The sequence below is a fragment of the Gordonia cholesterolivorans genome, assembly GCF_039531975.1.
Taxonomy (GTDB): Bacteria; Actinomycetota; Actinomycetes; order Mycobacteriales; family Mycobacteriaceae; genus Gordonia; species Gordonia sihwensis.
Map to the genome: position 1 here is coordinate 1 of NZ_BAAARB010000004.1, position 57,671 is coordinate 57,671.

The 57,671-nt window shown below is 68.4% G+C and carries 47 protein-coding genes, 4 tRNA genes and 1 pseudogene (1 of these 52 running past the window's edge); 29 read left to right on the forward strand and 23 right to left on the reverse strand.

The window, feature by feature from the left end:
* Positions 1-217: 217 nt before the first annotated feature.
* The 6 genes from ABFX36_RS04765 to ABFX36_RS04790 all read right to left on the reverse strand — a co-directional run bounded on the left by ABFX36_RS04765 (position 218) and on the right by ABFX36_RS04790 (position 5,017).
* Positions 218-290 (reverse strand) — tRNA-His (locus tag ABFX36_RS04765).
* A 102-nt stretch (positions 291-392) separates the two neighbouring features.
* The gene (orn, locus tag ABFX36_RS04770; RefSeq protein WP_006896591.1) at positions 393-992 is read right to left on the reverse strand and encodes an oligoribonuclease; all 600 of its coding nucleotides are present in this window, start codon (positions 990-992) and stop codon (positions 393-395) included.
* 56 nt (positions 993-1,048) lie between these two features.
* Positions 1,049-1,855: a mycolate reductase gene (gene cmrA / locus ABFX36_RS04775; RefSeq protein ID WP_006896592.1), complete on the reverse strand. Its 807-nt coding sequence runs from the start codon at positions 1,853-1,855 to the stop codon at positions 1,049-1,051.
* Positions 1,856-1,902: 47 nt separating this feature from the next.
* On the reverse strand, positions 1,903-2,256 hold the full coding sequence (locus ABFX36_RS04780) for a putative quinol monooxygenase (RefSeq protein WP_346075173.1): 354 nt from the start codon (positions 2,254-2,256) through the stop codon (positions 1,903-1,905).
* 73 nt (positions 2,257-2,329) lie between these two features.
* Complete coding sequence (locus ABFX36_RS04785; RefSeq protein WP_346075175.1) at positions 2,330-4,390, reverse strand: oxidoreductase; 2,061 nt, start codon at positions 4,388-4,390, stop codon at positions 2,330-2,332.
* A gap of 54 nt (positions 4,391-4,444) precedes the next feature.
* Complete coding sequence (locus tag ABFX36_RS04790) at positions 4,445-5,017, reverse strand: PadR family transcriptional regulator (RefSeq protein ID WP_006896595.1); 573 nt, start codon at positions 5,015-5,017, stop codon at positions 4,445-4,447.
* A 115-nt stretch (positions 5,018-5,132) separates the two neighbouring features.
* Between ABFX36_RS04790 and ABFX36_RS04795 the strand changes: the two are divergent.
* A pseudogene (locus ABFX36_RS04795) lies at positions 5,133-5,777 on the forward strand (SMP-30/gluconolactonase/LRE family protein); the annotation flags it as partial.
* A 9-nt stretch (positions 5,778-5,786) separates the two neighbouring features.
* Here ABFX36_RS04795 and ABFX36_RS04800 read toward each other — a convergent pair.
* Together ABFX36_RS04800 and ABFX36_RS04805 are read right to left on the reverse strand one after the other, a co-directional pair.
* Complete coding sequence (locus ABFX36_RS04800; RefSeq protein WP_346075177.1) at positions 5,787-7,721, reverse strand: ABC transporter ATP-binding protein; 1,935 nt, start codon at positions 7,719-7,721, stop codon at positions 5,787-5,789.
* A gap of 129 nt (positions 7,722-7,850) precedes the next feature.
* Positions 7,851-7,988 (reverse strand): hypothetical protein, encoded by a 138-nt coding sequence (locus ABFX36_RS04805; RefSeq protein ID WP_156150514.1) that lies wholly within the window; start codon positions 7,986-7,988, stop codon positions 7,851-7,853.
* A 310-nt stretch (positions 7,989-8,298) separates the two neighbouring features.
* Between ABFX36_RS04805 and ABFX36_RS04810 the strand changes: the two genes are divergently transcribed.
* Together ABFX36_RS04810 and ABFX36_RS04815 are read left to right on the forward strand one after the other, a co-directional pair.
* Positions 8,299-9,699: an MFS transporter gene (locus tag ABFX36_RS04810; protein ID WP_346075429.1), complete on the forward strand. Its 1,401-nt coding sequence runs from the start codon at positions 8,299-8,301 to the stop codon at positions 9,697-9,699.
* Positions 9,696-10,838 (forward strand): uroporphyrinogen-III synthase, encoded by a 1,143-nt coding sequence (locus ABFX36_RS04815; protein ID WP_346075179.1) that lies wholly within the window; start codon positions 9,696-9,698, stop codon positions 10,836-10,838. Before ABFX36_RS04810 ends, ABFX36_RS04815 begins: the two co-directional genes overlap by 4 nt.
* On the opposite strand, the gene ABFX36_RS04820 is transcribed toward ABFX36_RS04815, so the two are convergent.
* The 4 genes from ABFX36_RS04820 to ABFX36_RS04835 form a co-directional block, all read right to left on the reverse strand.
* Entirely contained in the window at positions 10,801-11,520 is a 720-nt protein-coding gene (locus tag ABFX36_RS04820; RefSeq protein ID WP_346075181.1) for a sirohydrochlorin chelatase, read from the reverse strand. The two genes, ABFX36_RS04815 and ABFX36_RS04820, sit on opposite strands and share 38 nt — an antisense overlap.
* Positions 11,517-11,948 carry a nitrite reductase small subunit NirD gene (gene nirD / locus ABFX36_RS04825; protein ID WP_278127020.1) on the reverse strand — a complete coding sequence of 144 codons (432 nt, stop codon included), beginning with the start codon at positions 11,946-11,948 and terminating at the stop codon, positions 11,517-11,519. The genes ABFX36_RS04820 and nirD overlap by 4 nt, the downstream gene beginning before the upstream one ends.
* A 45-nt stretch (positions 11,949-11,993) precedes the next feature.
* Positions 11,994-14,513 carry a nitrite reductase large subunit NirB gene (gene nirB, locus ABFX36_RS04830; RefSeq protein ID WP_346075184.1) on the reverse strand — a complete coding sequence of 840 codons (2,520 nt, stop codon included), beginning with the start codon at positions 14,511-14,513 and terminating at the stop codon, positions 11,994-11,996.
* A 166-nt stretch (positions 14,514-14,679) separates the two neighbouring features.
* The gene (locus ABFX36_RS04835; RefSeq protein WP_346075186.1) at positions 14,680-18,747 is read right to left on the reverse strand and encodes a bifunctional nitrate reductase/sulfite reductase flavoprotein subunit alpha; all 4,068 of its coding nucleotides are present in this window, start codon (positions 18,745-18,747) and stop codon (positions 14,680-14,682) included.
* A 114-nt stretch (positions 18,748-18,861) separates the two neighbouring features.
* Here ABFX36_RS04835 and ABFX36_RS04840 point away from each other — a divergent pair, with 114 nt between their 5' ends.
* From ABFX36_RS04840 to ABFX36_RS04850, 3 genes are read left to right on the forward strand one after another with little or no spacing between them, the layout of a single operon-like run.
* Positions 18,862-19,995, forward strand: coding sequence for a thiolase family protein (locus ABFX36_RS04840; protein WP_045537008.1), 1,134 nt, complete (start codon positions 18,862-18,864; stop codon positions 19,993-19,995).
* Complete coding sequence (locus tag ABFX36_RS04845; protein WP_346075188.1) at positions 19,992-20,795, forward strand: crotonase/enoyl-CoA hydratase family protein; 804 nt, start codon at positions 19,992-19,994, stop codon at positions 20,793-20,795. The genes ABFX36_RS04840 and ABFX36_RS04845 overlap by 4 nt, the downstream gene beginning before the upstream one ends.
* 5 nt (positions 20,796-20,800) lie before the next feature.
* Positions 20,801-21,961, forward strand: coding sequence for an FAD-dependent monooxygenase (locus tag ABFX36_RS04850; protein WP_346075190.1), 1,161 nt, complete (start codon positions 20,801-20,803; stop codon positions 21,959-21,961).
* A 24-nt stretch (positions 21,962-21,985) separates the two neighbouring features.
* Here ABFX36_RS04850 and ABFX36_RS04855 read toward each other — a convergent pair whose 3' ends face one another.
* On the reverse strand, positions 21,986-22,501 hold the full coding sequence (locus ABFX36_RS04855) for a hypothetical protein (RefSeq protein ID WP_346075192.1): 516 nt from the start codon (positions 22,499-22,501) through the stop codon (positions 21,986-21,988).
* Positions 22,502-22,790: 289 nt separating this feature from the next.
* Between ABFX36_RS04855 and ABFX36_RS04860 the strand changes: the two genes are divergently transcribed.
* Positions 22,791-24,290 carry an HNH endonuclease signature motif containing protein gene (locus tag ABFX36_RS04860; protein WP_346075194.1) on the forward strand — a complete coding sequence of 500 codons (1,500 nt, stop codon included), beginning with the start codon at positions 22,791-22,793 and terminating at the stop codon, positions 24,288-24,290.
* A 109-nt stretch (positions 24,291-24,399) separates the two neighbouring features.
* On the opposite strand, the gene ABFX36_RS04865 is transcribed toward ABFX36_RS04860, so the two are convergent.
* Positions 24,400-24,473, reverse strand: a tRNA-Arg gene (locus ABFX36_RS04865).
* A 60-nt stretch (positions 24,474-24,533) separates the two neighbouring features.
* On the opposite strand from ABFX36_RS04865, the gene ABFX36_RS04870 reads away from it, so the two are divergent.
* Positions 24,534-26,627 carry a bifunctional copper resistance protein CopD/cytochrome c oxidase assembly protein gene (locus tag ABFX36_RS04870; RefSeq protein ID WP_346075196.1) on the forward strand — a complete coding sequence of 698 codons (2,094 nt, stop codon included), beginning with the start codon at positions 24,534-24,536 and terminating at the stop codon, positions 26,625-26,627.
* 30 nt (positions 26,628-26,657) lie between these two features.
* Here ABFX36_RS04870 and ABFX36_RS04875 read toward each other — a convergent pair whose 3' ends face one another.
* Complete coding sequence (locus ABFX36_RS04875) at positions 26,658-27,059, reverse strand: TIGR02611 family protein (protein WP_006896610.1); 402 nt, start codon at positions 27,057-27,059, stop codon at positions 26,658-26,660.
* A 321-nt stretch (positions 27,060-27,380) separates the two neighbouring features.
* Between ABFX36_RS04875 and ettA the strand changes: the two genes are divergently transcribed.
* The 4 genes from ettA (at position 27,381) to ABFX36_RS04895 (ending at position 35,081) form a co-directional block, all read left to right on the forward strand.
* Positions 27,381-29,057, forward strand: coding sequence for an energy-dependent translational throttle protein EttA (gene ettA / locus ABFX36_RS04880; protein WP_006896611.1), 1,677 nt, complete (start codon positions 27,381-27,383; stop codon positions 29,055-29,057).
* A gap of 206 nt (positions 29,058-29,263) precedes the next feature.
* Positions 29,264-33,862: an NAD-glutamate dehydrogenase gene (locus ABFX36_RS04885; RefSeq protein ID WP_346075199.1), complete on the forward strand. Its 4,599-nt coding sequence runs from the start codon at positions 29,264-29,266 to the stop codon at positions 33,860-33,862.
* A gap of 14 nt (positions 33,863-33,876) precedes the next feature.
* Complete coding sequence (locus tag ABFX36_RS04890; protein ID WP_006896613.1) at positions 33,877-34,383, forward strand: acyl-CoA thioesterase; 507 nt, start codon at positions 33,877-33,879, stop codon at positions 34,381-34,383.
* The gene (locus tag ABFX36_RS04895; RefSeq protein WP_006896614.1) at positions 34,380-35,081 is read left to right on the forward strand and encodes a DUF8185 domain-containing protein; all 702 of its coding nucleotides are present in this window, start codon (positions 34,380-34,382) and stop codon (positions 35,079-35,081) included. Before ABFX36_RS04890 ends, ABFX36_RS04895 begins: the two co-directional genes overlap by 4 nt.
* Here ABFX36_RS04895 and ABFX36_RS04900 read toward each other — a convergent pair.
* Entirely contained in the window at positions 35,078-35,794 is a 717-nt protein-coding gene (locus tag ABFX36_RS04900) for a GntR family transcriptional regulator (RefSeq protein ID WP_062367605.1), read from the reverse strand. The two genes, ABFX36_RS04895 and ABFX36_RS04900, sit on opposite strands and share 4 nt — an antisense overlap.
* Positions 35,795-35,923: 129 nt before the next feature.
* Between ABFX36_RS04900 and ABFX36_RS04905 the strand changes: the two genes are divergently transcribed.
* The 4 genes from ABFX36_RS04905 to ABFX36_RS04920 are packed head-to-tail and all read left to right on the forward strand — an operon-like array spanning position 35,924 to position 40,247.
* Positions 35,924-36,766 (forward strand): fumarylacetoacetate hydrolase family protein, encoded by an 843-nt coding sequence (locus tag ABFX36_RS04905; protein ID WP_006896616.1) that lies wholly within the window; start codon positions 35,924-35,926, stop codon positions 36,764-36,766.
* 17 nt (positions 36,767-36,783) lie between these two features.
* Entirely contained in the window at positions 36,784-38,529 is a 1,746-nt protein-coding gene (locus ABFX36_RS04910; RefSeq protein WP_346075203.1) for an FAD-dependent monooxygenase, read from the forward strand.
* A 30-nt stretch (positions 38,530-38,559) separates the two neighbouring features.
* Complete coding sequence (locus ABFX36_RS04915) at positions 38,560-38,868, forward strand: nuclear transport factor 2 family protein (RefSeq protein WP_346075205.1); 309 nt, start codon at positions 38,560-38,562, stop codon at positions 38,866-38,868.
* Positions 38,869-38,900: 32 nt separating this feature from the next.
* Positions 38,901-40,247: an AMP-binding enzyme gene (locus tag ABFX36_RS04920; protein WP_045536988.1), complete on the forward strand. Its 1,347-nt coding sequence runs from the start codon at positions 38,901-38,903 to the stop codon at positions 40,245-40,247.
* A 21-nt stretch (positions 40,248-40,268) separates the two neighbouring features.
* Here the strand turns inward: ABFX36_RS04920 and ABFX36_RS04925 are convergent, their stop codons facing one another.
* Positions 40,269-41,888, reverse strand: a complete 1,620-nt coding sequence (locus tag ABFX36_RS04925; protein ID WP_045537011.1) for a glycoside hydrolase family 13 protein — start codon at positions 41,886-41,888, stop codon at positions 40,269-40,271.
* Between the two features lie 69 nt (positions 41,889-41,957).
* Positions 41,958-42,350: a globin gene (locus tag ABFX36_RS04930; RefSeq protein ID WP_006896622.1), complete on the reverse strand. Its 393-nt coding sequence runs from the start codon at positions 42,348-42,350 to the stop codon at positions 41,958-41,960.
* A 145-nt stretch (positions 42,351-42,495) separates the two neighbouring features.
* Here ABFX36_RS04930 and ctaJ point away from each other — a divergent pair, with 145 nt between their 5' ends.
* Together ctaJ and ABFX36_RS04940 are read left to right on the forward strand one after the other, a co-directional pair.
* Positions 42,496-42,744: an aa3-type cytochrome oxidase subunit CtaJ gene (gene ctaJ, locus ABFX36_RS04935; RefSeq protein ID WP_006896623.1), complete on the forward strand. Its 249-nt coding sequence runs from the start codon at positions 42,496-42,498 to the stop codon at positions 42,742-42,744.
* Positions 42,731-43,213 (forward strand): DUF5130 domain-containing protein, encoded by a 483-nt coding sequence (locus ABFX36_RS04940; protein WP_372452526.1) that lies wholly within the window; start codon positions 42,731-42,733, stop codon positions 43,211-43,213. The genes ctaJ and ABFX36_RS04940 overlap by 14 nt, the downstream gene beginning before the upstream one ends.
* Positions 43,214-43,288: 75 nt before the next feature.
* On the opposite strand, the gene pepN is transcribed toward ABFX36_RS04940, so the two are convergent.
* Positions 43,289-45,871 carry an aminopeptidase N gene (pepN, locus tag ABFX36_RS04945; protein ID WP_045536992.1) on the reverse strand — a complete coding sequence of 861 codons (2,583 nt, stop codon included), beginning with the start codon at positions 45,869-45,871 and terminating at the stop codon, positions 43,289-43,291.
* A 70-nt stretch (positions 45,872-45,941) separates the two neighbouring features.
* Here pepN and ABFX36_RS04950 point away from each other — a divergent pair, with 70 nt between their 5' ends.
* Positions 45,942-46,562, forward strand: coding sequence for a mycothiol-dependent nitroreductase Rv2466c family protein (locus tag ABFX36_RS04950; protein WP_045536994.1), 621 nt, complete (start codon positions 45,942-45,944; stop codon positions 46,560-46,562).
* A 14-nt stretch (positions 46,563-46,576) separates the two neighbouring features.
* Here the strand turns inward: ABFX36_RS04950 and ABFX36_RS04955 are convergent, their stop codons facing one another.
* Positions 46,577-47,599 (reverse strand): M48 family metallopeptidase, encoded by a 1,023-nt coding sequence (locus tag ABFX36_RS04955; RefSeq protein WP_006896627.1) that lies wholly within the window; start codon positions 47,597-47,599, stop codon positions 46,577-46,579.
* 53 nt (positions 47,600-47,652) lie between these two features.
* Between ABFX36_RS04955 and ABFX36_RS04960 the strand changes: the two genes are divergently transcribed.
* The 3 genes from ABFX36_RS04960 to ABFX36_RS04970 all read left to right on the forward strand — a co-directional run bounded on the left by ABFX36_RS04960 (position 47,653) and on the right by ABFX36_RS04970 (position 49,922).
* Positions 47,653-48,126, forward strand: a complete 474-nt coding sequence (locus ABFX36_RS04960) for a ribose-5-phosphate isomerase (protein ID WP_006896628.1) — start codon at positions 47,653-47,655, stop codon at positions 48,124-48,126.
* 6 nt (positions 48,127-48,132) lie between these two features.
* A complete protein-coding gene (locus ABFX36_RS04965; protein WP_045536996.1) occupies positions 48,133-48,951 on the forward strand; it encodes an Fpg/Nei family DNA glycosylase in 819 nt (272 codons plus the stop codon).
* 80 nt (positions 48,952-49,031) lie between these two features.
* Positions 49,032-49,922: a PE-PPE domain-containing protein gene (locus ABFX36_RS04970; RefSeq protein ID WP_006896630.1), complete on the forward strand. Its 891-nt coding sequence runs from the start codon at positions 49,032-49,034 to the stop codon at positions 49,920-49,922.
* 87 nt (positions 49,923-50,009) lie between these two features.
* On the opposite strand, the gene ABFX36_RS04975 is transcribed toward ABFX36_RS04970, so the two are convergent.
* Together ABFX36_RS04975 and ABFX36_RS04980 are read right to left on the reverse strand one after the other, a co-directional pair.
* Positions 50,010-50,705 carry a L,D-transpeptidase gene (locus ABFX36_RS04975; protein WP_006896631.1) on the reverse strand — a complete coding sequence of 232 codons (696 nt, stop codon included), beginning with the start codon at positions 50,703-50,705 and terminating at the stop codon, positions 50,010-50,012.
* A 148-nt stretch (positions 50,706-50,853) separates the two neighbouring features.
* Entirely contained in the window at positions 50,854-51,384 is a 531-nt protein-coding gene (locus ABFX36_RS04980; protein ID WP_045536998.1) for a helix-turn-helix domain-containing protein, read from the reverse strand.
* Between the two features lie 77 nt (positions 51,385-51,461).
* On the opposite strand from ABFX36_RS04980, the gene ABFX36_RS04985 reads away from it, so the two are divergent.
* On the forward strand, positions 51,462-52,664 hold the full coding sequence (locus tag ABFX36_RS04985) for a benzoate/H(+) symporter BenE family transporter (protein ID WP_346075213.1): 1,203 nt from the start codon (positions 51,462-51,464) through the stop codon (positions 52,662-52,664).
* A gap of 35 nt (positions 52,665-52,699) precedes the next feature.
* Positions 52,700-53,404: an adenosylcobinamide amidohydrolase gene (locus ABFX36_RS04990; RefSeq protein ID WP_045537002.1), complete on the forward strand. Its 705-nt coding sequence runs from the start codon at positions 52,700-52,702 to the stop codon at positions 53,402-53,404.
* 77 nt (positions 53,405-53,481) lie between these two features.
* Here ABFX36_RS04990 and ABFX36_RS04995 read toward each other — a convergent pair.
* A tRNA-Gly gene (locus ABFX36_RS04995) sits at positions 53,482-53,555 on the reverse strand.
* Positions 53,556-53,711: 156 nt separating this feature from the next.
* Between ABFX36_RS04995 and ABFX36_RS05000 the strand changes: the two genes are divergently transcribed.
* From ABFX36_RS05000 to clpX, 5 genes are all read left to right on the forward strand, one after another.
* Positions 53,712-53,785: transfer RNA gene (locus ABFX36_RS05000), tRNA-Pro, on the forward strand.
* An 87-nt stretch (positions 53,786-53,872) separates the two neighbouring features.
* The gene (gene tig, locus ABFX36_RS05005; RefSeq protein ID WP_006896635.1) at positions 53,873-55,243 is read left to right on the forward strand and encodes a trigger factor; all 1,371 of its coding nucleotides are present in this window, start codon (positions 53,873-53,875) and stop codon (positions 55,241-55,243) included.
* Positions 55,244-55,532: 289 nt separating this feature from the next.
* Positions 55,533-56,108 (forward strand): ATP-dependent Clp protease proteolytic subunit, encoded by a 576-nt coding sequence (locus ABFX36_RS05010; RefSeq protein WP_039867541.1) that lies wholly within the window; start codon positions 55,533-55,535, stop codon positions 56,106-56,108.
* 48 nt (positions 56,109-56,156) lie between these two features.
* Positions 56,157-56,837 (forward strand): ATP-dependent Clp protease proteolytic subunit, encoded by a 681-nt coding sequence (locus tag ABFX36_RS05015; protein WP_006896637.1) that lies wholly within the window; start codon positions 56,157-56,159, stop codon positions 56,835-56,837.
* A gap of 102 nt (positions 56,838-56,939) precedes the next feature.
* Positions 56,940-57,671: the 5' portion of an ATP-dependent Clp protease ATP-binding subunit ClpX gene (clpX, locus tag ABFX36_RS05020; RefSeq protein WP_006896638.1), read on the forward strand. It continues 558 nt past the right edge of the window; 732 of the gene's 1,290 nt are visible here — the first part of the coding sequence; the start codon lies at positions 56,940-56,942; the stop codon falls past the right edge of the window.

Here is a 57,671-nt window from a genome sequence, read left to right on the forward strand (position 1 = left end):
CCGCCGCCTACGACACAGGCTTCAACTGGGAAGACGGCAACGGCATCCAACACGGATGGGGAGGCCGAAACCGGTAAACCACCCGACGCCACGCCCGAACCGTACACACATTCTGGCCTTTAACCCGATGTTCTTGCCCGTGGGGTGAGGAGTCCGTGCGATATGCGACGAGGGCCCGGTCGGCGTTCTCGCCGTCCGGGCCCTCGTCGTTCTTCGGGGTGAGTGACGGGACTCGAACCCGCGACAGCCAGGATCACAACCTGGTGCTCTACCAACTGAACTACACTCACCATCGGCGCAGCTGCACAGCGTTCACACGTTGTTTGCCGAGCCAGGCTCATACTCTAGCCGGTTTTCACCCAGAAACTCCAATCGGTTCCTGACCAGCGTGTTTACGCGGGGCCAAGCCGTTCGACGACCTCTTCGAGGGTCTTCGCGTCGGGGCCGGGGGCGGGAACGAAGGCGGTCTCGCGGTAGTAGCGCAGTTCCCGGATCGATTCGCGGATGTCGGCGAGTGCGCGATGGGCGAGCCCCTTCTGCGGCTGACCGAAGTAGATCGGCGGGTACCAGCGACGGCACAGCTCCTTGATCGAGCTGACGTCCACCATCCGATAGTGCAGGTAGGCGTTCAGCTCGGGCATGTCCCGGGCGATGAAGCCGCGATCGGTGCCGATGGAGTTGCCCGCGAGCGGGGCCGCGCCGGCCGTGGTGATGTGCTCGCGCAGGTAGTCCAGAACCGCCTTCTCCGCTTCGGCGAGCGTGACGGTGGAGGCGCGCACCTCTTCGGTGAGCCCGGAGTCGGCATGCATCTTGGCGACCACCTCGGGCATGCCCGCGAGGGCCTCGTCGTCGGCGTGGATGACGAGGTCGACCCCCTCGCCGATGATGTTCAAGTCGCTGTCGGTGACGAGAGCGGCGATTTCGATGAGCTTGTCCGAGCCGATATCCAGTCCGGTCATCTCACAGTCGATCCACACGAGTTTGTCTTGCACTCGATCAACTGTAATCGGGACGGCGTGCCGCCGTCTGTCCGCGTGCGCGGTACGAGCTACTCGCCTTCGCCGAGCTTGCTGTAGAACTTGCCGACGATCGGCGCGACCACGGCACGCGGCGAATAGCCGCCGGCCACGGACATCGCCTTGCTCAGTGTCCCCGGAACCACGCGCATCTTGTTGCGGCTCAACGCATCCAGGCTCATCTCCGCTACCTTCTGGGAATCGTGCCAGAGGAAGCCCGGGACCAGCTTGTCGACGATCGACGCCTCCTCGGCGGTGGGGGTGTGCGTGCGGACCGGTCCCGGAGCCAGCAGTGTGACGTGCACCCCGGTGTCTTTGAGTTCCCCGCGCAGCGACTCGCTGAAGGTGTTGACGAAGGCCTTCGTCGCCGCATACGTCGCATTGTTGGGAATCGGCATATTGCCTGCGGCGGAGCCGACCATCAGGATGCCGCCGGAGCCGCGTTCGACCATCTGCGGAAGAACCGCGAGAGTGAGATCGTGCACGGCGTTCGCGTTGAGCCGGACCTGGGCGCGCTCGTACGCGGAGTCGAGGCCGGCGAGCGGCCCGAAGGTCGCGATCCCCGCGTTATTGCAGAGGATGGAGATCTCGCGACTCGACAGTTCGTCGCACAGTGCGTCGACCGCGTCGAGATCGGAGAGGTCCGCCGCCCGCACGTCCGCGTCCACCTGGAATCGCGACCGCAGTTCGATGGCGAGCTCATGAAGTACGTTCTCCCGCCGCGCCACCAGGATCACCGAGTGGCCGCGAGCGGCGAGCGTCCGCGCCAACGCCATTCCGATGCCGGAGGACGCTCCGGTGACCACGGCGCGGGCAGACGAACGAGGCGGCATCAACATGGGCCACATCGTATCGACGGCCTCGGACATCGGCCGAAAGGTGTCGGCTACTTGCCCGCGACGAGACCGTGGATCGCTCGCACGCGGGGTTCGAGTGCGGCGTGCAGGTCCGCGGGGAGCGTGCCGAATACGTCGATCTCCACCCCGCCCCCGAGCTGAGCCAGCCGCGGAAGGACCTCGGCCACATTGCCGACGTGTTCGACCACCGCCGCCGCGTCTCGGTAGCGCTCCAGCACCACGCATCGGCTGCGGTCGTCGTCCATGAACCAGTCGTACTGCAGGTTGCCCTTCTCCGTCCGCACCGCGTCGAGGGACTCGGCGACGGCCGCCGTGAACGCGGCGACGTTCTCCTCCGGGATGTTCGGGAAGGTGGCGATCATGACGATCTCGTTCTCGTTCATTCGGGCTCTTCTCTTCTGGTCGCGGGCGCCGTCGTTCCGATGCGGGTACCGAGTCATCGTAGAGAGCAGCACCTCACGGCAAGCCCGCGGCGACCTCCGTGCCCTGCCGGATGGCGCGCTTGGCGTCGAGTTCGGACGCGAGGTCGGCACCGCCGATGACGTGGGTGATCACACCGGCCGCGGTCAGCGGGTCGACCAAGTCGCGCACCGATTCCTGACCGGCGCAGACGACGACGTTGTCCACCTCGAGCAGGCGCTTGCCGACCTCGTTGCCCTCCTTGTCGTGCAGCGTGATGTGCAGGCCGGCGTCGTCGATCCTGTCGTAGGTGGCGCCGGAGATCTGTTCGACGCCCTTCATCTTGACCGCGGCACGATGCACCCAGCCGGTGGTCTTGCCGAGCGACTTGCCCTGCTTGCCCGGCTTGCGCTGCACCATGTACACCTCGCGCACGGCGGGCATCGGCCTCGGCTCGGTCAGGAAGCCGGGAGTGTCGAGGTCGTCGGTGACGCCCCACTCCTGCTCCCATTCCTTGAGGTTCAGTGTCGGCGACTCATCGGTGGTGAGGAATTCGGTGACGTCGAATCCGATGCCGCCCGCACCGATGACGGCCACGCGCTTGCCGACCTCGCGGTGGCCGAGGACCGCGTCGGCGTACGACATGACCATCGGGTGGTCGATGCCGTCGATCGCAGGCACGCGCGGGACCACGCCGGTCGCGACGATCACCTGGTCGTACCCGCCGTCGATGAGCTCCTGTGCGCCCACCCGGGTGTCGAGGTGAACGGCGACGTGGTTGATCTCGAGCTGGCGGGTGAAGTACCGGATGGTCTCGTTGAACTCCTCCTTGCCGGGGATGCGGGCGGCGATGGAGAACTGCCCGCCGATGGCCGGCCCGGCCTCGTAGAGGTCGACGCGGTGGCCGCGCTGCGCGGCGGAGACGGCCGCCGACAGCCCGGCGGGACCGGCTCCGACGACGGCCACCCGCTTGGCCGTGCGGGTGGCCCCCAGGGTGAGGACCGTCTCGCGGCCGGCGCGCGGGTTCAGCAGGCACGAGACCTTCTGACCGACGAAGGCGTGATCCAGGCACGCCTGATTGCAGCCGATGCACGTGTTGATCTCGTCGGCGCGGCCGGTGCGCGCCTTGTCGACGAACTCCGGGTCGGCCAGCAGCGGGCGGGCCATCGACACCGCGTCCACCTTGCCGCGCTCGAGGATCTCCTCGGCGACGTCCGGGGTGTTGATGCGGTTGGACGCGATCAGCGGGATGTCCACCACATCGCGCAGCCGCTCGGTGAACTTGACGAACGCGCCCCGCGGTACCGACGTCACGATCGTCGGTACCTGGGCCTCGTGCCAGCCGATGTCGGTGTTGATGGCGTCGACGCCGTGTTCCTCGGCCCGCTTGGCGAGCAGTGCGATCTCGTCGAAGGTCTGTCCGTTCTTCACGAAGTCGGCGACGCTCTGGCGCAGGATGACCGGGAACTCGCGCGGCACCTTCCCGCGCACGTCCTTGATGATCTCGACGAGGAAGCGCTGACGGTTCTCGGTGCTGCCGCCCCACTTGTCGGTGCGGTCGTTGGTGTGCGGGCAGAGGAACTGGTTGATCAGGTATCCCTCGCCGCCCATCAGCTCGATCGCGTCGTAGCCGGCTCGGTGCGCGAGCTGCGCCGCGGTGCCGAATGAGCGGATCACATGCCAGATGATCTGCTCGGTCATCTTGAGGTGTTTGAACGGGTGAATCGGGCTCGGCTCGCTGCCGGCGGCAACCTTGAAGGGCGTATACCCGTAGCGCCCCGCGTGAATGATCTGCAGGGCGATCTTTCCGCCCTCGGCATGGACGGCCTTGGTGAACTCGCGGTGCCGGAGCACATCGGCACGGTTCGTCATCTTGCCCGCGAAGGGCAGCAGCTGTCCGGTGCGCGACGGTGCGAAACCGCCCGTGATGATGAGCCCGACGCCGCCGCGGGCGCGTTCGGCGTAGTAGGCGGCGAGTTTGGGCGTGTCCCACAACCGGTCCTCCAGGCCGGTGTGCATCGATCCCATGACGACGCGGTTGTCGAGCGTGATCCCGCCGATCCGAAGCGGTTCGAACAGTCTGGGGAAGTGGGCGTTGGGCGCCGTCTGGGCTGTCATTGGGCGACCTTTCTCGTTGTGGGTCTCGGTGGGATGCAGTGGTTTCTGTGGAATTCAGTGCTGCGGGGCGGCGACGGCGGCAGAGCGCTCGAGTTCGCGCTGGAAGCGGTCGAGCACCTCGTCGCACCAGTCGACGGTCTGCTCGCTCATCCGGACCCCGCCGCGGAGCACCAGGTACTGGTTCAGCTTGCGTCCGGAGAGGGCATCGGGATCGGGGTAGTACTGCTCCACCCATCCCCGATACACCTCGAGCATCGCGGCGGCCTCGTCGCGGTGGGCGCGGAGTTCGGCCATCACCGTCGGCAGGTCGCCGAGATCGGCGGCGCGCAGCTTGACTCCGAGATCGCTGCGCAGCGGCGGGAGCGGCGTCGGGCTGTTCACCCACTCGGCGAGCATGTCGCGTCCCGCCTGCGAGAGCGTGTACACCTTCTTGTCCGGGCGGCCGTCCTGTGCCACGGATTCGAAGCTCACCAGCCCGTCGGAGTGCAGCTTCTTGAGCGTCCGGTAGATCTGCTGGTGCGTAGCCGACCAGAAGTATCCGATCGACCGCGAGAACTGCTGCCCGATCTCGTACCCGGTCCCGGGCCGCTCGGAGAGCGAGACGAGGATCGCGTGCTCGAGTGCCATGCGTGACACCGTAGCAATGCACCTTAGTTCTATGCAATATGGTTCATATGAACTCCGATGCATATAAAGCGGCGGGTCGGACACACCGCCGCCGATTTGCTGCTAAGACTTGGCCGTGACCTCGTTTCGCCGCATCGCCCTTCCCGGAACCGCACCCGAGGACGTGATCTGCCTGCCCGACGGGCGGGTCGTGACCGGACTCGACGACGGTCGTCTGCTGTCGGTGGAGCCGTCGACGGGGGAGATCAGCGTGCTGGCCGACACCGCCGGACGGCTCCTCGGCCTCGACTACGGTGCCGACGGTTCGATCTACATCTGCGACCACGATCGCGGGCTGCTCGTCCTGGATCCGGATCGCTCGCGCGCACGAGTGCTCGTCGACACGGTGGACGGCAGGCCGCTGCGGTTCGCCAGCAACGTCGCCCACGCCTCCGACGGAACGCTGTACTTCTCGTCGTCGTCTCAGAACTTCATGTTCGACCGCTGGCGGGCGGACATCATCGAGCACTCCGGGACCGGCAGGCTCATGCGACTGTCGCCGAGCGGTGAGGTCCAGGTGCTGCGCGACGATCTGCAGTTCGCGAACGGCGTGGTCCTGGGCCCCGGTGAGGACTACGTGCTGGTCGCGGAGACGGGGGCCTCCCGGATCTCGCGGTACTGGCTCACCGGACCGGCGGCGGGCACCTCCGAGGTCTTCCTCGACGGTCTGGGCGGTTATCCGGACAACATGTCGATCGGCAGCGACGGGCGACTGTGGGTGGCGCTCGCCTCACCGCGGAATGCTGTGCTGGAGGGCATCTTCCGGCTTCCGCTGCGGGCCCGGAAGGTGCTCGCGCGGGCCCCGCAGGGTGTCGGACCGACGCCGGAGGAGGTGGTCTGGGTACAGGCCTTCGACTTCGACGGCACGATGGCCCGCGAGGTGCGGATCGACGACCTCGATTTCGGTTTCGTCACCGCCGTCGCGGAGCGCGACGGGGTCCTGTATCTCGGCACCATCCTCGGCAACGCGCTCGGCGTGCTCGACCTGCGCAGCTGACACCCGGCGGATTCGCCCGTCCTCGAGTCGCACCACCTCGTCGGCGATCGCGGTCAGCCGCGAATCGTGAGTGATGAGCAGGGTGGTGCGTCCGCGGGCCAGTCGGCGCAGCGGCCCGATCACTCCGGCGACCGACTCGTCGTCGAGCGCGGCCGTCGGCTCGTCGAGGATCAGGACGGGCGTGTTCCGGAGCATCGCCCGCGCGATGGTGATCCGTCGGCGCTGTCCGCCGGACAGTTCCAAGCCGTCGCCGGCGAGCACGGTGTCGTATCCGTCCGGCAGCGCGGCGATGAATCGATGGGCGCCGGCGTCGCGCGCCGCCTCGATGATCTCCTCCCGGCCTGCCGTCGGACGGCCGAACGCGACGTTGTCGGCCACCGTCCCCGGCCGGATGTGGGCCGTCTGCGGCAGCAGCGTGACCTGTTCGCGGACCGACGCGCCGGTCACCTCGGACACGTCGTGGCCGCCGACGGTGACGGTGCCGGACTCCGCATCCTCCAGCGCGCAGATCAGCGATGCGAGCGTCGACTTGCCGGTGCCGCTGGGGCCGATGAGAGCCGTGATGACACCCGGCCGCAACTCCAGGTCGACGCCTCGGAGGATCTGCCTGCCGTCGTACGCGAAGCAGACGCCGTCGAGCCGCACGGGCACGGGGGCGCCACTCGGGACCGGTGGCAGCGGCCGCGCGTCGCCGAGTTCGGCACGGTGCACCGGTTCGTCGAGGATCTCCGCGATCCGCTCGGCGCTCACGCATGCCTCGGCCACCGCGAGCCGCACGTCGGCGATCTGTTGGAGCTTGGGATACAGCATCGCCAGGTAGCCCGACAGTGCCAGCAGCTGGCCGACGCTGAGTGCGCCCTCACGCACCTGCCAGACGCCGACGAGGGTGACGGTGAGTGACAGACACACCTGCGCGAAGCCGAGCACCCCGCCGAAGCCGGCTTCGATGCGCGTCTGCGATACCCGGGTGCGCGCCCATCGGCGGCCGTGGCGCTCCAGCTCGTCGGCCTCGTCGCGCTCGCGGTTGTACGCGACGGTGGTCTCGTGGCCGGCCAGCGCGGAGTAGACGGCGTCGGCGATGTCACTGTTCGCTGCGCGCTCGGCGTGCGTCGTCCGGCTCTGGCGCCTCCCGAAGAACGACGAGACCGCCCACAGGGCCGGGCATGCGGCCAGTGCGACCCCCGCGACGACCGGGCTCATGACGAACGCGGCAACGATCAGACCCAGCGCGTTGGCGGCCGCCACCGCCAGGGACATCATCCCGGTGCCGATCAAGTGCTCGACGGCTTCCAGGTCGCTCGAATGCCGCACGACGAGGTCGCCGAGCCCGCGGCGCCGATGCGTGATCGGTGCCAACCGCTGGACGTGCGCGAACAGAGCGGTGCGGAGCCGGAGCACCACACCTTCGGAGGCCACCGTCGACAGGAGGGTGCCGACGTAGTCGGCACCGACGCTGACCGCGGTCACGGCGAGCCACAGTGCGGCGAGACGCGCGAACGACTGCCAGTCGGAGGAACCGAGGGCACCGTCGACGACATCGGATAGGAAGAACACGCCGACGGCGTCGCATGCGGCTGCGACCAGTAGAAAGAATGCGGCACCGCTCAGTGCGACGCGATGTCCGGAGGCGAAATGGGAGAATCGGCGCATCGCGGTGAGAAATGTCATTTGGGTGATCTCCTGTAATCGATGAAACGGACCGATTCTCTTCAATAGAAATGCCGATGCGCCGGTCCCGGAATACATTTCCGGGACCGGCGCATCCGAGGGTGTGGAACCCGATCAGTTCACACCTGGTCAGCGGACCCAGATCCAGTACCAGCGGTGATTGCGGGCATCCCAGCGACGCTCACGACGCCGACGCGGAGCGGGGTGCGCGAATCCGAAGTTCTGACGGTTGTTCTGCTCGGGGCGGCGGTTGTTGTCGAATGCCATGTCATTCTCCTTATCCGGTCGGCTCGGCGGCTATTTCCGCTCGCGTATCTCGCGTCCGACACAGATGAATTTATGGACCCCGTCTGTGGAGGATCTGGCGCGCGACTGGCAGCATTCTGGGAACATCTCGGAACCGTCGGAACTGCGGCATTCCGCCGTGTTTCAGGCTGCTCACACGGCTCCCCGCATGTCGGTGAGGGCTTCATTACGCGCCCGTGATCGCCGCGGCGACCGCCCGCAACACCGCCTGCCTAGCGTCGATCGCGACCCGGTCGAATGCCCGGGCGGACGAAGGAGGCACCGCGTGCGGATGGGACCAGCTCACACCCGACCCCGAGAACGACGAGCAGTATTCGCGTCGAGGACGATCACCGACTGGGATCCGGAGGACACCGCGGCATGGGAGGCGGGCGGATCGGCGATCGCGCGGCGCAACCTGATCTGGTCGGTGGTCGCCGAGCACGTCGGATTCTCCGTCTGGACGCTGTGGTCGGTGATGGTGCTGTTCATGCCGTCGGACGTCTACGGCATCTCGGCGGGGGACAAGTTCCTCATCGGAGCCGTGGCCACCCTCACCGGGTCTCTGCTGCGTTTCCCGTACACCCTGGCGACATCGCGATTCGGCGGCCGCAACTGGACGGTCTTCTCGGCCGTCGTGCTGACCGTGCCGGTGATGGCGACGATCGTCCTTCTCGCGAATCCGGGTCAGCCGCTCTGGGTGTACCTGCTGTGCGCCGCACTCGCCGGGCTCGGCGGCGGCAACTTCGCGTCGTCGATGACGAACATCAACGCCTTCTATCCGCAGCGCCTCAAGGGCTGGGCCCTCGGCCTGAACGCGGGCGGCGGCAATCTCGGGGTGCCCGCGGTGCAGTTGGTGGGACTGCTGGTGATCGCGTGGGCCGGGGTCGGCGAACCGTACTGGGTGTGCGCGATCTACCTCGTGCTGCTCGCGGTGGCCGGGCTCGGCGCCGCGCTCTTCATGGACAACCTCGAGGGGCCGGGCGTGGACCTGTCCGCGATGCGGTCGGCGATCACCGACCGCGACACGTGGCTGATCTCGCTGCTCTACATCGGGACTTTCGGCTCGTTCATCGGGTTCTCTTTCGCCTTCTCGCAGGTACTGGCGCTGAACTTCCTCGATCGCGGCGACACCGCGGCGCAGGCCTCACTGCACGCCGCGCAGATCGCCTTCATCGGCCCGCTCCTCGGGTCGGTGGCACGGGTGTACGGCGGCAGGCTCGCCGACCGGATCGGCGGCAGCCGAGTGACGCTCGGGGTGTTCGCCGGCATGGTCGGCGCCGCGGCCGTCCTCCTGGTGGGCTCGTCCCTCGAGGTTCAGGTGGTGGGCTTCGTGGCGCTCTTCGTGCTCTCCGGGATGGGGAACGGCTCGGTGTACAAGATCATCCCGTCGGTGTTCGACGCGAAGTCTCGCGCGCTGCCGCTCGACGAGGACGGGCGGGCGGCGTACTCGCGAGCCATGTCTGGAGCGGTGATCGGGATCGCGGGCGCGGTCGGCGGACTCGGCGGCGTCGGGATCAACATGGTGCTGCGACAGTCGTATCTGAGCTCCGGGTCGGCGACCGTCGCGGTGGTGGTCTTCGCCGCCTTCTATCTCGTCGCCGCGGCCGTCACCTGGCGGGCGTACGTCGGAGTGCCGCGCGCGGCGGCCGATGCGCCCGGCGCACCGCAGTCTGCGAAGCTGTCTTCATGAGTTCTGCCACCACCGGCGACCGGTCGGCCCCGCCCTCGCTGGCGGGGTTCACCGTCGCCGTCACCGCAGCGCGCCGAGCTGAGGAGCTCGGCGCGCTGCTCATGCGACGAGGCGCACGAGTGGTCGCCGCACCGGCGATCGAGATGGTGCCGCTGGCCGACGACCCGGCGTTGCGCGCGGGCACCGATGCGGTGATCGCGGAGCCGCCGGATCTGCTGATCCCGACGACCGGAATCGGCTTCCGCGGGTGGATCGAGGCCGCGGACGAATGGGGGCTGGCCGACGAGTTGATGGGCGCCTTCGCCGGCGCGCGCATCCTTTCGCGCGGGCCGAAGGTGACCGGGGCGTTGCGTGCGGCGGGATTGCGCGAGGAATGGTCGCCCGAATCGGAGTCGTCGGCCGAAGTGCTGGCGCACCTGAGCCCCGACGACGTCGCCGGTCGGCGAGTGGCGGTTCAGCTGCACGGTGCGATCGACGGTTGGGACCCGAACCGCGACTTCGTCGACGGTCTCATCGCGATGGGAGCCGATGTCGTCTCCGTGCCGGTCTACAGCTGGCGCCGGCCCGCCGATCTCGGCGATTTCGATGCGCTGATCTACGACGTCGCCGCCCGCCGGCTGGACGCGGTGACCTTCACCTCCGGTCCGGCCGCCGTGTCGATGCTGACGCGATCGACTCAGCTGGGCGTGCGCGAGCCGTTAGTCTCCGCACTCCGGGAGGCGGTCGCCGTCTACTGCGTGGGCCCGGTGACCGCCGCGCCGCTCGAGCTGGCGGGGGTCGCCTCGCGCTGGCCGGACCGGATGCGGCTCGGCGCGCTGGCGCGGCTCGTGGCCGAGGATCTGCCGGTCCGGGAGTCCGAACTCGCGGTGGCCGGGCACCGCCTCGGCGTGCATGCCTCGGCGGTAGTGGTCGACGGAGAGGTCCGTGACGTGCCCGCGTCGGCGCTGCGTCTGCTCAAGACCCTCGCACAGCGGCCGGGCACGGTGGTGTCGCGCACCGATCTACTCGCGGTGATCGGCGCGGGTGACGAACACGCGGTGGAGGTGGCGATCGGCAGGCTCCGGACCGCGCTGGGATGCCGCGAGATGATCGCGACGGTCGTCAAACGCGGTTACCGGCTGGCACTGGACGAGCAGTGAACTCGCCGGCCGAGTCGATCCGGCCGCAGGCCGCGTCGACGACCGGTGCCGCGAGGCCGAGGGGGCGGGCGACGACGTCGGCCCCCGAGTCGTCCAGGCGCTGCTGAAACAGCCCGTCGGCGAGCAGGTACGACGCCACCGCGATCCGGCGTCCGGGTGTGTCCGCACGGAGGGCGGCAACGGTGTCCGGGACCGATGCGTGAGGCGAGCCCGCGCGGGTGCTCGCGAATGCGATGCGGACCGGTGTGGCCAGCCGCGCGGACAGCAGACGCGCGGTGGTCTCGATGTCCCGCTGCGCCACCGGGTCCGCGGAGCCGGCCGCGGCCAGGACGACGGCGTCGTCGCTCGTCGCCCCGGCCTCGGCCAGGCGAATCGTGAGCGCCCGGGTCAACAGCTGAGACGGTCCCAGTGCCGGCGCCAGCCGTACCGGCCGGCGGGCCGCGGCCAGGTGCGCGGCGATGTCGACCCGCACGTGGTGTCCGCGCGCCAGGAACGCGGGCAGCACCGTGACCGCGCCGTCGGGCAGATCGGGGAGCAGGTCGCTCGGCGAGGGCCCGACGACGTCGACGAAGCTCACCGCCACCGGCTCGTCCCGGCGGCGTCCGATCTCGTCGGCGAGCCGATAGATCAGTTCCACGCCCCGTGGGTCGCGGGTGCCGTGCGCGACGAGCAGGACGGTCATCGCGGGCTCGCCGCCGAACTCGTGGCGGGCTTGAAGCCCTCGGGCCGGAAGCCGAACCGGATGTCGGGGGAGTTCGCCACGAATACGGTCCCGTCGAGCCCGATGCGGGTGCCGTACACCGGGATCCGCACTCCGGGGGAATCGAGGCAGCGTCCGTCGATGAGGCTGAACGCCTCCTTCTTCAAGGGCGAGGCGACTACCGGGAAACCGTTCCGGTCGCCGACGATGCCGCGCGACATCACCGCGGCACGCGCGATCGGATCGATGTTGCCCACCGCGCGGAGCGTGTCGTCGGCGAGCCGGAACAGCGCCACCTGCGCGCCGTCCGGCAGCAGCACGGCCACGCCGCGCAGGCGGTCGAGCCGGTCGATGTGGCACGCGGCGGTCCAGTCGCGGGTCCAACGGTGGAGGTCGAAGGCGAGGGTCATGACAGACCTTTCAGGTGTGTTCGGGGGCGGGCGGAACGGGCCGGTTCACGACTGCGGCAGCGCGGGCGAACCGAGCAGGACCGGAACTCGGCGCCCGTGGCTCTCGCCGAAGGCGACCGTCGGGTCGGGAACGCCGGGTGCGTTGACGAAGGAGACGAACCGCCGGAGCTTGTCCGGGTCGTCGAGGACGCCCTTCCATTCGCATTCGTAGGCGTCGACGTGGCGGGCCATGTCGGCTTCGAAGTCGTCGGCCAGACCCAGCACGTCGTCGATCACGACGGCCTTGAGCCGCTCGATGCCGCCGTCGAGTCCGTCGAGCCAGGCGGCGGTGCGCTGAAGTCGTTCGGCCGTGCGGATGTAGTACATGAGGAAACGGTCGATGTAGGCGACGAGGGTGGCATCGTCCAGGTCGCCGGCCAGGAGCTGCGCGTGCCGGGGAGTCATGCCTCCGTTGCCGCCGACGTACAGATTCCAGCCCTTCTCGGTGGCGATGACGCCGACGTCCTTCCCACGGGCCTCGGCGCACTCGCGGGCACAGCCCGAGACGCCCATCTTGATCTTGTGCGGCGACCGCAGCCCGCGGTACCGCAGTTCCAGATCGATCGCCATCCGAACGGAGTCCTGCTGACCGTACCGGCACCAGTCGGAGCCGACGCAGCTCTTCACGGTCCGCAGCGACTTTCCGTAGGCGTGGCCCGACTCCATCCCGGCGTCCACCAGGCGCCGCCAGATCAGCGGCAGCTGGTCGACGGTGGCACCGAACATGTCGATGCGCTGACCGCCGGTGATCTTGGTGTACAGACCGAAGTCGCGGGCGATCTCGCCGATCAGAATCAGCTGTTCGGGCGTGACGTCGCCGCCCGGCATCCGCGGGACCACCGAATAGGTGCCGTTGCGCTGGATGTTCGCCAGGAAGTGATCGTTCGAATCCTGCAGCGAGGCCTGCTCGCCGTCGAGGATGTGGCCCGAGCCGATCGACGCCAGAATGGACGCGACCGTCGGCTTGCAGATGTCGCAGCCGGTGCCGGTGCCGAACCGTTCGACGATGCCGGAGAAGGTCCGGATGTCGCAGGCCCTGATCGTCTCGAACAGCTCGGCGCGCGACTGCGCGAAGTGCTCGCACAGGGCGGTCGACTGCTCGACTCCCTCCTCGGCCAGGATCTGCGACAGCAGCGGAACGCACGAGCCGCACGACGTGCCCGCGCCGGTGCAGCCCTTGAGGGCCGCCACATCGCATGCGCCGTCGGCGATCGCGGCGCACAGCGTGCCCTTGCTGACGTCGTTGCACGAACAGATCTGCGCGTCGTCGCCGAGCGCGCCCACCCCGAGGGCCGGTGCGTCGCCGGCCGGGCTGATCAGACTCACCGGGTCTCCCGGCAGGCTCGATCCCACCAGCGGGCGCAGGAGGCCGTATGCGCTCGCGTCGCCGACGAGCACGCCGCCGAGCAGGGTGGACGCGTCGTCGGACAGCACGAGCTTGGCGTAGACGCCGCCGATCGGGTCCGAGACCACCACGTCGAGCGCTCCGGGAGTGGCGCTCAGCGCGTCGCCGAAGCTGGCGACGTCGACGCCGAGCAGTTTGAGCTTGGTGGACATGTCGGCGCCGGGGAACACCGCAGAGCCGCCCAGCAGCCGGTCGGCGACCACCTCGGCGGTGGCGTAGCCGGGGGCCACGAGGCCGTAGCAACGACCGTCGATCGCCGCGACCTCGCCGATCGCGTAGATCGACGGGTCGCTGGTGGCACAGCGCTCGTCGGTGAGGATCCCGCCCCGTTCGGCCACCGCGAGCCCGCAGTCGCGGGCGAGTTCGTCGCGCGGGCGGACCCCGGCGGCGAACACCAGGAGTGCGGCGTCGACCACCGTGCCGTCGGCGAGTGTGACACGCACGCCGGCGTCGCCGGGCTCGATGGACTCGGTGCCCGACGAGAGGGACACCTCGATCCCGAGTTCGCCGATCATCCGGGCCAGGTGCTCGCCGCCCCCGGCGTCCACCTGCTGAGGCATCAGCCTCGGGTTGATCTCCACCACGTGAGGCGCCAGACCCATCAATCGAAGAGCGTTGGCGGCTTCGAGTCCGAGGAGCCCGCCGCCGACCACCATGCCGACCGGCGCGGTGCGGGCATCGCGCGCGAGGGCCCGCTCCGCGTCGGCGCGGATGGCGTCCAGATCGTCGAGGGTCCGGTAGACGTGGCAGCCCGGCGTCTCGTGTCCCGGGACCGGCGGCACGAAGGCTCGCGATCCGGTCGCCATCACCAGCGCGTCGTAGGCGATCTCGGCGCCCGAAGCGGTTCGCACCACGCGACGGTCGCGGTCGATCGCGACGACGGCGTCCCCGACCCGCAACTCCACGGCGTCGTCGCCGTCGTAGCGGTTGCCCGCCAGCGCCAGCTCGGCCCGCTCCCAGGAGCCGACGTATCCCGAGAGCCCCACGCGGTCGTACGCGGGGTCGGCCTCCTCGCCGAGCACCACCACTCGCCATCCGCCGTCGACGTCCCGGGCGCGAAGTGCCTCGACGAAGCGGTGCCCGACCATTCCGTGTCCGATGACCACCACGGTTTCGCTCATCGACTCCAGGTCCTTCCACTCGAGTTCGCAGCCGATCCGTTCGGCTCGGAAGCGACGTTACGAACGGGGTGTTGCGATGCCGCTCGGGTCGCGTTGCGGTCAGATGACGAGTCCCGCACCGGGTTTCGAGCATGTTTCGAGTCGGGGGGGCGACGGGGGTGCGGCTTCAGTACACGTCGCGGACGTACCGGCCTTCGGCGGAGAGCGCCCGCAGATAGTTCTCGGCGCCGGACGGGGCGAGACGCCCGTGTTCGGCCACGATCTGCTTGAGGGTGTCGTCCACGTCGCGCGCCATGTGCTTGGCGTCGCCGCAGACGTAGACGTGCGCGCCGCGCCGCAGCCACTCCCAGATCTCCGGGGCGCGCTCGCGCATCAGATGCTGGACGTACACCTTCTCCGGCTGGTCGCGCGAGAAGGCGGTGTCCAGTCGCGTGAGGACCCCGGCCTCCCGGAACCCGGCGAGCTCGTCTTCGTAGTAGAACTCGGTGGCGCGGCGGCGTTCACCGAAGAAGATCCAATTGTCGCCGGCGGCCCCGGACGCGGCCCGCTCGTGCAGGAAGGCCCGGAACGGAGCGATTCCGGTTCCGGGACCGATCATGATCGCCGGAGCGTCCGGGTCGACGGGCGGGCCGAACTTCTTGTTGGGCGCGATGAAGATGCGCGCGAGGTCGTCGGGGCCGCGATCGGCCAGGAATCCCGAGCACACGCCCCGGCGCGGAGCGGACTCGTCGCCGAACCGCACCACCGAGACGGTGGCCTCCACCCGTTCCGGGTGCGCGGACGGACTGGAGGAGATGGAGTAGAGACGGGGGCGCAGCCGTCGGCACACCGAGAGCCACTGCGCCGCCGTGGCCGAGACCGGATGAGTGGCCAGTAGGTCCACCGACTGGCGGTTCCACGCCCAGTCGGCGAAGCCGGCCGGATCGTCGAGGAGGGCGCGCAGTTCGGAGTCGCCAGTCCGCTCGGCGACGAAGGCGACCAGATCGCGGGAGCAGTCGGCGATCTCGTAGTCCTCGGTGAGCGCCTGCCGGAGCGGGACGGGGGCGCCGTCGACGGTCACCGCCTCCGCGCCGTCGAGCCCCGTGCGCGCGAGCCATTCGTCGACCAGCGTCTCGCTGTTGCGCGGCCACACGCCGAGGGCGTCTCCGGCGGTGTACTCGAGGGAGCCCGGCGGCAGATGAAACGCGATGCGGCGCACCTCCTTCGCCGTACCCGTCGTCAAGACTGCGTTCTCCAGCACGCGCGCGGTGAACGGGTTCTTCCGCGAATAGCCCGGAGCCGGAGGGGATTCGGCGCAGGTCCGGGAGTCGGCAGCGGTGTCGGGGTCGTCCGGCGAGGCCGGTGAGTCCAGCACGGCGACCACCCCGGCGAGCCATGCGGCGGCCGCGGTGTCGTAGTCGGGCTCGCAGTATCCGGCGGGCGCGATCCGCTGCGCGTCCAGCGTCGCCAGCCGTGCGTCCAGTTTGCGGGCGAAACCGCAGAAGTCCGCATACGACGAGTCGCCGAACCCGAGAACTGAGAAGCGCAGTCCGTCCACGTCTTGCGCGCACGCGCCGGCGAGCGCGTCCCACAGTGCGACGGCGGCATCCGGTGCGTCGCCGTCACCGGTGGTCGAGACGATGAACAGGACGTCGCCGACCAGGTCGCCGAGTCCGGTGCGTTCGGCGCTCGCATCGATCACGTCGAAGCCGGCGTCGCGCAATACGCCGGCGCATTGCGCCGCGTACTCCTCCGCGGTGCCGGTCTGCGACGCCCATACGAGCCGGATTCTGCGCGCCGGTGAATCGACGGCGGACGCGGATCCGGGTCCCGTCATCGGAACCCGGGAGAAGTACCCGGCCAGCACTCCGTCGACCCAGATCCGGGCCGGCTCCGAGAGCGGCGCCTGTGACGGGACCGTCGGAACCGCGTCGCGGGGCGGATTGGCGGTCAGGCCGCGCAGCAGACCCGCCAGATAGCCGCGCTCGGTCTCGGTCAGCACGGGCTCGCCGGCGTCGACGCGCAGGGCGACGGCCAGCGACGACGATTCGGTCGCGGTCGGATCGGCGGCGGTCGGATCGGCGGTGGTCATGGGCGGCTCCTGGTTATCGGGCACCGGTCCGGAGAGCCGGGTGAGCGCCACGGCGCACGCCTTGAACTCCGGTTGCAGCGAATCGGGGTCGACGGCATCGGTGGTCACGGCGTTCACCGCGAGCATCTCGCCGAAGGCGTCGGACCAGTGCATGGGGACGAAGCAGACGCCGGCGCTCACCGCGTCGTCGACGCGCGCAGGTACCCGTACCGCGCCGCGGCGGGATCGCACCTCCACCATGTCTCCGTCGGCGATACCCGCCGGGCGTGCGTCGTCGGGATGGATCTGCACGAAGGAGCCGGGGTCGAGCCGGCAGAGTTTCGCGACCCGGCCGGTCTTCGTCATGGTGTGCCACTGGTGCGCCAGCCGACCGGTGGTCAGGACCATCGGATAGTCGTCGTCGGGGAGTTCGGCGGGCGGCATGTGCGGGCGGGCGAGGAACCGCGCGCGCCGGTCCGGGGTGGGGAAGAGGGGACCGGGCTCGGCCGGGTCGTCGCTGAGGTAGCGGATCGGATTGCGCGCCGGTCCGCCCGGCGCCGCCGGCCACTGAACGGGTCCTTCGCGCAGCCTCGCGTAGTCGACGCCGCGGAGGTCCCAGCCGGTCCGCGGATTGTGGAAGCCGCGGATCTCGTCGAACACGGCCGCCGCGTCGGCGTGCGAGAACCCGTCGCGGAAGCCCATGCCGCGGGCGATCTGGGAGATCAGCTCCCAGTCGGCCCGCGCCTGGCCCGGCGGCGCTACGGCGGGGGAGGTGAGACTGATGCTGCGTTCGGAGTTCACCATCGTCCCCTGCGCTTCGGTCCACAGTGCGGCGGGCAGCACGATGTCGGCGTATTCGCAGGTCTCGGTTCCGGTGAAGGCCTCCTGGACCACGACGAAGTCCGCGCGCCGGAGGGCCTGCACGACGGTCGAGCGGTTCGCCACCGAGGCCACCGGATTGGTGCAGATGATCCACGCGGCGCGGATGCGGCCATCGGCCATCGCCTCGAACATGTCGACGGTGCCGCCGCCCGGATCGGTGCTCAGCGTCCCCGGTTCGAGACCCCAGGCTGCCTCCACGTCGGCGCGGTCGCCGGCATCGAGCGCGCTGCGCTGCCCGGGCAGGCCCGGACCCATGTAGCCCATCTCGCGACCGCCCATCGCATTGGGCTGCCCGGTCAGCGAGAACGGGCCGGATCCCGTCCGGCAGATGGTTCCGGTGGCGAGATGGAGGTTGCAGACGGCATTGGTGTTCCACGTCCCGTGCGTCGACTGATTGAGCCCCATCGTCCACAGGGTCATCCAGTTCTCGGCGCCGGCGAGGATGCGGGCCGTCTCCCGCAGGGCGTCCTCGTCGACGCCGGTGAGTTCGGCGACTCGTTCGGGCGGGTAGTCGTCGAGCATCGCGGCGAGCGCGTCCCACCCCCGCGTGTGCGCGGCCACGAACTCCTCGTCCAGCCCGCCTTCGTCGACGATGAGCCGCAGCAGGCCGTTGAGCAGTGCGAGATCGGTGCCCGGCCGGACCGGGAGATGGATGTGCGCTTTGGTGGCTGTGGCGGTCCGCCGCGGATCGACCACGATCAGCCGGGCGCCCGCGGCCACCCGGTCGAGGAGGCGCAGGAACAGGATCGGGTGGCAGTCGGCCATATTGGAACCGATCACCAGGAAGGCGTCGGCGTGGTCGATGTCGTCGTAGCTGCCGGGCGGTCCGTCGGCACCGAGCGACTGCTTGTAGCCGGTCCCCGCACTCGCCATGCACAGCCGGGAGTTCGATTCGATCTGGTTGGTGCCGAGGAAGCCTTTGACCAGCTTGTTCGCCAGATACTGTGCTTCGAGTGACATCTGGCCGGAGACGTACACCGCGATGGATTCGGGGCCGTGGCGGTCACGGATCCGTGTCAGTCGGCGGGCGGTCTCGGCGATCGCGTCGTCCACGTCGGCGGGTCGGGCGTCACCGTCGCGCCGCTCCCGGATCAGAGCGGTGGTGAGTCGTCCGGGGGCGCGCAGCATGTCGACGGTGGTGGCGCCCTTGGTGCACAGCCTGCCCCGATTGGCCGGATGGCTCTTGGTGCCCCGCGCCCCCGTGACGGCCCCGTCCGCGACGTCGAGGGTCAGTCCGCATCCCACGCCGCAGTAACCGCACACGGTGTCGACGGCAGTGGGAGCCAGCGGTTCCAGGGACATGCCAGTCACGGTTCCGTGGAACTGTTTCGGCGCGTGCAGAGCGGCGTTACAGCCAGGTCAACTATCGGGACACCTCCTTCCCAACCGAGCGCTTGTTAGGGTATGAAGGACGGCATGCGAGATGCAGTGATTGTCGATGCCGTCCGTACTCCGATCGGTAAGCGGAACGGCGGCCTGTCCGAGATCCATCCCGGCGACCTGAGCGCGCACGTGCTGTCGGCGCTGGCCGACCGCGTGGGTTTCGATCCCGCCGGCGTGGACGACGTGATCTGGGGGTGCGTCAGCCAGGTCGGCGACCAGGCGGGCAGCATCGGTCGGGTCGGCGTGCTGGCCGCGGGCTGGCCCGAGTCCGTTCCGGCGACCGTCGTCGACCGTCGGTGCGGCTCGAGTCAGCAGTCGGTGCATTTCGCCGCCGCCGGCGTGATCGCCGGACAGTACGACATCGCCGTCGCCGGTGGCGTGGAGTCCATGTCGCGCGTACCGATGGGTGCCGCACGCGGTGACGGTGCTCCCTATCCGGCGTCCGTGCTCGACCGATACGGCGTGGACGGCTTCAACCAGGGCCTCGGCGCCGAGATGATGGCCAAGCGCTGGAACTTCAGCAGGCAGCAGCTCGACGAGTACTCGGCCCGCTCGCACGAGCGCACCGCCGCCGCGCAGGACGCAGGCGCCTTCGATGCGCAGATCGCTCCGATCCCGGGCGGCCTCGCCGTCGACGAGGGGTTGCGCCGCGGCACCACGGCGGAGAAGCTCGGCGGGCTCAAGACCCCGTTCGACCCCGAAGGCGTCATCACCGCGGGCAACGCCTCGCAGATCTCCGACGGTGCCGGCGCCCTGCTGGTGACGACCAGCGAGATCGCCGCGGCCAACGGCTGGCGACCGATGGCGCGGGTGCACACCGCGACCCTCGCCGGCGACGACCCGGTCATCATGCTCACCGGACCGATCGCCGCCACCGCCAAGGCGCTGGACCGCTCGGGACTGGCGGTGTCCGACATCGGCGCCTATGAGGTGAACGAGGCCTTCGCGCCGGTCCCGATGGCCTGGCAGGCCGAGATCGGTGCCTCCGACGACGTCCTCAATCCGGTCGGCGGTGCCATCTCGGTGGGCCACCCGCTCGGCGGGTCAGGCGCGATCCTGATGACCCGGCTCGTCCACCACATGCGCGACAACGGGATCCAGTACGGTCTGCAGACCATGTGCGAAGCTGGAGGTATGGCGAACGCAACGATTCTGGAACTTCTGTGAGCGGCGACGTGCTGCTGGTCGAGCGCGACGGCGACGTCGTGACCTGGACCGTCAATCGACCCGAGACTCGCAATGCCATCTCCGAGGACGATGCCATCGACGCACTCGTCGACGCCGCGACGGCGGTGAACCGGGACCAGTCGGTCCGGGCGGTGATCCTCACCGGCGCCGGTTCGGCCTTCTCGGCCGGCGGCAACGTCAAAGACATGGCGGCCGCGGCGGGTCTGTTCGGCGGGGCTCCGCACCAGCAGCGCGTCGGTTATCGCGAGGGCATCCAGCGGATACCGCGCGCGATGTACGCGCTCGAGGTGCCGGTGATCGCGGCCGTCAACGGCCCCGCGGTGGGCGCCGGGTGCGATCTGGCGCTGATGTGCGACATCCGGATCGCCTCGAACACGGCCTTCTTCGCCGAGAGCTTCGTGAAGCTCGGGCTGATCCCCGGCGACGGCGGCGCGTGGCTGCTGCCCCGGGCGATCGGGCCGGCGCGGGCCGCAGAAATGGCACTGACCGGCGATCGCGTCGACGCCGCGACGGCGCTCGAGTGGGGCATCGTCTCGCGCGTCGTCGAACCGGCCGATCTGTTGCCGACCGCTCGTGAGATCGCGTCGCGGATCGCCGCGAACCCACCGGTGGCGGTGCGCATGACCAAGAAGCTCCTGCGGGAGTCCTCGCAGCAGACCCTCGACCAGCTGCTCGAGCTCTCGGCGACCATGCAGGCGGTGGCGCACCACACCGAGGACCATCGGGAGGCCGTCGCCGCGTTCCTCGAGAAGCGGCCCGGACGGTTTACCGGGGCGTAGTCGCCGTGCGGGTGGTCGTCGTGGGTGCGGGCATCGCCGGGTTGACCGCTGCCGCGGCCCTGGTCCGCGACGGCCATGACGTGGTCGTTCTCGAATCTCGACGGCAGTCGACCGGCGGCGCGGGCATCAGTCTCTGGCCGAACGCGCTGGCAGCATTGGACTGGATCGGCCTCGGCGACGCGGTCCGTTCGCAGTCGGCACGCGTGGGCGGCGGAGCACTGAGGTGGCGAGACGGAACGTGGATCCGGAAGCCTCCGCCGGGCGCGCTCGCCGCGGCGGCCGGCGAAGAACTCGCCGTCATTCTGCGGGGAACGTTGCACGAGGTGCTCGCCGGTGCGCTGCCCACCGACTCGGTGCGCACCGGTGTCGCCGTGCAGACCGTGCGCACCGTGGGCCGCGAGGCAGTCGTGACCCTGGCCGACGGTGCTCAGATGCGAGCCGATCTCGTCGTCGGCGCGGACGGAACGCATTCCCGTATCGCCCGCGGTTTCAACGACCGTCTGTCGAGCAGGTACGCCGGGTACACCGCGTGGCGTGGCGTGGCCGACATCTCGATCGACCCCGATCTCGCAGGCGAGATGATCGGCCCGCGGTCGCAGTTCGGCGCGGTGCCGCTTCCGGCCGGGCAGACGTACTGGTTCGCCACGGCACAGGCCCCGGAGGCCGCGGTCTTCGACGACGAGCGCGCCGAGGTCGATCGCGTCGGCAGAGGCTGGCCGGAGCCGGTCGACGCGGTGATCGCAGCGACGCCGTCTTCGGCGCTGATGCGACACGACCTGTACGACCGGCCCGTCGCACGCCGGTGGCACGACGGTCGTGCGGTGATCATCGGCGACGCCGCTCACCCGATGCGTCCGCATCTGGGGCAGGGCGGATGTCAGGCGATCGAAGACTCCGTCGTACTGGCGGCCGCTCTCCGCACGAGTGCGGGTCCGGAGGATCCACTGCAGCTCTTCCATGACGTGAGGCGTCGCCGAGTGCGGCGGGTGGTCCGTGAATCACAGATGATCGGCCGCATTGTGAATGCGCCGCAAACCCTGTTCTGGGGCCGCGTCATTCGGGGAAGTCGAATTCTTCCGGATCGCATCCTCCTGCGCCATTTGTGCGATATCGCGGGCCGTGACGCATTCACGAGGCAATTGGCGCCAGTGCGTTGTGCTCGATGACTCGACGGCCGCCTGAACTCCGCCTCACCCGATCATGACGTCGCCGTGGAACATGTTCGGAGTCGCGCCCGGCGCGCAACCGTGGAACGACGAGGTCGCCATCGGACCCATCACCCCGACTTCGTTCATCATCCCGCTGCCCTTGCGGACGGAGATCTTCACCGCGTACGCGCCGCTGAGCTGGGCGGGGACGATGTTGGGGGAGGTCTCGGTGATCGGGTAGACGAGCGAGGCGGTGTCGCCGTGTGTCCAGATGCACGTCACCGGGCCCTTCACCTGGAACGGAGTCTTGTGCATACCGTCCATGATCGTCGCGACGTAGGTCCCGTGGGTCTTGCCGTCCGTGTCGCGTGCACCTTGCGCCTCGATGTTCAGCAGGTGGACGCCGGGGGCGATCATCAAGTCGCCGTCGATCGCGAGTTTCGCCGGATCGGTTATGTGCGGTGCGGCAGCGGCCACGCCGGGCGCCACGGCGGCGCCGAGCAGGGAGAGGGCGCCGATTCCGGCCACCGTCGCCGTCCGAACGATTCGATTGTTCATGTCGGTATCTCCTTTGACTGCATGCATCTGACGACGAATACGACGCTACGCCGAAGTCGTCGTTGTGAGAACAGCTGAATGCTGTCGCAAACGAAAGGAAGTCACCGAATTTCGCGGTGGCACCGGATTCGTCGGAAATGCGCGTGAATCTCGGGTGTGAGTGACTGTTCTCGAGCGGAGGGGCGAGCGTCGACGAGAGTCTAAGAATATCGAATTACACTATTGCCATATGAGATTCAATCACATAATATGGGTACATACGTTCGATATGTGTGCAGGGGAGGCGGACATGACGAACCCGAGCATCGACGCTGCGGGGGTGGGTGGCGTCGACACGTCTGACCCTGCCGCACAGGATCTCGCCGACATCACCGCGGTCGCGGAGATCGCCCGTCAGGAGTCCCACCTTGCGTGGTTGCGGCTCGGGCACCTGTATGCGATGCAGCGGCGTCGTGCCGCGGGCTCGGCCGGTGACGTCGAGTCCGCACGACTGCTGGCCGATGCCACCGCCATCGTGGGCGCTGAGGCCGCTATCGTGCAGGCGGTCTCGAAGGACACCGGTATCCGACAGGTCACCCTCGCCGTCGAAGCCTCCGAACGTCTGCCGCAGACCGCACGCCTGCTCCGCGACGGAGTCATCAGCGCACGTGCATTCGGCGCCATCGTCCTGCAGTGCGGCGCGGTCACCGACGCCGCGCTGATGGCAGCCATCGACGCCGAGATCGCTCAGGACCTCCGCGGGCACGGCGCTGTGTCGATGAGTGTGGCCGAGCAGACCGCGCGCCGGTTCGTCGCCGAGTACGACGCCGACGGGGTGCGCGACAAACGCCGCGCCAACACGCCCGGCGTCACCATCGCCCACGACGTCGACCAGTCCGCCCTCACCGTCGCCACCCGCGCGGAGGACGTGACTCTGATGGACAAGGCCACCAGGGCGCGCGCCGCCCGGGTGTGCGAGGCGGACTCCCGCACCGTCGGCCAGCGGCGCGCCGATGTGGTCGTCGCCGCCGTACTCGGCACCCGGTTCGGCTGCGACTGCGGCCGCGATGACTGCCCGGCACGTGCGGCCGAGGAAGAGGTCCGGGCGCAGTTCGCCAAGATCGTCGTGCACGTCGTCGTCGACGCGTCCACATTGTCCGGCGGCGGGGACAAGGCCGCCTATCTCGACGGTTTCGGCGTGATCGACGCACATCACGCGAGGGAGATCGCCGCTCGCGCGGATGCGACGGTGCGGCCGCTCGACATCGCAGGCTTGGCCGAGCAGACCGCGCAGGCAGGCAACCCGTACCGCCCGACCGCTGCCTGCGACGCCGCCGTCCGCGCCGTGCACGGCACCTGCTCGGTGCCCGGCTGCAACCGGTCAGCGTGGGCGTGCGATCTCGATCATGTCTGCGAGTACAACCATGCCCAGCCGGCAGCTGGCGGGCAGACCTGCCCGTGCAACTTGAATCCGAAGTGTCGTTTCCATCATCTGATCAAGACCTACGCCGACGGCTGGCTGGATGATCAAGTCGTCGATGCGAATGGCGTGATCTGGACCGAGACCACCACGCCGTCGGGCTACACCGTCCGGGCCCGCGCCAGGAACCACTGGCTCCTGCCCGACCTCGGTTCGGTGCCGTGCCTGCACGGCGCACCCGTCGCGCCCGGATTCGTCGACACGACGACGCAGCCGGGACGGTCACGGACCCGTACTCAGGCCAAACACGCGTACCGAATGCGGCTCCGGTCGCAGCGCCGCCGCGCTGAGACTGCGGTCCTCGACAGTCCGGGCGAACCGCCCTTCTGAGTCGGTCCCGGACTCACCGTCGCCACCGGTGAGATTCCGGCCACGTCCGTCTCGTCGGGACGACGCTCCACCTCGTCGTGCGGCGAACCAGCGTCTCCGCAGGTCAAAGCGCCCCCAGCAGGACTCGAACCTGCGACCTAGAGATTAGAAGGCTCTTGCTCTATCCATCTGAGCTATGGAGGCTTGCCGACCCTCGACAGGTGCCGGCGAAGGACTACTATATCCCGTCCTACAGTGGACACCATGACAGTGACGTCCGCCGGGCCGGCGGAGCAACCAGTGCGCGATCGGCTGACCGACCCGTCGGGGGTGCGGTCGGTCCTCATCGCGCTGCTGGCAGTCGTCGGATCGATCGCCGCGGTCATCGTGACCGCGGCGTCGGCGGCGACGGCGTTGCAACTGACCGGTGTGCCCGATCCGGGGTGGCTCACCACCTACGGGATGCCGGTGATGACGGTGATCGGCCAGCTCAGCGCCGCCATCGGTCTCGGCTGCGTGGTGTTCGCCGCCTTCTTCGTGCCCTCGCAGGACAACGGGGCGCTCGACGTCGGCGGCTTCCGCGCCATGCGCTGGGCGGCCACGTCGATGACTGTCTGGGCGGTGTGCGCCTTGGCGATGATCCCGCTGTCGATCTCCGACGTCAGTGGCTCACCGCTCTCCGAGACCCTCGTCCCGAAGAACCTGATGACCGCCTACGGGGTGGTCGCCGACGGCCGCTACTGGCTGTGGACCGCGATCTTCGCCGTGCTTGCGGCGGTGGTGGCGCGGGTGGCGATGCGCTGGGGATGGACGTTCCTCGCGATGGCGCTGGCGCTGCTGTCGCTCATGCCGTCGGCGCTGCTGGGGCATTCGTCGGCCGGCGGTGCGCACGATCTCGCGACCAACAGCTTGATCCTGCACATCGTGGCGGCCGCCCTATGGATGGGTGGGCTGATGGCCGTCCTGGCGTATGCGTTCGGTGACGGCCGGTGGCGGACGCTCGCCGTGGCCCGTTACTCGCGGGTGGCGTTCTGGTGTCTGCTGGTGGTGGCGCTCAGCGGCATCATCAACGCGCTGGTCCGCATGTCCCTGGGGGATCTGCTCACGACCACCTACGGTCTGGTGGCCGTCGGAAAGTTCGTCGCGGTGGTCCTCGCCGGACTACTCGGCGGCCTGCACCGCAAGGTCACGATCGACGAACTCGCAGCCACCGACGAGCCGCGCAAGTCGCTGTTCGTGCGGTTCGCCGTCGTCGAACTGGTGGTGTTCGCGGTCGCCTTCGGCCTCGGCGCCGGGCTGTCGCGCACGCCGCCGCCGGTGTTGGGGACGGCGAACGTCTCGCCGATGGAGTTGAAGATCGGATACGACCTCGACGGTCCGCCGACCTTCACGAAACTGTTCGTCGACTGGCGCTTCGACCTCATCTTCGGCACCTTCGCGATCGTCGCGGCCATCGTCTACCTGCGGGGCGTGTACCGGCTGCACAAACGCGGAGACAAGTGGCCGGTGGGCCGGACGGTGTCGTGGCTGCTCGGCTGCGCGGCGCTGTTGATCGCGACCTCATCGGGTTTCGGCCGGTACGCGCCGGCGATGTTCAGCATCCACATGATGAGCCACATGATGCTGTCGATGCTGGTCCCCGTACTGCTGGTCCTCGGCGGCCCGGTGACGTTGGCGCTGCGCGCGATCCCGCCCGCCGGACGCGGCAACCCGCCCGGGCCGCGCGAATGGATCCTCACCGCGATCCACAGCCCGTACTCGCGCTTCATCACCAATCCGTTCATCGTGGTCACGCTCTTCGTCGGCAGCTTCTACGTGCTGTATCTGGGCGGGCTGTTCGACGCGGTGGTCGAGAACCACTCCGCGCACCTGCTGATGAATCTGCACTTCCTGGTCAGCGGGTATCTGTTCTACTGGCTCGTGATCGGGATCGATCCCGCACCGCGGCAGATCAGTCCGGTGGCCAAGCTCGGCGTCGTGTGGGGATCGCTGCCGTTCCACGCCTTCTTCGGCGTCGCGCTGATGATGACCGGCTCGATCATCGCTGAAACCTACTACCGCTCGCTGCAGCACCCGTGGAATTTCGACATGGCGGCCGATCAGCGGATGGGCGGTGGCATCGCATGGGCGACCGGTGAGTTCCCGCTGGTGGTGGTGATGCTGGCACTGCTGATCCAGTGGCACCGGCAGGACGATCGCGCGGCCCGCAGGTTCGACCGCAAGGAGGAGCGGGACGACGACGCCGAGTTGGAGAGCTACAACCAGATGCTGCGGCGGATGAACGCCACGGCACCCGTGTCCGCCGAGGCCGAGACGGGAGCCGACGATCTCGCGGCGCAGGGCGACGGCGAGAGATAACCGCCGCGGCCGTGCCCGCCCGGCGGGCGGCTATGCGATCGCGAGCTGGAGCTGGCCGAGCTGAAGCGCACGCTGATGCTCGATCCAGCTGCGGAAATACACCAGGCCCGAGTGGTAGTCGAGGTGTCCGGCGGTCCACGTGCGCGCGGCGTGTGCCACGTCGGCGGTCATCTCGCCGGCCTTGTGGAGCAGTCTGCGCATGAACGAGGTCACGCGGTGCGCCCATTCGAACTCGGTGGACAGGACGCCGAGCCCGAGGAAGAAGGTCACCCAGCCGGGGCCCGGGATCGGCAAGGGGATCATCACCAGGCCGGCGAGCACCAGAAGTGTGCCGACGAAGCCGACGCCGATGCGGTAGAAGCGGTTGAGGACCGGTTGCTGACGGATCGCATAGCGTCGTCGCCGGTGCCAGATCTTCAACCGGAGTCGCATCGTGGACAGATCCCCTCGTCGTCGTAGCGGTTACCCACAGGTAACGGGTGGCCCCGCAGGGCGGTTCCCAGTGTGACACACCACACTGTGGATCGTCAGGTGCGCAGCCGTGTGTCACGTATTCGACCCACGCCCCGGGGCACGCATCGCCGCGGCGGCCGGGTACCGCGGCCGTCCGGAATCGGCCCGCGCCGGGACCGATAGGATGGACCACAGAACCATGCGTCGGCGCAGAGGCGTTCGGCCAGCATGTCCGAAGAGCAGTCATTTTCAGAGCAATCATTTCGTCGCAGCGAAGGCTGCAGGCAGGAGCTGTAACCGGTGGCCGGTGAGTTCATTTACACGATGAAGAAGGTGCGCAAGGCGCACGGCGACAAGGTGATCCTCGACGACGTCACCATGAGCTTCTACCCCGGAGCCAAGATCGGTGTCGTCGGTCCCAACGGCGCGGGCAAGTCGTCGATCCTGAAGATCATGGCCGGCCTCGACCAGCCCAGCAACGGCGAGGCCTTCCTCGATCCGGAGGCCACCGTCGGCATCCTCCTGCAGGAGCCGCCCCTCAACGAGGAGAAGACGGTCAAGGAGAACGTCGAGGAGGGCATGGGCGAGATCAAGGTGAAGCTCGACCGCTTCAACGAGATCGCCGAGCTCCTGGCCACCGACTACTCCGACGAGCTGATGGAGGAGATGGGCAAGCTCCAGGAGGAGCTCGACAACGCCGACGCCTGGGACCTCGACTCGCAGCTGGAGCAGGCGATGGACGCCCTGCGGTGCCCGCCGCCGGACTCTCCGGTCACGAACCTCTCGGGCGGTGAACGCCGACGGGTGGCTCTCTGCAAGCTCCTGCTCCAGAAGCCCGATCTGCTGCTCCTCGACGAGCCGACCAACCACCTCGACGCAGAGAGTGTGCTGTGGCTGGAGCAGTTCCTGGCGAACTACCCGGGCGCCGTGCTCGCCGTGACGCACGACCGCTACTTCCTCGACCACGTCGCTCAGTGGATCTGCGAGGTGGACCGCGGCAAGCTGCACGGCTACGAGGGCAACTACTCGGCCTACCTGGAGAAGAAGGCCGAGCGCCTCGAGGTCCAGGGCAAGAAGGACCAGAAGCTGCAGAAGCGCCTCAAAGAGGAGCTCGCGTGGGTCCGCTCGGGCGCCAAGGCCCGCCAGACCAAGAACAAGGCCCGCCTGGCCCGCTACGAGGAGATGGCGGCCGAAGCCGAGAAGCACCGCAAGCTCGACTTCGAGGAGATCCAGATCCCGACCCCGCCGCGGCTGGGCAACGTGGTGGTCGAGGTGAGTCACCTGGACAAGGGCTTCGACGGTCGCGTGCTGATCAAGGACCTCTCGTTCACTCTGCCCCGCAACGGCATCGTCGGCGTGATCGGCCCCAACGGCGTCGGCAAGACGACCCTGTTCAAGACGATCGTCGGGCTGGAGCAGCCGGACTCGGGCGAGGTGAAGGTCGGCGAGACCGTCAAGCTCAGCTACGTCGATCAGGGTCGCTCGAACATCGATCCGAAGAAGACGGTGTGGGAGGTGGTCTCCGACGGTCTCGACTACATCGAGGTGGGCCAGAACGAGATGCCTTCGCGCGCCTACGTCAGCGCCTTCGGCTTCAAGGGCGCCGATCAGCAGAAGCCGTCCGAGGTCCTCTCGGGCGGTGAGCGCAACCGGCTGAACCTGGCGCTGACCCTGAAAGAGGGCGGCAACCTGATCCTGCTGGACGAGCCGACCAACGACCTCGACGTCGAGACTCTCAGCTCGCTGGAGAACGCGCTGCAGGAGTTCCCCGGCTGCGCCGTCGTGATCTCCCACGACCGCTGGTTCCTGGACCGGACCTGTACCCACATCCTGGCGTGGGAGGGCAACGTCTCCGAGGGCCAGTGGTTCTGGTTCGAGGGCAACTTCGAAGCCTACGAGGCCAACAAGGTGGAGCGTCTCGGTGCCGACGCGGCCCGCCCGCATCGCGTGACGCACCGTCGCCTCACTCGCGACTGAACGGTCCGCCGCCGAACCGCGGCACCGAACCCGAACAGAGCCGATCCGGAACGTCCGGATCGGCTCTGTCGCTCTCGCGCGGGATCCGAACACGCGGCGCCACGGCGCGGTAACGTACGAGCCGTACGACGCTAGCAAGGTGGATCCCCGGCCGCCGGTCGGCTCGTGTTGCGCTCTGCCTTGGTCCACTAGGGAGGCAGATCAGAGTGACCGTCCCATTCGCCACGGAGTTCGCGGCCTACTATTTTCCCGATTTCTCCGACGGCGCCGCCGTCGCGTCGTCGGCCTGGGACCGCCTCGAGCGTCATCTGCGCCTCGGCGAGGTCCGTGAGCCGGGGGAGACCGCGGTCGCGACCACCGATCTGCCGGACGGATCGATCCAGATTCAGATCGTCGCCGACGACGCCCCGCTGCTCGTCGAATCGACGCTGGCGGTGCTGGACAGCCGTGGTCTGACGATCGTCGCGAACGACCATCCGGTGCTCGCCGTCCGCCGCGATCACCAGGGCCGGATCGTCGGCCTCGACGATGTGGTCGTGGTCGGCGGTGACGAGGCGGGAGCCGAGTCGTGGATCAGCGTCACCACAGCCCCCGCGTCCGGCGTCGACGGTGACGAACTGTGCGCCGACGTCGGCGCGGCACTCACCCGGGCACAGGCGGTGCACGCCGACGCCGCCCAGATCCATCGACGGCTGCTGAGCTTCGCGGACGCGTTGAGCGCGGACGACGAGGACGCGGACCTGCTGAGCTGGTTCGCCACCCGCGACAACTTCCTGCCCGTGGGCGCCCGCACCGCCGGCGGGCACGCGGAGAACGGCCTCGGGGTGTGGCGCGATCCGGACACCGACCGGCCGGAGCCGGTGGCGGGCGAGGAGCCGGTCGGCGTCGACCAGGTGTATCTGCCGACCGGTCTGCTCCGCAGCCGCTTTCCGATCATGGTGCGCGTCCGACTGGACGGCGTCGAGCACCAGGTGGTCGGCACCATCACCTCGATCGGCCTGTACCAGTCGGTGCGGTCGGTGCCCGGAGTCCGCGGCCGGGTGGCCGATGTCCTGCGTGGACTGGGTCTGAGCGAGGACTCCTACAGCGGACTGGCGGCGCTGGAACTGCTGCAGACGTATCCGCTCGCGGACCTGATGGCCGGCGACAGTGCCGAGCTCACCCGCCGGATCGGCGAACTCCTCGAGGCCCAGACCTCGCGTAATCCGCGGTTCTACGCCAGGACCGGTCCCGCTCGCGGTTTCGCGAGTGTGCTCATCTTCATTCCCCGCGAGACCTACTCGACCGCGGTGCGGTCGAGGGTTGTCACGTTGCTCGAGGAGGACCTCGGCGGCAGCCGTACTGAGTTCCTGACCCGCCTCTCGCACTCGCCGCTGGCCCAGCTGCAGGTGCTGATGCGCACCGATCCCGAGGCGCGGCACCGGGTCGACGACCGCCTGCTCGACCGGTTGAACGAGGCGGTCCGCTCGTGGCCGGACCGGGTGCGCGCGGTGCGGGAGGCCGACCCGGAGGTCGCCCGGCTGCTCGGCACCGTCAGCGAACGCTACCGGGACGAGCGGGATCCGCAGGATGCGGCCGTCGACCTGCCGATCGCGGCGGGCCTGGCCCCCGGCGGACTGCACGTCAGACTCGACCGGACCGATCCGGAGGCCTGGCGGTTCGTCCTCTACCTCGCCGACCAGCGTGCCGCGTTGACGCAGATCCTCCCGATGCTCCAGAGCCTGGGCCTGACCGTCCTCGACGAGCATCCGCACGTGGTGGACCGCCCGGACGGGGTGCAGGTGGCCGTCTACGACTTCACGGTCCGGCCCGCGCCGCACGTCGACGTCGCCGAGGCCGGCGACGTGGACGCGCGGATCGCCGAGGCGTTCTCCGACATGTGGCTCGGCGTCACGGAGGTGGATGCGCTCGGCGAGTTGGTGCTGCGCGCGGGGCTGACGTCCCGGACGGTGGCGATGATCCGCGCGTATGCCCGCTACCTCAATCAGTGCGGCGTCGGATTCGCGATGACCCACGTGGCCGCGGTCCTCGGCAACCATCGCGGTGTCACCAACGGGCTCGTGGAGTTGTTCGAGGCCAGTTTCGATCCGGACGGCGCGGAACCCGGACGGCGCGACCGTGCGCTCGAGGATCTGCGCGCGCGCATCGCGGAGATCCTCAGCTTGGACGCGGACCGAGTGGTGAGCGCGCTCGCATCGGCGGTCGAGGCCACCCTGCGGACCAACTTCTACGCAGACTCCGGCGACCCGGCGGCCGGCATCGGACCGACGATCGCGATGAAGCTCGACACCGGCGCGATCCCGCAGGCCCCGCAGCCGAGGCCGAAGTTCGAGATCTACGTGTACTCACCCAGGGTGGAGGGGGTGCATCTGCGGTTCGGCGATGTGGCGCGCGGGGGACTCCGCTGGTCGGACCGTCGTGAGGACTTCCGCACCGAGATCCTGGGGCTGGTGAAGGCGCAGGCGGTCAAGAACGCGGTGATCGTGCCGGTCGGCGCCAAGGGCGGTTTCGTCCTCCGTCACCCCCCGGTGGCGACCGGCGACGCGGCCGTCGATCAATCGGCTCTGCGGGAGGAGGGAATCGCGTGCTACCGGGCGTTCATCGCGGCCCTGCTGCAGATCACCGACAACCTCGATCCGGCCACCGGCCGGGTGCGGCCGCCGGCGCGCGTCCTCCGGCGCGACGCCGACGATCCGTACCTGGTGGTCGCCGCAGACAAGGGCACGGCCAGCTTCTCCGACATCGCGAACGAGGTCGCCGACCACTACGGTTTTTGGCTCGCCGACGCGTTCGCCTCGGGCGGCTCGGTCGGCTACGACCACAAGGCCATGGGCATCACGGCCCGTGGAGCGTGGGAGTCGGTCAAGAGACACTTCCGCGAAATGGGAGTCGACACGCAGACCCAGGACTTCACCGTGGTCGGCATCGGCGACATGAGCGGTGACGTCTTCGGCAACGGCATGCTGCTCTCGCGGCACATCCGGCTGGTGGCGGCCTTCGACCACCGGCACATCTTCATCGACCCGGATCCCGTGGCCGCGACCTCCTACGCCGAGCGGGCCAGACTCTTCGCACTGCCGCGGTCGACCTGGGACGACTACGACCGCAGCCTGATCTCCGCAGGCGGCGGCGTGTGGTCACGCGAACAGAAGTCGATCGACGTCACACCGCAGATGCGGGACGCCCTCGGGCTCGACGACGCCGTGGAGAGGATGTCGCCGCCCGACCTGATCCGCGCAGTGCTCCTCGCGCCGGTCGACCTGCTGTTCAACGGCGGCATCGGGACGTACGTGAAGGCGTCGGACGAGGCCGACGCGGAAGTGGGAGACAAGGCCAACGACCCGATCCGGGTCACCGGCGGGCAGCTCCGGGTCCGGGTGGTCGGCGAGGGAGGCAATCTCGGCGTCACCCAGCGCGGCCGGATCGAGGCCGATCTGGCGGGAGTGCGCATCAACAGCGACGCCCTGGACAACTCGGCGGGTGTCGACTGCTCCGACCGCGAGGTCAACATCAAGGTGCTGTTGGGCTCGCAGATCTCGGCGGGCGTGCTGGACGCCGACGACCGCAACGACCTGCTGTTGTCGATGACCGACGATGTCGCCGAACTGGTCCTCGCGGACAACATCGACCAGAACGCCGAACTCGGTCTCGCGCGCGACACCGCGGGAGAGGACGTGGAACTGCACGCGCGGATGCTCGCCCACCTCGCGTCGACCGGCGTCGATCTGGAACTCGAGGCCCTCCCGACTCCGGAGCAACTGCGCAGACGCCGCGCGGGCGATCTCCAGCGCGGACTCACCAGCCCCGAGCTGGCGACGATGATGGCCCATGTGAAGCTCGACGCCAAGAGCAGGCTGCTGGAGTCGGGTCTGCCGGACAACGACATGTTCGACGCGCTGGCGTCGGGCTACTTCCCTGAACCCCTGCGCGCCAGGTTCGCCGCGGGAATCCGGACTCACCGTCTCCGGCGGGAGATCGTCACCACGGTGCTGGTCAACAGGATCGTCGCCGACGGAGGCATGACACACCTGTACGCGCTGGGGGAGACCTCCGGAACCGAAGTCGAGGATGCGACGCGTGCGACGGTGGTGGCGATGCGGGTGTTCGGTGCCGCCGCGCTGCTGGAGGAACTGCGGACCGAGCAGGTCTCCGCCACGACGGTCGACGACGCGACCCGCCGGATCCGCAACCTGCTCGCGGCGGGGTCGCGCTGGTTTCTCGCGCACCGTCCGCAACCGCTCGCGATCGCCGCCGAGACCACCCGGTACGCGCAGGTCGCGGATCTGGGAGGACGACTGGACGAATGGCTCACCGGTACGGCCGAGCGCTCGGTGCGGGAACGGGCCGCGGCCCTCGCCGACAGCGGCGTCCGGCCCGCACTGGCGCAGGCGGTGGCGATCAGTCCCTACCGGTTGCAACTGCTCGACGTGCTCGACATCGCCGAGATCTCCGACCGCTCGCCCGACGAGGTGGGCGAGCTGCTGTTCGCGGTGGTCGAGCGGTTCGGGATCGACGAGCTGGTCTCCCAGATCGCCGAACTCGGGCACGCCGACCGGTGGACCCAGCTGGCACGGTTGTCGTTGCGCGACGAGGTGTTCGCGGTGCTGCGCTCGCTGACGCGTGCGATCCTGACGATGTCCGAGCCCGAGGAGCCGGCCGCCCAGAAGATCTCGGACTGGTCGCAGGCGAGGTCGGCGATGATCGCGCGGACCGAGTCGACACTCGCCGATCTGGCCGCCACCGGCCGGTGGGACCTCGCCACCCTGTCGGTGGCGGTGCGCTCGTTGCGTAGTGTGGTCGGCTAGGAGGCACACAGCGCATGGCAGATCAAGAATCCCTCGCCGTAGACGAGAACGTCGACAAGCGAAGGCTTTTCGCGGATAACGGTTGTCGGACCGACCGGGGGTACGAGGTGTCGGTCCCGGTGCGGTGGTCGGATATGGACGTATTCGCGCACATCAACCACGCGCGCATGGTGACCCTGCTCGAGGAGGCGCGGATCCCCTGGCTCTTCTACGATGACAAGCCCACCGCGCTGATGCGCAAGGGCTGTCTCGTCGCCGACCTGCACGTCAAGTACCAGGGACAGATCCGCCACGACGAGTCGCCGATCCGCGTCACCATGTTCGTGGAGCGACTGCGTGCGGTCGACTTCACGGTGGGCTACGAGGTCCGGCCGTACGGAGCCGATCCCGAGTCCCGTCCGTCGGTGGTCGCCACCACTCAGCTGGTCTCCTTCGACATCGACACGCAGCGGCCCCGGCGCATGACCGCCGACGAGAAGGCGTATCTGCAGAGCTTCCTCCGCGAGCCGGTGAACAGGTGACCGACGCGGCGGCGGGGGAGCGGGTGCTGGTCCCGCACGGGCCGGCCGACCGAACCGATCTGGCGGCATTCCTGGAACGGGCTCGCCGGGTGGACGACTCCGGCGTGCTGCGGGTTCAGCAGCGGCCGGACGGGCGCGTCGGGTTGTGGGTGCGCACCGGCTTCGACATCCTCGCGACCCGCTCGGTGTTCGGTTCGGTGACTCCGGCCGACGTGGTCGCCGACGTCGGCGCGATGTCGGCGGCGGTGGGCGGCGACGGTCCGCTCCCGCTCGGCTTCGCACTGCCCGGAGCCTGGCAGGGCGCGCTGCCCCCGTCGGACGGCTTCGACCACCTCGACGACGTCCCGGCGCGCGAGCTGGTGTCACTCGCCCGCAGGGGCGCCGACGTGGCCCGCACGGAATCCGGCGCGCTCGGTCCGGCGTCGTCGTTGCTGGATCAGACGGTGATCGAGGTGAGCGGGCCGAACGGGTCGGGCGCTCGGGCGAAGGTGTCGATGCGTGCGGTCTTCGCCCTCACCGCGATGGGCTTCGTCCGCGACGCCGCCGGCCGCGAGATCACTGCCGACTCACCGATCGACGCGATCGCGCCGGACGAGCCGGTGCGGGTCCGTCTCTCGTCCAGCTGGGTGCGGGTGGACGCGCGCTTCGGCTCGGTCTACCAACGGCGCTCGGTGCTGAATCTGGCCGTGCGCAGCTAGGCGGACACGCCGCTGCCCACGTTTCCGGCCGACATCGATTCCTGCCGGTGGTCGGTGCCGAGAAGAATGTCGGTGGTGTGGCTGATATGCCGCGCTAACGCCTCGACCGCGGCATCGGCATCTCGCGCGAGTGCGAGTTCCATGAGTTCGCGGTGTTCTGCGATCACGTCACGGTCCGGGTGCCTGAAGTGCTGCTGGGACCACGATCGGTAGAGCTCTGCGGAATCACGCAACGATGTCGCGATCCCCAGCAGTCTGGAGTTTCGGCAGCCGGCCAACAGCGCATGATGGAAATCGGCGTGCGCCCGCGACCACGCGTCGCCCACGCGTTCTGGATCGTCCCGGTCGTACTGCGGAGTCCTCTCGAGTGTGTGGTGCTTCGCGACCAGATCCGACTCCCACGGAGTGTCGCCTTCAGCCAGTGACATGCGGAACACCAGGCACTCGATCGCCACGCGCGCCGTTGTGAGTTCGATCAGGTCCTCTGCGGACAGCGGGGTCACCTGAAACCCCTGGTGCGGTTGAGACCGGACGAGGTCCTGTTCGACCAAGCGGGTCAGAGCTTCGCGAAGCACCCCTACGCCGACGCCGTATCTGGTGCTCAGTTCCGGGAACTTCAGCTTCTCGCCGGGTGTCAACCTGCCGGCCAGAATGTCGGCTCTCATCGTCGCGAACGTGTCGTCCGCGCGGGTCCCATACGTGGATCGCGCCATGCTTCGACCCTAGCAGGAAAGGAACTTCTGTATAACTTTCTATTTTCTCTTGACTGATGGAAAGTTGTGGCGCATGCTGAAACGCACACCGCAGAGTGGCGCCCGTCACTCTGGAAGAGGAGGATGACGATGAAGCTGGCGAATCTTGCAGGACGAGCGGTACTGGTGACCGAAGACGGGGCGGCCGACATCGCCCGCGACAGCGAAGGGCGTTTCGGGCCGGATCCGGAGTCTGTGCTCGCACGCTGGGATGAGTTCCGTGAGTGGGCGCGGGCAGCTGCATTGACGCCGCAGAGTTTCGACGAGACGTTGCTCGGACCGCCGGTGTCGAGGCCGCGGCAGATCTTCGCCATTGCGCTCAACTATCGGGAACACGCCGCCGAGTCAGGATTCGAAATCCCGGCCAGGGCGTCGGTGTTCACCAAATTCGCCTCATCCCTGACCGGACCCTTCGGGGACATCGCCCTCGTCGACGGGAACGTCGACTGGGAAGCGGAGTTGGTGGTGGTGATCGGTCGGGAAGCACGCGGAGTGCATGTGGAGAACGCGTGGGACCACGTCGCGGGACTGACCAACGGCCAGGACATCTCGGAGCGATCCCGTCAGCTCGCCGGACCCGCACCGCAGTTCAGTCTCGCCAAATCGCATCCCGGCTTCGGCCCGATCGGGCCCTGGGTGGTCACTCCGGACGAACTGGAGAATCCGGACGATCTGGAGATCGCTTGCGCGATCGACGGAGAAGAGGTCCAGAAGAGCTCGACCTCCGACCTGATCTTCTCCGTACCCGAACTGATCGCACAGCTCTCCGAGGTCGTCACGCTCTACCCGGGCGACCTGATCTTCACCGGGACCCCGGCCGGAGTCGGCCTCGCCGCGGATCCGCAACGCTACCTCGCCGCCGGCGAGGTGCTGACTACCAGCATCGAGGGGCTGGGTCAGATGAGCCATCGCCTCGTCGCACCCCGCGACTGACGAGAAGGAGATAAGCCATGAGAGTCGTCGAGACCGATGTGCTCGTCGTGGGTGCCGGGCCCTCCGGACTGACAGCTGCGGCGTTCCTGGCGATGCACGGCGTCGATGCCGTCACGGTCACCAAGTACCCGCGTACCGCCAACACGCCGAGGGCACACATCACGAACCAGCGCACCATGGAGGTCATGCGCGACCTCGGGATCGAGGATCAGGTGCGCAGCGTCTCCGTCCCCAACGAGTTGATGGCCGACAACGTGTGGGCCACCAGCATGGCGGGCAAGGAGATCGCCCGGGTGAAGACCTGGGGGACGAAGGTCGACCGTAAAGCGGATTACGAGGCGGGAAGCCCGTCGGCCATGTGCAACATGCCCCAGCACCTGTTCGAGCCCTTGATCTTGCAGGGTGCGCTCGACCGCGGGGCCGACATCCGGTTCTCCACGGAACTGACCGAGATCTCGCAGGACGCCGACGGGGTCACCGCGACCGTTCGATACAGCCACACCGGTGAGACCTATCAGGTGCGGGCGAAGTACGCGATCGGCGCCGACGGCGGTCGCTCGACGGTCGCCGAGCAGTTGGGATTCTCACTCGAGGGAGAAACAGGGCTCGGCTACGCGGTCAACATCTGGCTCGAAGCCGATCTGTCCAAGTACCGCGCTCACCGGCCGGGCGTGCTGTTCTGGACCGCACAGCCCGGCAAGGACTTCTGGCTCGGCTCCGGAGTCTTCATCACCGTGCGGCCGTGGAACGAGTGGGTGCTGGTGTTCATGTACGACCCGGACACCGAAGAGATCGACACCAGCGAGGAAGCCATGCTGCCTCGCATCTACAAGGCCATCGGTGACGACAGCATTCCGGTCACGATCAAGAACGTCTCGACCTGGCAGGTCAATCACGTACTCGCCTCCGAGTACCAGCGGGGGCGGGTGTTTCTGGCTGGCGACGCCGCACACCGCCACCCACCGGCGAACGGGTTGGGGTCCAACACCTCCATCCAAGACGCGTACAACTTCGCTTGGAAGCTCGCCGCGGTCGTCAAGGGGCAGGCCGGACCATCTCTGCTCGAGAGCTACCACCAGGAGCGTCATCCGGTAGGCAGGCAGGTGGTGGACCGCGCCTTGAAGAGTGCAGACATCGTCGGGCGGGTCCCGTCGATCCTCGGCATCCGGCCGGGCCAGACCGACGAGGAAGGGTGGGCGGCGATCGACGAATTCTTCGCCGACACCGATGACGGACGCAAGCGGCGCAAGGCGCTTGAAGACTGCATCGACGAAAACGCCTACCATTTCCACGCGCACGGTGTCGAACTCGGCCATCGGTACACCTCGACGGCGGTGGTCGGCGACGGGACCCCGTTCCCGGCTCACACTCGTGATCCCGAGCTCTACTATCAACCGACCACTCATCCAGGCGCATATCTGCCGCATGTCTGGATCGAGCGGAACGGCGAACAGATCTCGACACTCGATGCCGTCGGTCACGGCAGATTCACAGTGATCACCGGAATCGGCGGCGAGGCGTGGGTCGCGGCTGCCGAGAAGATCGGTGCGGAGGTGGGCGTCGAGATCGCGAGTGCCCCCATCGGTTACCGTCTCGCCTTCGACGACGTATACGGCGACTGGGCGCGAGCCCGCGAGATCTCCGACGGCGGCTGCCTGCTGGTCCGGCCCGACCGTCACATCGCCTGGCGGAGCCACGGCATGGCAGACGACCCGCTCAGCGCGCTGCGTGAAGCGATCGACGCCGTCCTGTCCCGAGTCTGACTCCGCTCCATCTGATGAAGGAGGCTTCCAATGACCATCACGACCGGCACCATGACCGACGAACAGCGTAAGTCAGTCGCTCTGGAGTTCCTCAAACGCGTCGATACCGGTGGCGACGTCATCGAACTCTTCGCCGACGACGCTCTGTTCTGCTTCCCCAAGTACGGCATGGTTCGAGGCGTCGAGAAGATCGAGGAGTTCCTCGGCGAACTCGGCGGAATCATCTCGTCGATCGAACACCACTCCGCCTACTTCAACTCCATCGTCGAAGGCGACAGGGTCGTGGTCGAAGGCACCAGCCACGCCGACTCCGCCCGCTACCCGTGGCTCACCAGATAACCGCTCCCGATCTACTGTAAGGACCCTCACTCATGACGACCATGCGCCCGGACGCAGAACTGTCCCGCGACGAGATCATCGCCCGTAACCTCGCGGTGGTCCAAGAGCACTTCCACAATGAGAACCCCGACGACGTCGACAAGGCGATCGCCCTCTACGCGTCCGATATCTCCTGGGAAGCCCCGAACCGCGGCCTCGTTTACACCGATGCCGCCGAGGTGCGCAGCGCCTACATGAAGATCTTTCGCACGCTGCAATTCCATTCGCTCACCACGTTGCGACGCTTCGGCACGGAGCAGTTCGTGTTCGATGACGCGATTGCCGACGTGACCGTGATCGGTGACGAGATGCCCAATCTGCCGTTCCCCATCGGCACTCGGATCAGCCTGCGGCTGGTGCACTGTTTCGAACTCCGAGACGGTGAGATCACCAAGGAGATCGCATACGAGATGTGGCGTGACGCCGCCGGTCCGCTGGTCAACGACGCCGTCCCGCCGGGGTCGTCGGTGGAGTACTCGTCGGCCGGCAGCTTCGATCCAGCCGACTATCTCGCCCTCGCCCAGTCCGACCGGGTCACCCACGGAGCGTTCCTCGCGCCCACCATGCTGCGTCGTCTCACCGACGAGGTCCGAGGGGGTTCGGCACCGGCGGTTCCGCACCTGCGCAGCCTGGTCATCGGCGGAGCCGCGCTGTATCAAGAAGATCTGCAGGACGCGCTCGATACGTTCGGTCCCATCATCACCCAGATGTACGGACAGGGCGAGTGCCCCATGACGATAGCCGTGATGAAACCGGACGAGGTTCCCCACGACAGCGCCGATCCTCGGCGCAGATCCTGCGGCCAGCCGTTCACCGGCGTCGAGGTGCGGGTGGTGAACGACGACGGTGCCGACTCGCCTGCAGGTACAACCGGAGAGATCCAAGTCCGCGGCGATGTCGTCATGGCGGGGTACTGGTCAGATCCGAACGCGACCGCGGCCGCCATCAGCAACGGGTGGCTGCGCACCGGAGATGTCGGACACTTCGACGAGAACGGGTTCCTCTACCTCACCGACCGGTCCAAAGACGTCATCATCAGCGGTGGCTCCAACATCTATCCCCGCGAAGTGGAAGAGGTCCTGCTCGCTCATCCGGCTGTCCACGAGGCCGCAGTCGTCGGCGTCCCCGACCCCGAATGGGGCGAGAACGTATGCGCGTTCGTCGTGACCGGCCCGGGCGCCGACGTCACCGAACCGCAGCTCATCGCTCACACCCGTGCGCACTTGGCGTCCTTCAAGAAGCCCAAGTCCGTCACATTTCTCGACGAGCTTCCCAAGAACGCCAACGGAAAGGTCGTCAAACGGGCCCTGCGGAACCTCCGAACCGGAGCGAACGGTTGACCGTGATCCCCGGCCCGGATCTCACACCAGCCAGGCGGCGGCGCCGGGGAGCAGCAGACCGCCCTCCAGCGGGGTACTGACCAGGAGGATCTGTCCGGGCGGAAGCGGTACCGGGCGATCGGAGGCGTTGAGCGCACAGATGAGGCCGCCGGGCCGGCGGAAGGCGAGGCAGCCCTCGGGGGCGCCGTACCACTGCACGGTGTCGCCGGAGAACTCCGGACGTGCGTAGCGCAGTTCGATCGCCTGCCGGTACAGAGACAGCATCGAGTAGATGTCCTCGAGCTGAGACTCCACGGTCAGTGCCGCCCAGTCGGCGGGGATCGGCAGCCAGGTGTCCGACCGGCTGCTGAATCCGAAGGGCGGCTCGGTGCCCTCCCACGGCAGCGGAACCCGACAGCCGTCGCGACCGCGGTCGGTGTGACCGGAGTTCTCCCAGACCGGGTCGACGAGTGCGTCGTCGGGCAGATCGACGTTGGGCAGACCGAGTTCGGCACCGTTGTAGATGAAGACGGTGCCCGGCAGCGCCAGCTCCACCATGATCATCGCCCGCGCTCGGATGGTGCCGATGGCGAGGAGGTCGTCGGGCGTGCGCCCGTCGGCCGCCTCACCGGTGGGCTGGTAGCGCGTCACCTCGCGCGGCACATCATGGTTCGAGAGGGTCCACGTCGGCACCGCGCCGACCGAGGCGGTGGCGGCCAGCGACTCGGTGATCGCCTCCTTGATCTCATCGGCGTCGAATCCGGCGGTGGCCAGCCGGAAGTTGAAGCCCAGATGCAGTTCGTCCGGCCGGACGTACCGTGAGAAGGCTTCGTTGGAGCGGACCCACACCTCGCCGACGTTGAAGGTTCCGGGGTATTCGTCCATCACCGACCGGATCGCGCGGTGGATGTCGTGGACGGCCTCGTTGTTGAACCGCGGATCGTCGTCGGAGTGCAGCAGCACCTCGGCCGGGTGCTCCAGGTCGGGCAGGCCGTCGGGCTTGGCCATGCCGTGCGCGACGTCGATGCGGAAGCCGTCGATGCCGCGGTCGAGCCAGAAGCGCATGGTCGTCTGCAGGTCGGCGAGGACCTCCGGGTTGTTCCAGTTCAGATCGGGCTGCTCGGGAGCGAACAGGTGCAGATACCACTGGCCGGGGCGGCCGTCGGGCTCCACGATCCGCGTCCACGCCGGACCTCCGAAGACGCTGGTCCAGTTGTTCGGCGGCAGCTCGCCGTCATCGCCGCGTCCGTCGGCGAAGATGTAGCGCTCGCGCTCGGGGCCGCCCGGGGCCGCTCCCAGCGCGCCGGAGAACCACGGATGCTGGTCGCTGGTGTGGTTGGGGACGAGATCCATCGTCACCCGGATGTCGCGGTCGTGGGCCTGGCGAATGAGCTCGTCGAAGGTGTCCAGGTCGCCGAAGAGGGGATCGATCGCGCGGGGATCGGAGACGTCGTATCCGTGGTCGGCCATCGGTGAGCGCATGATCGGCGAGAGCCAGATCGCGTCCACGCCGAGCAGTTCGAGATATCCCAGCTTGTCGATCAGCCCGGCGAGGTCGCCGACGCCGTCGCCGCTGAGATCCGAGAACGATCGGGGATACACCTGGTAGACGACGGCCGACCGCCACCATTGGGCGTCGTCGGTCGCGGGGACGTTCGCCATGCTCTGCTCACTCACCGTCTTCTGTTCCCTCTCCTGCCTTCACTGAATCGTTCATACCCGCGCGGTGGGTCAGAACGGGCTGTTGACGAGCGTGTCGGCCGCCATGGTGACGTAGTCGGTCAGAGCCCGGCGATGCTCATCGTCCAGAACGTCCGATTCGATCGACTCGATGGCGATGTTCATGCACCGTAACCACGCGTCCCGTTCGATGGGGCCGATCTTGTAGGGGACGTGACGCATTCGCAATCGCGGGTGGCCGCGCTCCTCGCTGTAGGTGTGCGGCCCGCCCCAGTACTGCTCCAAGAACATTCGCAGACGTCGCTCGGCCGGGCCGAGGTCCTCCTCCGGGTACATCGGCCGGAGGATCTCATCGGCCGCGACCTCCTCATAGAAGCGTGCGGTGATCCGGCGGAACGTCTCGTGACCGCCGGCTTCCTCGTAGAACGTGCTCACGCTCACCATTGTCCACTATCGCCCCCGTGGCATCTACGACACTGTGTAGGCCCTCCGGCGACAGCGCCGCACGCGGTGCGATAAATTGAACCAGACGATCTGCACACGGCAGGTCTCCGCGCTTAGCTCCGAGCGCTAGTCGAAAGGGTGGGGTGTGGATCAACTTCTTGTCCCCGTCGGAATGACCGTCGTGGTGCTGTGTGTGATCGCAGTGGCGCTGTGTGTGGTCTCGATGGTGTTCTCTTTTGGAATGAAGCGGCCGAAGGTCACCGAGTACACGCTCGATCAGCCGTGGGAGAACGGTCCCACTCTGTTCAGCGCGACCGACATCGAGCCGATGGCCCTGAGCCGGCACTTCGAGCCGGGTGATGTCGAGGGAGGTTCGGCAAGTGGCAAGTGGTGATGTGACTCAGCAGAGCACGGCGGTCGCGCCGTCGAACGGTCTTCCGCTCGGCACCGTCGTCACCAGCAGCGGCCGCATCTCGGCCGCGCTGTTCCCGGGCGACGGCTTCGGCACCCCGCCCTTCACCCGCGACGAGTTGATCATGCTCGACGACGCTCTCAGCCAGGCCAGCGAGGTCGCCCTCGTGCGCTTCTCGGTCTACATCGGCGAGTTGGGATCCGACCCGGTCGCCGGCGCCCGCGAGATCCTCGCTCAGGCGCCCGAGCCCGCCCACGGCGCGCTCATTGCGGTGTCGCCGAACTCGAAGGACGTCGCCGTCGTGTCCGGTGCGCTGGTCGCGGGCCGGGTCAACGACCGCGTCGCGGAGCTCGGCGTCTCGGCCGCGCTGTCGTCGTTCAAGCGGGGCGACCTGATCGACGGACTGGTCTCCGCGCTGCGCGTGATGGCCACGGCTGTCGACCGTCCCTGAATCCGACTCACCGACACAGGCCCCGCCGAACGGCGGGGCCTGTCTCGTTTCGCTGGGCTGATGCCCGCGGGCGCGCTACTCGGACGAGCGGCGGTCGCGGTCCCGGGCGCGCAGTGCGCGGGCGGTGGAGTCCCGGCCTTCGGCGATCAGACGCGCCAGGGCGGGCGGATGGTCACCGGCCAGGAAGGCGTCGGCCTTCTGCAGCGCCGCGTCGGTGATGTCCCAGGACGGGTAGAGACCGATCACGACCGTCTGCGCCACCTCGCTCGTGCGCCGGTCCCACAGCGCCGCGACATCGTCGAAGTAGCGCTGCGTGTAGTCGGACAGCAATGCCGACTGGCCGGGACGCACCAGACCCTCGACGATCGACCGCACGGTGACGTTGGCGATGCCGTCGTCGTCGAAGGCACGCGTCCACGCGGTCGCCTTGGCCTCGGCGTCGGGTCGCGCCGCGCGCGCCGCCTCGGCGTGCCGTGCACCGGCCGCGGTGTTGTCCCTGCGGGCCTCCGCGTCGATCACGTCGTCGCCCACGATGCCGTGGGTCGCGAGGGCTTTCACCAGCTTCCAGCGGAGTTCGTCGTCGACGACGAGGCCCGGCAGTCCGTGATCGGCCGGCTCGTCGCCGTCGAGGAGCGCGCGGAGCAGCGGCTGCTGGTCGTCGCGGGTGACGCCGCCCAGCAGCGCGTTGACGAAGGCGAGCTGATGGTCGGAGCCGCTCTCGGCGTTCTGTGCCAGAGTCAGCAGGCGCCCGGCGAACGTGGGCCATCCGGTCTGCGCGGCCCAGGCGGGGTCGGCGTACGACTCCAGTGCGGTGACCGCCTGCAGTAGGACCCGCTGGACCACGCCGACTTCGGATTCGGCTCCGATGCCTTCGCCGACGAGCGTCAGGAAGTCGCGTGCGCTCATCTCGGCCTGCCTGGTCATCTCCCACGCGGCCGACCAGATGAGCGTCCGGGGCATCGGGTCGGCGATGTCGGCGATCCGAGCCGTCGCGGTGGCCAGCGAGTCGGCGTCGAGCCGTACCGACGCATAGGTGAGGTCGTCGTCGTTGAGCAGTACCAGTCGGCCCCGCTCGACGCCGATCAGGTCGGGAACGTCGGTGCGCGGACCCTCCACGTCGAGTTCGACGACGTGGCTGCGGACGAGCTTGCCGCCCTCGTCGGCGTACACGCCGATCCGCATGCGGTGCACGCGCGTCTCGCCGGCACCCGGCGCCGCGCCCTCCTGCAGCACCGTGAAGGAGGTGAAGCGACCGTTCGCGTCGGTCTCGAATTCGGGGCGCATGACGTTGATGCCCGTGGTCTTGAGCCACTGTGCACCCCAGCCCGACAGGTCACGGCCCGACGCCCGTTCGAGCGAGCCGAGCAGGTCGGCGAAAGTGGCGTTCGCGAAGCGGTGCTCGGCGAAGTACTCCCGCAGGCCGGTGAGGAAGGGTTCAAGCCCCACGTAGGCGACGAGCTGCTTGAGCACCGACGCGCCCTTGGCGTAGGTGATGCCGTCGAAGTTGACCTCCACTGCGGCGATGTCGGGGATGTCGGCGGCGATCGGATGGGTGGACGGCAGTTGGTCCTGCCGGTATGCCCACGATTTCTCGACGTTGGCGAAGGTGGTCCACGCGTTGGTGTACTCGGTGGCCTCGACCTGGGAGAGGACCGAGGCGAAGGTCGCGAACGACTCGTTGAGCCAGAGGTCGTCCCACCACTGCATCGTGACCAGGTCGCCGAACCACATGTGGGCCATCTCGTGGAGCACCGTCTCGGCGCGCCGCTCGTACAGGTAACGGGTCACCCGCGACCGGAACACGTAGTCCTCGAGGAAGGTGACGGCGCCGGCGTTCTCCATGGCGCCGGCGTTGAACTCGGGGACGAACAGTTGGTCGTACTTGCCGAAGGCGTACGGAACCCCGAAGACCCGGTGGTAGAAGCCGAATCCCTGCTTGGTCTCGGCGAAGAGGCGCTCGGCGTCCATGTGCTCGGCGAGTGATGCTCGGCAGTAGAGGCCCAGGGGGATCGTCCCGTGCTCGTCGGAGTACTCGTCGTTCCAGACCGCGTACGGTCCGGCGATGAGGGCGACGAGGTAGGTGCTGAACCGTTCCGTAGTCGCGAACCGGTGTACCAGCGCGCCGTCGGCCGCGGTGCCGGGCTCACCGGTGGGGGCGCCGTTGGAGATCACCTGCCAGTTCCCCGGTGCGGTGACCGTCACCGAGTAGGAGGCCTTGAGGTCGGGCTGGTCGAAGCATGCGAACATCCGCTTGGCGTCGGCGGTCTCGAACTGCGAGTAGAGGTAGACGTTGCCGTCGGCCGGGTCGACGAAACGGTGCAGCCCCTCGCCGGTGTTCGAGTACGCGCATTCGGCGACCACCTCGAGAGTGTTCTCCGCGGCCAGCCCGGGGAGCTCGAGGCCGGTGGACTCGTCGAAGGCACTCACGTCCAGTTCTTCGCCGTTGAGCGTCGCGGACACCAGCTTGGGCGCCACGAGGTCGATGAAGGTGGTGGCGCCTGCAGTCGCGCTGAAGGTCACGGTCGTGGTGGAGCCGAATCGCTCGGTGCCGGGGGCGCCGGCGCCGTCGGTGAGGTCGAGTTCGATCCGGTAGTTCTGGACCGAGAGGATGGCGGCGCGCTGCCGCGCCTGGTCACGTGTCAGATTTGGTGCGCTCACGGTGTCAACAGTAGTGGCGGGTGGCCTCCGACGCCGCCGGCCGCCGCCTCGACGGTGGTTGAATGGGTGCATGGCTGAGAACGCTTCCTCCACCGACCGCGTCGACTTCTGGTTCGATCCGCTCTGCCCGTGGTGCTGGATCACCTCCCGCTGGATCCTCGAAGCCGAGAAGGTCCGCCCGATCGACGTGAACTTCCACATCATGAGCCTGGCGGTTCTCAACGAGAACCGGGACGTGCCCGAGAGCTACCGCGCAATGCTCGATACGGCATGGACGCCGGTTCGGGTGCTCGCCGCGGCCGCCGCGCGCCACGGGGAGCAGGTGCTGCCGCGCCTGTACACCGAGATGGGCACCCGGTTCCACAATGAGGGCGTCAAGGATTACGACACCGTGATCCCGGCTGCGCTGCAGGCCGCGGGTCTGGAGGCCGACCTCGCCGGTGCCGCCGATTCCACCGAGTTCGACGGCGCGATCCGGGTCAGTCACCACGCGGGCATGGACAAGGTCGGCGACGACGTCGGGACTCCCACCATTCATGTCAACGGCGTCGCCTTCTTCGGCCCGGTGCTGTCGCGGATTCCGCGCGGCGAGGACGCCGGCCGCGTCTGGGACGGCACGGTGGCGTTGGCCTCGTACCCGCACTTCTTCGAGCTCAAGCGCACCCGCACCGAGGATCCCGAGTTCGGCTGATCGGTTCGCGCGCCTCAGTAGGTGCGGGTCTGTTCGAGCTGGTTGGGCAGGCTGCCGGGAGCGGTCGAGGCCGGTGGCGCCGGCGGCGGCACGGGCACCACGTTGCCGCTGCCCGAACCGCGCACGAACTGCCTGGGCCGCAGCAGAATCGCACCGGCGCGTGTCCGGTCGCGCAGTGCCGCCGCACGCCAGGTGAGGACCGGATGCGACGCCACCGCGTTCGCGAGCGTGACGAAGAAGCCCTTCTCGTGGACCGCGCGGTCGGCGAACTGATCGAAGTCGACGGCACTGAGCAGGTACTTGCCGCCCGCCAGGAGGCCGATCGCCGCGTGCGCGCCGTCGGGACGGGTGTAGTAGCCGTAGTTGTCCGCCGTGTACTCCTGCGAACGTGAGAGAAGCGATCCCAGTAGGGGGAGCCCCATGATGAGACTGCTGAAGAGCTGTCGCCAGTAGGAGACGTGACCGGCGGCGATGTGTCCCACCTCGTGGCCGATCACGAACTCGAGGGCCTCGGGACTGCGTGCCCGGCCGCCGACTTCGAACAGGTCCGAGTACACCACCACGTAGCGGCGGAACCCGTGCCCCGAGGCGAAGGCGTTGATGGCGCCGTTGCCGTTGACGACGTATCCGTCGGGCACGTACTCCATTCCGTAGCGGGCGGCTGCCTCCACCAGCATGCGATAGCCGTCGGGGAACTGCGTCGGGCTCAGCTGCACCGCGTTGACCCGCATATTCGCGTAATTCAGACCGCGTCCGAGGAACACGAGCAGCGGAAGCGCGAGCGCGAGCAGCAGCCATTCGGAGACCGCGCCCACGGCGACCAGCACGACCACCACCGCGTACGCCGCTACCGCCATGAGCACGCCCACCACCAGCACCGGGATCTCCCACGGGTGACGCCGCGGCGCGCCCGCGTAGGCGGCGGGCGGTCGCCACACGGCACCGGGGCCGGGCAGATCGACGGGCGGTTCGACGATCAGCGGATCGTCGACGCCGGGGACTGAGGGAATGGGCCCGTGGGTATCCACGACCACCAATCTACTGGCCTCCCCGTGCCGGTCCGCCGTCGCGCAGGCCCTAGACTGACGCCATGCGGATTTATCTCGGTGCCGACCACGCGGGCTTCGAACTCAAGAACCAGATCTCCGAACATCTCACCGCGGGCGGCCACGATGTCGTCGACTGCGGTGCGCACGAGTACGACGCCCTCGACGACTACCCGGCGTTCTGCATCGCGGCCGCGCAGCGCACGGTCGCCGATCCCGGCAGCCTCGGAATCGTCTTGGGCGGCAGCGGGAACGGTGAGCAGATCGCCGCGAACAAGGTTCCCGGCGCGCGCTGTGCGCTCGCGTGGAGCGTCGAGACCGCACAGTTGGCGCGCCAGCACAACAACGCGCAGCTCATCGGCATCGGCGGACGCATGCACTCCAAGGAGGAGGCGCTGGCGATCGTCGATGCGTTCATCTCCACCGCGTGGTCGGAGGAACCGCGTCACCAGCGTCGTATCGACATCCTCGCCGAGTACGAGCGCACCGGCGAGGCACCCGCGCTTCCCGGCGAGTAGCAGGCGGTGCCCGAAGGGCATGCGCTGCACCGGCTGGCCCGGCGGCAGCAACGTCTCCTCGGCGGGCAGCGACTATCCGTCTCCAGTCCCCAGGGGCGCTTCGCTCACGAAGCGGCCCTTCTGGACGGCATGGTCTTCCGCCGCGCCGAGGCGTGGGGCAAACATCTGATCCACCGCTACGACGACGGTCGCCGCGGCACCGCAGCCACCCGGCGGATCGTCCATATCCACCTCGGCATCTACGGCACCTTCCGCGAAGAAGCGCTGCCGATGCCGGAGCCGACGGGACAGGTCCGGATGCGGCTGATCGGCGACGTCCTCGGAATCGACTTGCGCGGGCCCAATGCGTGTGAGCTGTACATGCCTGACGATCTCGACGCTCTCGTCGCCCGGCTGGGACCGGACCCGCTGCGCCCGGACGCCGATCCGGAGATCGCGTGGCGCGCCGTATCCCGGTCGCGCCGGGCCATCGGTTCGCTGCTCATGGACCAACGGGTGGTCGCGGGCATCGGCAACATCTACCGCGCCGAGGTCCTGTTCCGCGCCGGTGTCGACCCGCATCGCCCAGGTGTCGCGGTGAGCCGCGACGAGTTCGACGAGATGTGGGCCGATCTCCTCCATCTGATGCCGATCGGGGTGCGGCGCGGCCACATCCACGTGGTACGGCCGTCCGACGATCACGGCGCCCCCGCGTATGCGCCCGACCGCCCGCGGACCTACGTGTACCGCAGGGCGGGGGAGCCGTGCCGGTTGTGCGGTACCACCGTCGCATCCGAGCAGATGGAGGGCCGGAACCTCTTCTGGTGCCCGAACTGTCAGCGGTGAGTACCCACCTCGGGTGAGCCGGTCGAAGTCCTCAGCGTTTCCTCATCCTCCACCGGATGCGACTCAAAGACTCATGGCGCATGCTCGAAGACATGGGTGCGACACTGAAATTCACGGTTCTGGTCGTGGGTGGCACGGGGGAGTCGTTCGACGGCGACACGCGGACCGAGGTCACCGGACTCCTGCGGGCGGTCACCGACCGCCTCGACGCCCGCTTCGAATCCCGCTGGGTGGGCTACCCGGCCAGCTATGGTCCGGCACCCGCGCACGACGGCGTCAGCTACGTCGAGAGCGTGTCGGCCGGCGTGACCAACCTGGCGCGGGCCATCGCCGCGGCGGAGCGGCCCGTGATGCTGATCGGCTACTCGCAGGGAGCCGCGGTGATCAGGACGTTGCTCGCCCACCCGGCGAGTCTGCGCTTCGCGGGCGCGATCGCGGCGGTCGGTTTCGTCGCGGATCCGAATCAGCCGCCCGGCGTGATCGACGGCTGCAACGGCTGGGGTGTCGCCGGCCCCGGCGCGGATCTGCCCGACGATCTCCCCGCGTACTGGGTGGGAGCGCCGTCGGACATGATCTGCAATGCCAGTGACGATTCGTTGATCCGGGACATCGCCGACCTCACCGACTCGTTGTCGCTGACCGCGCTGCGACAGTGGGTGGTCGACGCGACGGCTCGGGTGATGAGCCGGCGCATGCAGAACGCGGATGCCACCCGCTTCTCGCCGGCTCAGTGGCGCCGGGATGTGGTGCGGCTGCGCACCGCGGCCCGCGAGATCCGCGGATACCTGCCGCCGACCGTCGAACTCGGCCGCTGGCGGGTGCGCAATCCGCTGGGGGGACGTCACGTCTCGTACGCGAGCGAACCGTACCGTCGCGCCCCGATGACGGCGCCCGACACCACCGGATGCGAGACGCTGGCCCACTGGCTGCAGTTGCAGGCGACCATGGGAGAGCTGAGCCGCGCCGGGTGACGCGCACACGAAGCCGGGCCTCCCCGATCTGATCGGGGAGGCCCGGCTTCTGATGTGTCTCTGACAGTATTCGTCAGTGCACGCCGACTAGTCGCCGGTGTACTGACCGCCGACGGTGCCGCGGACGACGATCGGGGTGCCCTGACCGATGTTGTCGTACACCCACTTGCCGTTCTCGGTGCTCACGTTGATGCAGCCGTGGCTGGCGTTCGAGACGCCCTGCTGAGCGACCGACCAGGGAGCGGCGTGGATGAAGATACCGTCCCACGACATGCGCGTGGCGTACTCGACGTAGGTGCGGTAGCCCTCGGGCGAGTCGACCGGCACGCCATACGTGGAGCTGTCCATGTACATGTCCCGGTACTTCTCCTTGGTGTGGTACACGCCATTGGGAGTCGGGTGCTTGTCGGTGCCCATCGAGATCGGCATCTGCTTGACGAACTCGTGGTTCTTCCACCAGTAGATCTGGTGGTCGCCGTCGACTGCGAGCGCGACCCAGCCGGTCGGGCTCTTGACGTTCGGCTCGGCAGGCACGGCCGGCTTCTCCGGCGTCGTGGTCTGCGGCTGAGGCTTGGGCTTCGGCTTCGGCGCGGGCGCCTGCGGCAGCCCGGGCACGGTCGGCAGATCGGGGACCTGGACCGGCGGAAGGCCGGGAACGACGGTGACCGGCGCTGCCTCGGCCACTGCGGGCGCCCCCATCGCCAGCGCAGCCGCACCGGCTGCCACAGCAACGACTCGAGCGGTCCGGCTCACCCGGCGGCTCGAAGACTTGGTGGAAAACACGTGGTCTCTACCTTCATTTCGTGGTCGTGAACTAGCGCCACCCCCGTGGGCGCTCGAAGAGTATCGTTACACAACCGTTGTACCCGCGCCAACACATTCCGGGTGAACTTCACCTGTGAATCGGGCGAATCGGCAGCTCAGTGGGGTGTCATCGGTCACAGGTGGTGGAGTGGGTGGTGATCACGACGACCGCCTCGGCCGAACCGTCCGGCGCGGCGAATACGTGTTCCCGGTCGCTGGTCCACGCGTGACATTCTCCTGCGTGCACCGTCGCGGGACGGTCGGCGACGCCGACGATCAGCGTCCCCGAGACCACCGACAGCTGTTCGCGCACCCCTTCGCCGTGCGACGGCGACACATGGCGCGCCCCTGCGGGGAACTCGAGGCGGAACACCTCGATGGTCGCGCCGTCGAGATGTCGCGTCGACAACAGCACCGTCACCATGCCGCCGGCCGCGGTGCCGTGTGCGCCGGGAGTCTCGCCCAGCATGCCGGTGAGGGGGACGTCGAGCGGCTCGCACAGGGCGTAGAGGGTTTCGATGTTGGGATTGCGGCGGCCGCTCTCGATCTCCGACAGCGTGGCCTTGCCGATGTCCGCACGGCGCGCCAGCTCCGACAGGCTGAACCCGCGCGCGAGCCGAAGCTCGCGCAGCCGGTCGGCGATTCCGAGGTCGTTCACGTCTGCCGATGGTACGGCGGGAACACCCTCAGGACCGTTCGGTTTACAGAACGTTCGGTTTATGGAACGGTAGTCCCATGACTGAGACCACTCGGAACGCCGAGGTGCGCGGGCGCGAGCGGGTATCGATCGCGGTACCCGTCGGAGCAGGGGTGGTCTGCGCGCTCGTCGGCTTTACCTCGTCTTTCGCGGTGGTCCTGGCCGGGTTGCGGGCCGTCGGGGCCGATGCCGCGCAGGCCGCGTCCGGTCTGTTCGCGGTGTCGGTGGCGATGGGTGCCGCGACGGTCCTGCTGTCGTGGCGGTTCCGGATACCGGTCACCTCGGCGTGGTCGACGCCGGGGGCGGCGCTGCTGGCGACCACCGGGGCGGTCGCCGGCGGGTGGTCGGCAGCCGTCGGGGCATTTCTGTCGTGCGGTGTGCTTCTCGTCGTCACCGGCTGGTGGCCCGGACTCGCGAAGCTGGTGCGGCGGATTCCGGTGTCGATCGCGCAGGCGATGCTGGCGGGCGTGCTGCTGCCGCTGTGCGTGGAACCCCTCCGCGGGCTGGCGACGAACCCGGCGGCGGTCGGACCCGTGCTGGCGGTGTGGCTGGTGCTGCTGAAGGTGCGACCGCGGTGGGCGGTGCCCGGGGCGTTCGGGGCCGCGCTCGTGGTGATCGGAATAGCACTCGCGCGTGACGGCGGCGGTCCGGGACTGGCGGACTTCGTTCCGCAGTTGAGTGTGACCTCGCCGTCGTGGACCGTCGGCGCGTCGATCGGGGCGGCGGTGCCGCTGTATCTGGTGACAATGGCCGCGCAGAACATACCGGTCGTCGCGGTGATGGCCGGCTTCGGCTACGACGTGCCCTGGCGTCCGGCGATGACGGTCACCGGCGTGGGATCGATGCTGGCCGCGCCGTTCGGTGGACACGCGATCAACCTCGCCGCGATCAGCGCGGCCCTCGCCGCGGCGCCCGACGCCGATCCCGATCGGGAACGACGGTGGGTCGCCGGACTGAGCGCCGGCGTCACGTACCTCGTCCTCGGACTCACGTCGACCGGGCTCGTGGCGGTGGTGCTCGCGGCGCCCGACGGGGTCGTTCAGGCGGTCGCCGGCGTCGCACTCCTCGGAGCCTTCGCGAGTGCCTGCGCGGCAGCGATGTCGCAGGTCGACGATCGGCTGCCGGCCGCGGTCACGTTCGTGGTCGCTGCATCGGGGATCGCGGTGGTCGGGGTCGGTTCGGCCTTCTGGGCGTTGCTCGCCGGGATCGTGCTCCGCGGGCTGGGTGTCGGCAGGCCGTGAGCGGCCCGTCGTTCTCGGCTAGCGTGAACGGCGATATGAGCATCGACCTGCAGTTCCTTCGGGCGTTCGGCGACGAGGCTCCGCTCGTCACCAGTCTCTGGCGCGTCGGGCCGGGACGTCGCGGTGTCTCGTCGGCCATGCTCGGCGGCGGTATCGGAGCGGTGGAGTGGGTGCTCAACGTGCAGGTCCCCGGCGACTATCGGCGGATGGACCCGGTGGCGCATCTCCGGGAGGTCGCCGCGGGCAGCGGACTGCGCGGACGCGGAGTGGGCATGCTGACCGCGGCGGCGGTGGATCGGACCGTGACATGCGCCGACGGCGCTGTCACCGCGTCGGCGACCGTCGGGCTGAGGGTGCCGACCTGGGCGGCGGCGCCCGTCGATGCCGCGGATCCGGAACTGGCGCCGTTGCTTCGGTCCGACCGGCCGGTGCCCGGGACCGTTGTGCCGGGGACCGTCAACATCACCGTCGACGTTCCGGTGGCCCTCACCGACGCGGCATTGGTGAACGCCGTCATCACCGTGACGGAAGCCAAGACCCAGGCGTTGCTCGAGGCCGGGTACCCGGCGACCGGAACCGCATCGGACGCCGTCGTGGTGGTCTGCGATCACGGCGGAGAACCCGAGCCCTTCGCGGGGCCGCGGTCGCACTGGGGCGGGGCGCTCGCGCGGGCCGTCCACGCCGCGGTGCGCCACGGCGCTCAGGACTACTCCCGGCGTCTCCGCGACGGCGGGCTCTGACCGTTCGGACGGGACGAGACGCTCACGACGCTTCAGTGCCGGCCTCCTGTGTCGGAGACCGGCCCTGAAGCGTCGTCTGGAGCGGGTGACGGGAATCGAACCCGCGTAGCTAGTTTGGAAGACTAGGGCTCTACCATTGAGCTACACCCGCGTGCGGCTGACGTGCCGGGAGTCCCGGCCGCGCTGCGCGCTTGCAGAACTCTACCGAGCCTCGCGCCGATTCACAAAACGGGAGGCGGGTTCGTCGTGGCGGCGCTTCGGCCCGTACTATGTTCCTTTGGTCCCGCCGGTGTTCGGCGTGGCCCGACGGGATGTGGCGCAGCTTGGTAGCGCATCCGCTTTGGGAGCGGAGGGTCGCAGGTTCAAATCCTGTCATCCCGACGAAGATGTCGCAGGCCCGACGGCACCGCCGGAGAACGGTCCGACAGTACGAACTGCCAGCACGAACCGACAAGGAGTACCAACACCGTGAAGAGCACCGTCGAGCAGCTGAGCCCGACCCGAGTCAAGCTGAATGTCGAGGTTCCGTTCGAGGAACTCTCCGGTGACTTCGACCGCGCGTACAAGTCGCTCGCCCAGCAGATCCGCATCCCCGGCTTCCGCCCGGGCAAGGCTCCGGCCAAGCTGATCGAGGCGCGTGTCGGCCGGCAGGCGATCCTGGAGCAGGTCGTGAACGACGCCGTTCCGGCGAAGTACTCGCAGGCCGTCACCGAGGCCGAGATCAAGGCCATCAGTCAGCCCGAGATCGATCTGGCCGAGCTCGTCTACGGCGAGCCGGTGAAGTTCACCGCCGAGGTCGACGTCCGCCCGGAGATCGAACTGCCGGAGTTCTCGTCCATCGCCGTCGAGGTCGACCCGATCGAGATCGCCGACGCCGACGTGGAAGAGGAGCTCGACAACCTGCGGGGCCGGTTCGGCACCCTCGTCGGAGTCGACCGCGGCGTCACCGGCGGCGACTTCGTGTCACTGGACCTGTCGGCGACCGTCGGCGGTGAGACCGTCGAAGACGCCTCCACCGAGGGGCTCTCGCACGAGGTCGGCAGCGACACCCTGATCGAGGGCCTGGACGAGGCGCTCGAGGGCGTCAAGGCCGGCGACTCGGCCACCTTCACCTCCAAGCTGGTCGCCGGTGACCATGCCGGCGAGGACGCCGAGATCACGGCCAAGGTGAACTCGGTGAAGGTCCGTGAACTGCCGGAGCTGGACGATGAGTTCGCTCAGATGGCCTCGGAGTTCGACACCGTCGACGAACTGCGCGACAGCGTTCGCGATCGGGTCGCCGACTCGAAGAAGTACGAGCAGGCGGGCGCCATCCGTGACGCCGTCCTGGAGCAGCTGCTCGACACCGTCGACTTCCCGCTGCCCGAGTCCGTCGTCGCCGACGAGGTCGAGGCCGTTCAGCACCAGCTGGTCCACGCCCTCGGACACGACGACGCACAGGTCGACCGCTTCCTCGAAGCGCAGGGCAAGACCCGCGAGGAGTGGGACGCCGAGAGCAAGGCCGACGCGGAGAAGTCGGTGCGCACTCAGCTGCTGCTCGACGCCATCGCCGACGCGACGGAGGTGGAGGTCGCTCAGGACGAGCTGACCCAGCAGATCCTGATGCAGTCGCAGCGCTACGGCATCGCGCCGCAGGAGTTCATCCAGCAGCTGCAGAACGCCAACCAGATCGGCGCGCTGTACGCCGACGTGCGCCGCAACAAGGCGCTCGCCGAGGTCATCGGCGAGGTCAAGGTCACCGACACCAACGGCGAGACCATCGACACCAAGGCCTTCTTCGGATCGGCGGACGATACTGAGAGCGATGAGGCCGAGACCGACGAGGCCGAGGACGCCTGACCGCCGGCCTCCGACACCACGGCGACAGCCGGGACGAGTGATCGTCCCGGCTGTCGCGCTGTCAGAGGGCCTTCGACCGGGGATCGAACATCCGCCGAACCGTTCCGCTGTAAGCGAATAAGGGGTGTCGGAGGAACAACCCCGGGGGTGGAATTGATTAATCTCGGTGACAGCTTCTCCGAAGGACGGGCGCGATGCGTCCGATGGACTCGGTCGACGAGACCTTCCGGGGAGATCCGCACCGTTAGACAGATGGGACATCTCAGTGAGCAATCTGTACACGCCCTCGATGAGCTCGGGCGCAGTCGGCCTGAACCTGACCGACTCGGTCTTCGAGCGTCTGCTTCGCGAGCGCATCATCTTCCTGGGCACCCAGGTCGACGACGACATCGCGAACCGCCTCTGCGCGCAGATCCTGCTGCTCGCGGCCGAGGATCCGACCAAGGACATCAACCTCTACATCAACTCGCCGGGCGGCAGCGTGACCGCGGGGATGGCCATCTTCGACACGATGCAGCTCGCGTCGTGCGATGTCGCCACGTACGCGATGGGCATGGCCGCCTCGATGGGACAGTTCCTCCTGGCCGCCGGCGCCAAGGGCAAGCGTCACGCGCTGCCGCACGCGCGGATCATGATGCACCAGCCGTCGGCGGGCATCGGTGGCACGGCCGCGGACATCGCCATCCAGGCCGAGCAGTTCGCCGCCACCAAGCGTGAGATGAACCGGCTCAACGCCGAGTTCACCGGCCAGCCGCTGGAGAAGATCGAGGCGGACGCCGACCGCGACAACTGGTTCACCGCCGAGGAGGCCAAGGCCTACGGCTTCGTCGACCACGTCGTGACCAGCGCGGGCGCGGTCGCCTGATCCCGTCGCCACCCACGTTCACCTCACTTCACCGGTTACGGAGAGAACATGACTAACCTGCTTCCCGCCGACGTCCGCGCGGGCATCCCGGATGCGGCCCTGGCGCTCAAGAGCATCGAGGCTCGGTACATCCTGCCGTCGTTCATCGAGAACACCCCCAACGGCCAGCGCCAGTACGACCCGTACGCCAAGCTGTTCGAAGAGCGGATCGTCTTCGTGGGAACGCCCATCGATCAGACGGTCGCCAACGACGTGATGGCCCAGCTGCTGGTCCTGGAGAGCCAGGACCCCGACCGCGACATCACCATGTACATCAACTCGCCCGGCGGCAGCGTGCCCGACATGCTCGCCATCTACGACACCATGCAGTACGTGCACTGCGACGTGATGACCGTCTGCCTCGGCGAGGCGGCCTCGGCCGCGGCGATCCTGCTGGCCGGCGGCACGCCGGGCAAGCGTGCGGCGCTGCCGAACGCGACGGTGCTGATCCATCAGCCGCGCACCGGCGGTGCCTACCAGGGCCAGGTGTCGGATCTGGAGATCCAGGCGGCGGAGATCGAGCGCATCCGCAGGCGGCTGGACGAGATCCTCGCCTCGCACACCGGCCAGGACCCGGAGAAGATCCGCAAGGACACCGACCGCGACAACATCCTCACGGCCGACCAGGCCAAGGAGTACGGAATCGTCGACGAGGTGTTCGACTACCGCAAGAAGTCGGCGCGGAGCTGAGCGAACGTCGAATCTCAGCGACTGCCGCATTTCGGCTCGTCGAAGGCATCGTGCGCGGGTACCGTCGAGGTTGTCCGCAGATAGGGAAGTAGGTGGGGCGTAGTGGCGCGAATGGGAGACGGTGGTGACCTCCTGAAGTGCTCTTTCTGCGGCAAGAGCCAGAAACAGGTCAAGAAGCTTATCGCAGGTCCGGGGGTGTACATCTGTGACGAGTGCATCGACCTCTGCAACGAGATCATCGAGGAGGAACTCGCCGAGACCAGCGATGTGAAGCTCGACGAGTTGCCCAAGCCCGCGGAGATCCGGGACTTCCTGGACAACTATGTGGTGGGCCAGGATTCGGCCAAGCGCACCCTCGCGGTGGCCGTCTACAACCACTACAAGCGCATCCAGGCGGGTGAGAAGAAGTCCGGCGACAAGCGCTCGTCCGCGGTGGAGCCCGTGGAACTGGCGAAGTCGAACATCCTCATGCTCGGCCCCACGGGCTGCGGCAAGACGTACCTGGCGCAGACCCTCGCGAAGATGCTCAACGTCCCGTTCGCGATCGCGGACGCCACCGCACTGACCGAGGCCGGCTACGTGGGCGAGGACGTCGAGAACATCCTCCTGAAGCTGATCCAGGCCGCCGACTACGACGTCAAGCGGGCCGAGACCGGCATCATCTACATCGACGAGGTCGACAAGATCGCCCGCAAGAGCGAGAACCCGTCGATCACCCGCGACGTGTCGGGCGAGGGCGTGCAGCAGGCGCTGCTGAAGATCCTGGAGGGAACGCAGGCCAGCGTGCCGCCGCAGGGCGGCCGCAAGCATCCCCATCAGGAGTTCATCCAGATC

Coding starts and splice junctions, on each gene's coding strand:
- cmrA (WP_006896592.1), bottom strand. CDS start 1,855: ATGTTGATGCCGCCTCGTTCGTCTGCCCGCGCCGTGGTCACCGGAGCG.
- ABFX36_RS04780 (WP_346075173.1), bottom strand. CDS start 2,256: ATGAACGAGAACGAGATCGTCATGATCGCCACCTTCCCGAACATCCCG.
- ABFX36_RS04785 (WP_346075175.1), bottom strand. CDS start 4,390: ATGACAGCCCAGACGGCGCCCAACGCCCACTTCCCCAGACTGTTCGAA.
- ABFX36_RS04790 (WP_006896595.1), bottom strand. CDS start 5,017: ATGGCACTCGAGCACGCGATCCTCGTCTCGCTCTCCGAGCGGCCCGGG.
- ABFX36_RS04800 (WP_346075177.1), bottom strand. CDS start 7,721: ATGACATTTCTCACCGCGATGCGCCGATTCTCCCATTTCGCCTCCGGA.
- ABFX36_RS04805 (WP_156150514.1), bottom strand. CDS start 7,988: ATGGCATTCGACAACAACCGCCGCCCCGAGCAGAACAACCGTCAGAAC.
- ABFX36_RS04810 (WP_346075429.1), top strand. CDS start 8,299: ATGGGACCAGCTCACACCCGACCCCGAGAACGACGAGCAGTATTCGCG.
- ABFX36_RS04815 (WP_346075179.1), top strand. CDS start 9,696: ATGAGTTCTGCCACCACCGGCGACCGGTCGGCCCCGCCCTCGCTGGCG.
- ABFX36_RS04820 (WP_346075181.1), bottom strand. CDS start 11,520: ATGACCGTCCTGCTCGTCGCGCACGGCACCCGCGACCCACGGGGCGTG.
- nirD (WP_278127020.1), bottom strand. CDS start 11,948: ATGACCCTCGCCTTCGACCTCCACCGTTGGACCCGCGACTGGACCGCC.
- nirB (WP_346075184.1), bottom strand. CDS start 14,513: ATGAGCGAAACCGTGGTGGTCATCGGACACGGAATGGTCGGGCACCGC.
- ABFX36_RS04835 (WP_346075186.1), bottom strand. CDS start 18,747: ATGTCCCTGGAACCGCTGGCTCCCACTGCCGTCGACACCGTGTGCGGT.
- ABFX36_RS04840 (WP_045537008.1), top strand. CDS start 18,862: ATGCGAGATGCAGTGATTGTCGATGCCGTCCGTACTCCGATCGGTAAG.
- ABFX36_RS04855 (WP_346075192.1), bottom strand. CDS start 22,501: ATGAACAATCGAATCGTTCGGACGGCGACGGTGGCCGGAATCGGCGCC.
- ABFX36_RS04860 (WP_346075194.1), top strand. CDS start 22,791: ATGACGAACCCGAGCATCGACGCTGCGGGGGTGGGTGGCGTCGACACG.
- ABFX36_RS04870 (WP_346075196.1), top strand. CDS start 24,534: ATGACAGTGACGTCCGCCGGGCCGGCGGAGCAACCAGTGCGCGATCGG.
- ABFX36_RS04875 (WP_006896610.1), bottom strand. CDS start 27,059: ATGCGACTCCGGTTGAAGATCTGGCACCGGCGACGACGCTATGCGATC.
- ABFX36_RS04890 (WP_006896613.1), top strand. CDS start 33,877: ATGGCAGATCAAGAATCCCTCGCCGTAGACGAGAACGTCGACAAGCGA.
- ABFX36_RS04900 (WP_062367605.1), bottom strand. CDS start 35,794: ATGGCGCGATCCACGTATGGGACCCGCGCGGACGACACGTTCGCGACG.
- ABFX36_RS04905 (WP_006896616.1), top strand. CDS start 35,924: ATGAAGCTGGCGAATCTTGCAGGACGAGCGGTACTGGTGACCGAAGAC.
- ABFX36_RS04910 (WP_346075203.1), top strand. CDS start 36,784: ATGAGAGTCGTCGAGACCGATGTGCTCGTCGTGGGTGCCGGGCCCTCC.
- ABFX36_RS04915 (WP_346075205.1), top strand. CDS start 38,560: ATGACCATCACGACCGGCACCATGACCGACGAACAGCGTAAGTCAGTC.
- ABFX36_RS04920 (WP_045536988.1), top strand. CDS start 38,901: ATGACGACCATGCGCCCGGACGCAGAACTGTCCCGCGACGAGATCATC.
- ABFX36_RS04925 (WP_045537011.1), bottom strand. CDS start 41,888: ATGGCGAACGTCCCCGCGACCGACGACGCCCAATGGTGGCGGTCGGCC.
- ABFX36_RS04930 (WP_006896622.1), bottom strand. CDS start 42,350: ATGGTGAGCGTGAGCACGTTCTACGAGGAAGCCGGCGGTCACGAGACG.
- ABFX36_RS04950 (WP_045536994.1), top strand. CDS start 45,942: ATGGCTGAGAACGCTTCCTCCACCGACCGCGTCGACTTCTGGTTCGAT.
- ABFX36_RS04960 (WP_006896628.1), top strand. CDS start 47,653: ATGCGGATTTATCTCGGTGCCGACCACGCGGGCTTCGAACTCAAGAAC.
- ABFX36_RS04970 (WP_006896630.1), top strand. CDS start 49,032: ATGCTCGAAGACATGGGTGCGACACTGAAATTCACGGTTCTGGTCGTG.
- ABFX36_RS04985 (WP_346075213.1), top strand. CDS start 51,462: ATGACTGAGACCACTCGGAACGCCGAGGTGCGCGGGCGCGAGCGGGTA.
- ABFX36_RS04990 (WP_045537002.1), top strand. CDS start 52,700: ATGAGCATCGACCTGCAGTTCCTTCGGGCGTTCGGCGACGAGGCTCCG.
- ABFX36_RS05010 (WP_039867541.1), top strand. CDS start 55,533: ATGAGCTCGGGCGCAGTCGGCCTGAACCTGACCGACTCGGTCTTCGAG.
- ABFX36_RS05015 (WP_006896637.1), top strand. CDS start 56,157: ATGACTAACCTGCTTCCCGCCGACGTCCGCGCGGGCATCCCGGATGCG.